This is a genomic window from Kitasatospora sp. NPDC032757 (genome assembly GCF_055579305.1).
In genome coordinates this window covers 37,970-82,735 of the sequence record NZ_JBVINN010000003.1, presented here as the reverse complement: position 1 = coordinate 82,735, position 44,766 = coordinate 37,970, and the positions used below count along the sequence as shown (strand labels likewise).

The 44,766-nt window shown below is 73.1% G+C and carries 41 protein-coding genes and 1 tRNA gene; 17 read left to right on the top strand and 25 right to left on the bottom strand.

Annotation, left to right across the window (positions count from 1 at the left end; translation table 11 throughout):
* Positions 1-191 precede the first annotated feature (191 nt).
* Positions 192-752, bottom strand: a complete 561-nt coding sequence (locus tag ACZ5WK_RS05930) for a DoxX family protein (RefSeq protein WP_465545387.1) — start codon at positions 750-752, stop codon at positions 192-194.
* A 146-nt stretch (positions 753-898) separates the two neighbouring features.
* Between ACZ5WK_RS05930 and ACZ5WK_RS05925 the strand changes: the two genes are divergently transcribed.
* Positions 899-1,216, top strand: a complete 318-nt coding sequence (locus ACZ5WK_RS05925; protein WP_465545385.1) for a barstar family protein — start codon at positions 899-901, stop codon at positions 1,214-1,216.
* A gap of 22 nt (positions 1,217-1,238) precedes the next feature.
* Entirely contained in the window at positions 1,239-1,871 is a 633-nt protein-coding gene (locus ACZ5WK_RS05920) for a MarC family protein (RefSeq protein ID WP_465545383.1), read from the top strand.
* Between the two features lie 43 nt (positions 1,872-1,914).
* On the opposite strand, the gene ACZ5WK_RS05915 is transcribed toward ACZ5WK_RS05920, so the two are convergent.
* Both ACZ5WK_RS05915 and ACZ5WK_RS05910 read right to left on the bottom strand, forming a co-directional pair.
* Complete coding sequence (locus ACZ5WK_RS05915; RefSeq protein WP_465545381.1) at positions 1,915-2,457, bottom strand: NADPH-dependent FMN reductase; 543 nt, start codon at positions 2,455-2,457, stop codon at positions 1,915-1,917.
* A 65-nt stretch (positions 2,458-2,522) separates the two neighbouring features.
* The gene (locus ACZ5WK_RS05910) at positions 2,523-2,957 is read right to left on the bottom strand and encodes an Lrp/AsnC family transcriptional regulator (RefSeq protein ID WP_396319560.1); all 435 of its coding nucleotides are present in this window, start codon (positions 2,955-2,957) and stop codon (positions 2,523-2,525) included.
* Between the two features lie 200 nt (positions 2,958-3,157).
* Between ACZ5WK_RS05910 and ACZ5WK_RS05905 the strand changes: the two genes are divergently transcribed.
* From ACZ5WK_RS05905 to ACZ5WK_RS05895, 3 genes are all read left to right on the top strand, one after another.
* A complete protein-coding gene (locus tag ACZ5WK_RS05905; RefSeq protein ID WP_396319561.1) occupies positions 3,158-3,988 on the top strand; it encodes a tryptophan 2,3-dioxygenase in 831 nt (276 codons plus the stop codon).
* 68 nt (positions 3,989-4,056) lie between these two features.
* A complete protein-coding gene (kynU, locus tag ACZ5WK_RS05900; protein ID WP_465545379.1) occupies positions 4,057-5,283 on the top strand; it encodes a kynureninase in 1,227 nt (408 codons plus the stop codon).
* 276 nt (positions 5,284-5,559) lie between these two features.
* A complete protein-coding gene (locus tag ACZ5WK_RS05895) occupies positions 5,560-6,051 on the top strand; it encodes a F0F1 ATP synthase subunit B family protein (protein WP_465545377.1) in 492 nt (163 codons plus the stop codon).
* A gap of 103 nt (positions 6,052-6,154) precedes the next feature.
* Here the strand turns inward: ACZ5WK_RS05895 and ACZ5WK_RS05890 are convergent, their stop codons facing one another.
* Entirely contained in the window at positions 6,155-7,099 is a 945-nt protein-coding gene (locus ACZ5WK_RS05890) for a hypothetical protein (protein WP_465545375.1), read from the bottom strand.
* Between the two features lie 64 nt (positions 7,100-7,163).
* On the opposite strand from ACZ5WK_RS05890, the gene ACZ5WK_RS05885 reads away from it, so the two are divergent.
* From ACZ5WK_RS05885 to ACZ5WK_RS05875, 3 genes are all read left to right on the top strand, one after another.
* A complete protein-coding gene (locus ACZ5WK_RS05885) occupies positions 7,164-7,790 on the top strand; it encodes a TetR/AcrR family transcriptional regulator (RefSeq protein WP_465545373.1) in 627 nt (208 codons plus the stop codon).
* Between the two features lie 417 nt (positions 7,791-8,207).
* Complete coding sequence (locus ACZ5WK_RS05880; RefSeq protein WP_465545371.1) at positions 8,208-8,918, top strand: 4'-phosphopantetheinyl transferase family protein; 711 nt, start codon at positions 8,208-8,210, stop codon at positions 8,916-8,918.
* 149 nt (positions 8,919-9,067) lie between these two features.
* Positions 9,068-9,550, top strand: a complete 483-nt coding sequence (locus tag ACZ5WK_RS05875) for a DUF2269 family protein (RefSeq protein ID WP_465545369.1) — start codon at positions 9,068-9,070, stop codon at positions 9,548-9,550.
* Positions 9,551-9,771: 221 nt separating this feature from the next.
* Here the strand turns inward: ACZ5WK_RS05875 and ACZ5WK_RS05870 are convergent, their stop codons facing one another.
* The gene (locus ACZ5WK_RS05870) at positions 9,772-10,776 is read right to left on the bottom strand and encodes an Lrp/AsnC family transcriptional regulator (protein ID WP_465545367.1); all 1,005 of its coding nucleotides are present in this window, start codon (positions 10,774-10,776) and stop codon (positions 9,772-9,774) included.
* A 124-nt stretch (positions 10,777-10,900) separates the two neighbouring features.
* Here ACZ5WK_RS05870 and ACZ5WK_RS05865 point away from each other — a divergent pair, with 124 nt between their 5' ends.
* The gene (locus ACZ5WK_RS05865; RefSeq protein WP_465545365.1) at positions 10,901-11,713 is read left to right on the top strand and encodes an inositol monophosphatase family protein; all 813 of its coding nucleotides are present in this window, start codon (positions 10,901-10,903) and stop codon (positions 11,711-11,713) included.
* 130 nt (positions 11,714-11,843) lie between these two features.
* On the opposite strand, the gene ACZ5WK_RS05860 is transcribed toward ACZ5WK_RS05865, so the two are convergent.
* The 6 genes from ACZ5WK_RS05860 to ACZ5WK_RS05835 all read right to left on the bottom strand — a co-directional run bounded on the left by ACZ5WK_RS05860 (position 11,844) and on the right by ACZ5WK_RS05835 (position 18,508).
* A complete protein-coding gene (locus ACZ5WK_RS05860) occupies positions 11,844-12,731 on the bottom strand; it encodes an amidohydrolase family protein (RefSeq protein ID WP_465545363.1) in 888 nt (295 codons plus the stop codon).
* Positions 12,728-14,362, bottom strand: coding sequence for an acyl-CoA dehydrogenase family protein (locus ACZ5WK_RS05855; protein WP_465545361.1), 1,635 nt, complete (start codon positions 14,360-14,362; stop codon positions 12,728-12,730). Before ACZ5WK_RS05855 ends, ACZ5WK_RS05860 begins: the two co-directional genes overlap by 4 nt.
* Complete coding sequence (locus ACZ5WK_RS05850; RefSeq protein ID WP_465545359.1) at positions 14,346-14,975, bottom strand: TetR/AcrR family transcriptional regulator; 630 nt, start codon at positions 14,973-14,975, stop codon at positions 14,346-14,348. Before ACZ5WK_RS05850 ends, ACZ5WK_RS05855 begins: the two co-directional genes overlap by 17 nt.
* Positions 14,976-15,210: 235 nt before the next feature.
* Positions 15,211-16,686: a S28 family serine protease gene (locus ACZ5WK_RS05845; protein ID WP_465545357.1), complete on the bottom strand. Its 1,476-nt coding sequence runs from the start codon at positions 16,684-16,686 to the stop codon at positions 15,211-15,213.
* Between the two features lie 139 nt (positions 16,687-16,825).
* Positions 16,826-17,761 carry a S1 family peptidase gene (locus ACZ5WK_RS05840; RefSeq protein ID WP_465545355.1) on the bottom strand — a complete coding sequence of 312 codons (936 nt, stop codon included), beginning with the start codon at positions 17,759-17,761 and terminating at the stop codon, positions 16,826-16,828.
* A 117-nt stretch (positions 17,762-17,878) separates the two neighbouring features.
* Positions 17,879-18,508, bottom strand: coding sequence for a TetR family transcriptional regulator (locus ACZ5WK_RS05835; RefSeq protein ID WP_465545353.1), 630 nt, complete (start codon positions 18,506-18,508; stop codon positions 17,879-17,881).
* Between the two features lie 170 nt (positions 18,509-18,678).
* Between ACZ5WK_RS05835 and ACZ5WK_RS05830 the strand changes: the two genes are divergently transcribed.
* The 3 genes from ACZ5WK_RS05830 to ACZ5WK_RS05820 all read left to right on the top strand — a co-directional run bounded on the left by ACZ5WK_RS05830 (position 18,679) and on the right by ACZ5WK_RS05820 (position 20,296).
* The gene (locus ACZ5WK_RS05830) at positions 18,679-18,834 is read left to right on the top strand and encodes a hypothetical protein (protein WP_465545351.1); all 156 of its coding nucleotides are present in this window, start codon (positions 18,679-18,681) and stop codon (positions 18,832-18,834) included.
* Positions 18,835-18,907: 73 nt separating this feature from the next.
* Positions 18,908-19,252, top strand: a complete 345-nt coding sequence (locus ACZ5WK_RS05825) for a DUF4190 domain-containing protein (protein ID WP_465545349.1) — start codon at positions 18,908-18,910, stop codon at positions 19,250-19,252.
* 135 nt (positions 19,253-19,387) lie between these two features.
* The gene (locus ACZ5WK_RS05820) at positions 19,388-20,296 is read left to right on the top strand and encodes a metallophosphoesterase family protein (RefSeq protein ID WP_465545347.1); all 909 of its coding nucleotides are present in this window, start codon (positions 19,388-19,390) and stop codon (positions 20,294-20,296) included.
* Between the two features lie 289 nt (positions 20,297-20,585).
* On the opposite strand, the gene ACZ5WK_RS05815 is transcribed toward ACZ5WK_RS05820, so the two are convergent.
* The 8 genes from ACZ5WK_RS05815 to ACZ5WK_RS05780 form a co-directional block, all read right to left on the bottom strand.
* Complete coding sequence (locus ACZ5WK_RS05815) at positions 20,586-23,165, bottom strand: ABC transporter permease (RefSeq protein WP_465545345.1); 2,580 nt, start codon at positions 23,163-23,165, stop codon at positions 20,586-20,588.
* Positions 23,162-23,917: an ABC transporter ATP-binding protein gene (locus ACZ5WK_RS05810; RefSeq protein ID WP_396319581.1), complete on the bottom strand. Its 756-nt coding sequence runs from the start codon at positions 23,915-23,917 to the stop codon at positions 23,162-23,164. Before ACZ5WK_RS05810 ends, ACZ5WK_RS05815 begins: the two co-directional genes overlap by 4 nt.
* Positions 23,914-24,210, bottom strand: coding sequence for an SHOCT domain-containing protein (locus ACZ5WK_RS05805; RefSeq protein WP_465545342.1), 297 nt, complete (start codon positions 24,208-24,210; stop codon positions 23,914-23,916). The genes ACZ5WK_RS05810 and ACZ5WK_RS05805 overlap by 4 nt, the downstream gene beginning before the upstream one ends.
* Positions 24,211-24,434: 224 nt before the next feature.
* Positions 24,435-25,112 carry a response regulator gene (locus ACZ5WK_RS05800; RefSeq protein WP_465545340.1) on the bottom strand — a complete coding sequence of 226 codons (678 nt, stop codon included), beginning with the start codon at positions 25,110-25,112 and terminating at the stop codon, positions 24,435-24,437.
* On the bottom strand, positions 25,109-26,497 hold the full coding sequence (locus ACZ5WK_RS05795) for a sensor histidine kinase (protein WP_465545338.1): 1,389 nt from the start codon (positions 26,495-26,497) through the stop codon (positions 25,109-25,111). Before ACZ5WK_RS05795 ends, ACZ5WK_RS05800 begins: the two co-directional genes overlap by 4 nt.
* A 91-nt stretch (positions 26,498-26,588) precedes the next feature.
* Positions 26,589-29,129, bottom strand: coding sequence for an ATP-dependent Clp protease ATP-binding subunit (locus ACZ5WK_RS05790; RefSeq protein WP_465545336.1), 2,541 nt, complete (start codon positions 29,127-29,129; stop codon positions 26,589-26,591).
* Between the two features lie 419 nt (positions 29,130-29,548).
* Complete coding sequence (locus ACZ5WK_RS05785) at positions 29,549-29,986, bottom strand: hypothetical protein (protein WP_465545334.1); 438 nt, start codon at positions 29,984-29,986, stop codon at positions 29,549-29,551.
* Between the two features lie 1,029 nt (positions 29,987-31,015).
* Positions 31,016-31,087, bottom strand: a tRNA-Val gene (locus tag ACZ5WK_RS05780).
* Positions 31,088-31,248: 161 nt separating this feature from the next.
* On the opposite strand from ACZ5WK_RS05780, the gene ACZ5WK_RS05775 reads away from it, so the two are divergent.
* From ACZ5WK_RS05775 to ACZ5WK_RS05765, 3 genes are all read left to right on the top strand, one after another.
* On the top strand, positions 31,249-32,631 hold the full coding sequence (locus ACZ5WK_RS05775) for a coiled-coil domain-containing protein (RefSeq protein ID WP_465545332.1): 1,383 nt from the start codon (positions 31,249-31,251) through the stop codon (positions 32,629-32,631).
* A gap of 164 nt (positions 32,632-32,795) precedes the next feature.
* On the top strand, positions 32,796-33,266 hold the full coding sequence (locus ACZ5WK_RS05770; RefSeq protein ID WP_396319590.1) for a DUF4442 domain-containing protein: 471 nt from the start codon (positions 32,796-32,798) through the stop codon (positions 33,264-33,266).
* Between the two features lie 20 nt (positions 33,267-33,286).
* A complete protein-coding gene (locus ACZ5WK_RS05765) occupies positions 33,287-33,508 on the top strand; it encodes an FmdB family zinc ribbon protein (protein ID WP_329487465.1) in 222 nt (73 codons plus the stop codon).
* Positions 33,509-33,610: 102 nt separating this feature from the next.
* Here ACZ5WK_RS05765 and ACZ5WK_RS05760 read toward each other — a convergent pair whose 3' ends face one another.
* From ACZ5WK_RS05760 to ACZ5WK_RS05750, 3 genes are all read right to left on the bottom strand, one after another.
* Positions 33,611-34,489 (bottom strand): HAD family hydrolase, encoded by an 879-nt coding sequence (locus tag ACZ5WK_RS05760; RefSeq protein WP_465545329.1) that lies wholly within the window; start codon positions 34,487-34,489, stop codon positions 33,611-33,613.
* Between the two features lie 5 nt (positions 34,490-34,494).
* The gene (locus tag ACZ5WK_RS05755; RefSeq protein WP_465545327.1) at positions 34,495-36,966 is read right to left on the bottom strand and encodes a phosphoribosyltransferase; all 2,472 of its coding nucleotides are present in this window, start codon (positions 36,964-36,966) and stop codon (positions 34,495-34,497) included.
* 182 nt (positions 36,967-37,148) lie between these two features.
* Positions 37,149-38,360, bottom strand: a complete 1,212-nt coding sequence (locus ACZ5WK_RS05750; protein WP_465545325.1) for an HpcH/HpaI aldolase/citrate lyase family protein — start codon at positions 38,358-38,360, stop codon at positions 37,149-37,151.
* 458 nt (positions 38,361-38,818) lie between these two features.
* Here ACZ5WK_RS05750 and ACZ5WK_RS05745 point away from each other — a divergent pair, with 458 nt between their 5' ends.
* Complete coding sequence (locus tag ACZ5WK_RS05745) at positions 38,819-39,958, top strand: TerD family protein (protein WP_465545323.1); 1,140 nt, start codon at positions 38,819-38,821, stop codon at positions 39,956-39,958.
* A 280-nt stretch (positions 39,959-40,238) separates the two neighbouring features.
* Here the strand turns inward: ACZ5WK_RS05745 and ACZ5WK_RS05740 are convergent, their stop codons facing one another.
* Entirely contained in the window at positions 40,239-40,979 is a 741-nt protein-coding gene (locus ACZ5WK_RS05740; RefSeq protein ID WP_465545321.1) for a Tellurium resistance, read from the bottom strand.
* Positions 40,980-41,389: 410 nt separating this feature from the next.
* Between ACZ5WK_RS05740 and ACZ5WK_RS05735 the strand changes: the two genes are divergently transcribed.
* Positions 41,390-42,643 (top strand): DUF2637 domain-containing protein, encoded by a 1,254-nt coding sequence (locus ACZ5WK_RS05735; RefSeq protein WP_465545319.1) that lies wholly within the window; start codon positions 41,390-41,392, stop codon positions 42,641-42,643.
* 127 nt (positions 42,644-42,770) lie between these two features.
* On the opposite strand, the gene ACZ5WK_RS05730 is transcribed toward ACZ5WK_RS05735, so the two are convergent.
* Positions 42,771-43,877: a DUF475 domain-containing protein gene (locus tag ACZ5WK_RS05730; RefSeq protein WP_465545317.1), complete on the bottom strand. Its 1,107-nt coding sequence runs from the start codon at positions 43,875-43,877 to the stop codon at positions 42,771-42,773.
* Between the two features lie 69 nt (positions 43,878-43,946).
* Positions 43,947-44,522: a TerD family protein gene (locus ACZ5WK_RS05725; protein WP_465545315.1), complete on the bottom strand. Its 576-nt coding sequence runs from the start codon at positions 44,520-44,522 to the stop codon at positions 43,947-43,949.
* Positions 44,523-44,766: the final 244 nt, after the last annotated feature.

Here is a 44,766-nt window from a genome sequence, read left to right as displayed (position 1 = left end):
CCACCCTCTGGGGGGGTTCCCCCACCCCCCAGAGGGTTTGGTTTGTCGGGGGGAGGGGTGGTTTCCCCCAACCGGCTTGGTGCGGGGGAGTTCGTCCGTTCCGCCTCCCCGCGCACGGGACGCCGCCGGACGGGGGCGGTTTCCGGCGAGTGGCGTTCAGGCCATTCAGGCCTCGCGGCAGCGGGCGGGGATCAGGAGAGGCCCGAGCCCTCCTGGTCCTCCGCCTCCATGGCGGCCCGCTCCTCGCTCAGCCGCACCGCGTGCCGGCGGCGGGCCACCACGCCGTACGCGGAGGCCGCGCTGGCGGCGAAGGCGAGCACGCCCACCCACGGGCGGTCGAAGGCGTGGCCGGTCAGGTGGTCCAGCGAGTACCGCCCCGGGCCGGCCAGGCCCAGCGCCAGCCCGGTCGCGCCCAGGAACGCCGGGTACTCGTAGCCACCGGACATCATGAAGAAGCCGGCCGGCGCATGCACCGCGACCGCCCCCGCCATGGTGCCGGCCACCACGGCACCGGCCGCCGGTGTGGCCAGCCCGGCCACCAGCATGGCACCGCCGCCCGCCTCGCCGAGGCCCGCGGCCATGGCGCTCCGCCGCCCCGGGTGGAAGCCCATCTGCTCCATCGCCTGGGCAGTGCCCTCCAGGCCGCCGCCACCGAACCAGCCGAACAGCTTCTGGGTGCCGTGCGCGATCAGCACCCCGCCGACGGCGCCGCGCAGGGCCAGCAGGCCCAGGTCCTTACGGTTCAGACACATGTCGAGTCCTCGTTCCAGCGGAGGGTGATCCGGCTTCCATAGGAGCCGAAAGGGCGGGCCGGTTCGACCCGGGACCGCCATCCGGGCGAATATCGAGGAGGGAGGGAATACCCGGGCGAACAGGGGCGAGCAGGAATGGAGGACGGATGACCGTCACCCGGCCGGAACGGCCCACCTACGTGCTGGACGGCCGCGGGGTCACCGACCGCGCCGCGTTCTACACCGCCCTCGGCGCCGCCCTGAACGGGCCCGGGGGCTACTACGGTTCCAACCTCGACGCGCTGGCCGACTGCCTGCACGGCGGATTCGGCCCCACTCCCCCGTTCACCCTGCTCTGGCAGGACGCCGGCACCGCCCGCCGGCACCTGACCGGCACGGTCTTCCTCGGCGAGCGGCGGCTCGACTACTTCGACGCGATCCTCGTCACGCTGCGCGCGGAGGGCGTGGCGGTCGAACTGCGATGATCAGCGCGGCCATGCTTGGCCCATGTTCGTCTTCGACCTGAGCAGCGCCTTCATCGCCTTCTTCGCCGTCGTGGGCCCGCCGAAGGTCCTGCTGTCGTTCGCCCGGCTGGCCGGCAGCCGCACCACCGGCGAGCTGCGGCGGCTGGCGGCCTGGTCCACGGTGATCTCCGCCGTCATCGGGCTGGTGCTCGCCTACACCGCCGACGCCGTCACCTCGCTCTTCCACATCAGCGACCAGTCGCTGCAACTGGCGGGCGGGGCGATCTTCTTCATCTACGCCGTCGCCCTGGTCCTCGGCATCCACCTCGGCGCCGGCGACGACGAGGACGAACACCTGGCCAATCCGATGGTGGACGGCATCCGCGAGCTGCTGCTGCCGTACATCGCCAGCCCGCTGGCGGTCACCGCGGTACTGGTCGGCTCGCTCGCCAAGGACGACTGGGGGTGGCGGACCACCGTCGCCGGGGCGTACATCGCCGTCGTGGTGATCAACTACCTCTGTGTGGCGGCCCTCGCCCCGCTGATGCAGCGCACCCACCGGACCTCGCTGGAGGTGCTCTCCCGGCTGCTCGGCCTGCTGCTGGCGGCGGTCGGGGTGGAACTGTTCCTGAACGGCCTGGCGGGGCTGGGCCTGCACCTGCCGGACGGGCACTGAGCCCGGCCGGCAGGGTCCGGGGCCCTTCGGCGGAGGGCCGGGGTCAGCCGGCCGCCAGGCGGGCCAGCACCTCGCCGATCCGGTCGCGGACCAGCGGGTCCGTGGCCAGCCCGTCCGGGCCGACGCCCGAGCGGTCCAGCGGGATCCGTGCGCAGGCCTCGTCCAGCACGGCGGCGCCGGTGTAGCCGAGCACGGTGCGCAGCGTCGCCTCGGCGCCGTGGCCGCGGCCGGGGGCGGCGGCGGTGATCCAGGCGGCGGGCTTGTCAGAGATCTCGGTGCCGCCGACCGTCCAGTCGAGCAGGTTCTTGAACGAGCCGGGCAGCGTGCCCGCGTACTCCGGGGTGCAGATCAGCAGGGCGTCGGCGGCCTCGATGGCGGCCCGCAGTTCGGTGACCGGCGCGGGCAGCGGGTCGGTGTCGTCGTCGGGGTTGAAGTGCGGCAGTCCGGCCAGGCCGGTGTAGAACGTGGCGGTGACGCCCTCGGCGGAGTGCGCGACCGCGGCGGCGGTGCGCAGCACCGTCTCGTTGGTGGAGCCGGCGCGCAGGCTGCCGGAGAGCAGCAGGATGTGACGGTCGTCGTTCGGCATGGCGAGGAACCTATCGCTCCGCCGGACCTGACGTTCCGTCGGGCCGCCGTGCGGGACCCGCCCGTTCAGGGGGCGACGACCGGGCGCCAGGGCACCGGGCTGGACAGGATCATCGAGCTGGCCGGCTGCCCGTAGGCGCCGAGGCGGTCGATCAGCGCCTCGAAGTCGGCCATCGCGGGCACGGCGACCAGCAGCACGCAGCAGGCGCCACCGGTCACCCGGTGCAGCTGGAGCACCTCCGGCCAGCGGGCCACCTCGGGGTCGCGCAGCACGCAGCGGGGACCGTAGCACTGCAGCTGGACCAGCGCGGTGATCGGCAGCCCGGCCCGTGCGGGGTCGACGTGGGCGTGGTAGCCGCTGATCACCCCGTCGGCCTCCAGCCGGCGCACCCGTTCGGCGACGGCGGGTGCGGAGAGACTCACCCGGCGGGAGAGTTCGTTGTACGAGAGCCGGGCGTCGGCCTGGAGCTCGGCGAGCAGGCGGCGGTCGACGGCGTCCATGGCGGCTCCAGGAAGGTCGTGGTCGGCGGGCGTTGCGTGGCCGGATCCAGCCGTTTCGCGATCATAAAGCAGATCGGCGGAAAGACCTCTCGAACGACAAGTCCGAGTGCCGTTGGGGTGCCCGGAGCCCATTCAAGAGCGGGTGGTGGCCGCCGCACAATGGGGCCCCGCAACTGTGCGGGTCATCAGGAGGGATCGGGATGGGGCACGACGCGGTGGAGAAACCGAACCTTTCGTTCGGCCCGGGCGGCGAACCGGGTCACGGCACCCCGTACGCCCGGTACGTGCGGCTGGCCGAGCTGCACAGCCTGCAGAACCCGCGCAGCAAGGTGCCGGCCGAGATGTCGTTCATCGTCTCCACCCAGGTGATGGAGCTGCTTTTCGGCCTGCTGCGGCACGAATGGACGCTGGCCCAGCAGGCACTCCGCGAGGACGACCTGCCGGCCGCGCTGGCCGCGCTGCGCCGCGGCACCCACGTCCAGGACGTGCTGACGGAGTCCTGGGACCTGCTGGCGACCATGACACCGCAGGAGTTCAACGCGTTCCGCTCGGTGTTCGGCGAGGCCTCGGGCTTCCAGTCCTCGGCCTTCCTGCACCTGGAGTTCCTGCTCGGCAACAAGAACGCCGCCCTGCTGCGGATGTACGACGAGGTGCCGGAGACGCACGCCGAGCTGAGCGCGGCACTGCGCTCCCCCGGCCTGTACGACGACGCGCTGGCCCTGCTCGCCCGGCGCGGGCTGGCCGTGCCGCACGAGCCCTCCGAGCAGCGGCACCGCGCCGACCCGGCGGTGGAGGCGGCCTGGCGGCAGGTCTACACGGACCCCGGGTACGCGGCACTGCAGCCGCTCGCCGAGGCACTGCTGGACGTCGCCGAGCGGGTGACCCGCTGGCGCCAGCGGCATCTGGCGGCGGTCAAGCGGGCGATGGGCGCCAAGCCGGGCTCGGGCGGCTCCAGCGGCCTGACCTGGCTGCGCAAGGCCGCCGAGCAGGACGTCTTCCCCGAGCTGTGGACCGTCCGGGACGAGCTGTGAACGGGCCGGACGCGACCGGGCGAGATGTGACCAGAGGAATGGACGACAGAGTGGGCGAGAGACCGGGCATGATCACGCGCGAGGACTGCGCGGCGCTGGACGCCGTCGACCCGCTGGCGGCGTTCCGCAAGGAGTTCGCGCTGCCGGAGGGGGTCGTCTACCTGGACGGGAACTCCCTCGGCGCGCTGCCGGCCCGCACCCCCGGGCGGGTGCGGCAGGTGGTCGAGGAGGAGTGGGGCCGGGAGCTGATCCGCAGCTGGAACGAGGCCGGCTGGTTCGAGCAGCCCTACCGGCTGGGCCGCCGGATCGCCCCGCTGGTCGGGGCCGGACCGGCGGAGGTGGTGGTCTGCGACACCACCTCGGTCAACCTGTTCAAGGTGCTGACGGCCGCACTGCGGCTTCGCCCCGGCCGGCACACGGTGCTCGGCGACGGCGCGGCGTTCCCGACCGACCTCTACATCGCCGAGGGCGTGACCCGGCTTTTCGAGGGCGCGCGCAGCGTCCTGGTCACACCGGAGGAGCTGGACCGGCACCTGGACGGGGACGTCGCCGTCGTCGTCCTCTCCCACGTGGACTACCGCACCGGCGAGCTGCTGGACATGCCCGGGATCACCGCCCGGGTGCAGGCCGCGGGCGCCCTGATGATCTGGGACGTCTGCCACTCGGTGGGTGCGCTGCCGGTCGGGCTCGGCGCGAGCGGCGCCGACTTCGCGGTCGGCTGCACCTACAAGTACCTGAACGGCGGCCCCGGTTCGCCGGCCTTCCTGTACGTGGCCGAGCGCCACCTCGCGGCCGGGCCGGAGCAGCCGCTGAGCGGCTGGTTCGGGCACGCCCGCCCGTTCGCCTTCGAGCCCGGGTACGACCCGAAGGCGGGCATCGGCCGCTTCCTGACCAGCTCGCCCTCACTGCTCGGCCAGGCCGCGCTGGAGTCCTCGCTGGACGTCTGGGAGCGGGCCGACCTGGCCGCGGTGCGGGCGAAGAGCCTGGCGTTGACCGATTTGTTCATCAACCTGACGGAGGGCCTGGACGGGGTCGAGGTGGCGACCCCGCGCGAGCACGCCCGGCGCGGCAGCCAGGTCGCACTGCGGCACGCCGACGGCTACCCGGTGGTGCAGGCGCTGATCGCGCGCGGGGTCATCGGGGACTTCCGCGCCCCGGACCTCATGCGGTTCGGCTTCACCCCGCTCTACCTGTCGTACACGGACGTCTGGGATGCGGCACAGCAGCTGGCCGAGGTGCTGGAGAGCGGCGAGTGGCGGGAGGAACGCTTCTCCCGGCGCGGCGAGGTGACCTGACCCCCGACGACTCCTCCCCTGTCACCGGCGCCGAGCCCACCGTCGGCGGCGACTGGACGGCCGGCCCGACCGTCGAGTAGGTCATGGGCCGGCGACGTCGAGCAGGTGAGTCGATCCGGTGGGCCGGGATCGGTGATCGCGGGCCAGGCGCTCTCTGGCCGGCGATCCACCCACACCCACTCCTCCGCACCCCACCCGCGACGGCGGTTTGCCGCCAAAGCAATGGGGCAGGTAGACATTTGAGTGATCGTCATACCATCTGAGGGGTGTATCGACATGGAAATCGGCCCGCTGAAGCCCGACCCCGCCGAGGTCCTCGTCGCCCTGGCCTGCTTCTTCCTGATGGTCTGGCTGCTGGGCCGCAAGGTGCTGCCGAGGATCGAGCACGTGCAGGCCGAACGGCGGGATGCGACCGAAGGCCGGCAGCAGCGCGCGGAGGAGGTCCGCGACGAGGCGGAGCGGACGTACGCGGCCTACCGGCAGGAGCTGGCGGACGCGCGGCACGAGGCGGCGCTGATCCGGCAGGAGGCGGCCGAGCAGGGTGCGGCGATCATCGCGGCGGCCCGCGAGGAGGGCATCCGCGAGCGCGACCGGCTGGTCGCCGAGGCGGACGCGCAGATCGCCGTCGACCAGGCACTCGCGGCCGTCACCCTCCGCCAGGACGTCGGAGAGCTGGCCGTCGAGCTGGCGGGACGGGTGGTCGGCGAGCCCGTGGCCGCCGTCGCGGCCCGGCGCGGCACGGTGGAACGCTTCTTCGACGAACGCTGAGCCGACGAGCACTGATTCAACGAGCGCTGAGCCGACGAACGCTGAGCCGTGACGCGGGACGGCCCTTCGCCCACCACGGGCGGGGGGCCGTCCCGCGTTGCCGTCACGGCGAGGTCAGCTCCTCGACCAGCCGCCGGTAGACGTCGAAGGCCGGCTTGCGGGTGTAGTCGTCCCGCAGCAGGCCGAAACGGTCGAAGGCCCCGGAACCCGCGCTGTCCACGTCCCGCAGACTGAAGAACGCATAGCCCTCGATGGTGAGTTCGGCGGCGAGACCGGCGACCGTCCGGACCACCTCCTCCACCACCTCGGCCTGCCGCCGCTCGCTCCGGTCCGGACCGGTGGGCCAGCCGTGCTCGCAGATCCGGACCGGCACCGACGGGCCGATGCCGGCCTTGGCGAGGGAGTCCTGCCGGAAGCCGGTGAGCACCGCGGCGACCACCTCCGCCAGCCGCTCCGGCGGGACGGGCCGGAAGACGTCGGGGAAGAAGTCCAGGCCGACGTAGTCGAGCGCGCGGTGGAAACGCTCGTCGGCGAGGGCGCCGAGCTCCGGCCAGAAGGTGTCCGCCGGGTCGAAGTTCAGCGCCGCGTTGAAGCCGACGGCGAGGTCGTGACCGCAGGCCAGCGCCTCCTCCTTGGCCGCGATCACGCCCTGCACCAGCGCCTGGCGGATATTGGGGGTGCTGCCGTCGAGCGCGGGCAGGTCGACGTTGGGCTCCTCGCAGACCTGCAGGAGCGCGATCCGGTGTCCCTCGGTCCGGACGGTCCGCCGGACGAAGTCCAGCCAGCCGTCCAGACTCCCGCTCGGCTCGCGGAACTGGAGGACGAGGTCGAGCCGGCGGCCCTCGACCGCGTAGCGCTCCGGTTCGGCCGGGGTGGGCACCCCCTCGGGGTGGTGGCGGTAGGCGCGCACCAGGAACGCGGGCGCCGCGCCCTGGAGTTCCCGCAGAGCGGCGGCGATCAGGGCCGGGTCGTCGGGGCGGACGGGTTCGATCACGCCGGTGTCGTCGCCGAGCAGACCGCCGGGATAGATGCCGAAGGTGAAGGTCATGCCGCCACCGTAGCGGATATTTTTGGTGCCACTGCAAATTTAGCGTGACACTATGATTCCTGCCATGGGACTTCGCGAACTCAAGAAGCAGCAGACCCGGACCCTGCTGGCCGACACGGCGATGGGCCTGTTCGCCGAGCGCGGGTTCGAGCAGGTCACCGTGGTCGAGGTGGCCCGGGCGGCCGGGGTCTCGGCCAACACGGTCTTCAACTACTTCCCGACCAAGGAGGACCTCTTCTTCGACCGGCAGGAGGAGGTGGTCGCCCACCTGGCCACGGTGGTGCGGGAGCGGCCGACGGGCACGTCCGCCGTCGACGCCGTCCGGGCCGACCTGCTGGCCGGGCTGGCGGCCGGCGAGCCGACGTACGGGCTGAGCGCCGAGGCGGCGGTGTTCTGGCGGGTGGTCGCGGAGAGCCCGGCCCTGCGGGCCCGGCTGCTGGAGCTGGGCGAACGCGCCGAGGCGGCGCTCGCGGCGGCACTGGCCGCGGAGTCGGGAGCCGACCCGGACGACCCCCTGTCACGGGTGCTCGCCGGCGCCGTCGCGGGGGCGCACCGGGCCGTGATGGCGGAGATCCGGCGCGGCATCGTGGCCGGCGAGCCGACCGGGACCGTCCGCGCCCGGGTGGAGGCGGTGGTCGTGGTGGCCTTCAACCTGCTGGGGACGGGGCTGGCGGACCACCCGGCGCGATGAGCGCCCCCACGACGCGTCAGGCCGCCCGCTCGGGTGAGCAGGCGGCCTGACGGCGTTCGGCTGTGACGCTCAGCTGCAGCGAGCGGCGTGACGGCGGCCGGCGGCAGCGCCGCGACGACGGCGGCCACCGCCACCCGGACGCCCGGCGCCTGCGGGCCTCCGGCGCTCTCTTCGTGGCGGTTGTTCGGTGATCCGGCGCACCGGCGCCTGACCCATCGACACATTTCCTCCACACAAAGAAAAGGCAGGCCGGGAAGCCTGCCGTGGTTCGGTTGATCCTGTGTTGATTCCAGCCAATCCGGTGCATCCAACACTAAATCGGATGATTCATACCCTATAGGCCCTCAGGAGCGGTCCGAGATTCCTCCACCCGGGCCCGTCACCGCGCGCCGGCCGCGCCGCCGCTAGGTTGGCACCATGACTTCCGAGGACCAGGATCCGCACGCCCCGCTCGCCGCCGTCGCGGCCAGTGCCGACGTGCTGCGGCATCCCGAGGCCGGCGAGCACCTGCTCACCGCGCTGGAGCGCGAGCGCGCCGCCCGGTTCCGGCGCGACTCCGGACGGGCCGACTTCACGGCCGCGCACATCCTGGTCCGGCTCTGCGCCGCCCGCCTGCTCGGCGTCCCGGCCGCCGGGCTGACGCTGGCCCAGAACTGCCCCGACTGCGGAAAGGCCGACCACGGCCGCCCGTACCTGCCGGACCACCCGGACGTCCACGTCAGCCTCTCGCACACCCACGGCGTCATCGCGGCCGCCGCCGGACACCGGCCGATCGGCGTGGACGTCGAACTGGCCACGCGCGGCGGCGCGCTCCCCGAGGTCGCCCGGCGGGTGCTCGCCCCGGCGGAGCTACGGCTGGTCGAGGCGCACCCGGAGCCGGGGGTGGCGTTCCTGCGGCAGTGGGTGCGGAAGGAGTCGCTGATCAAGCTCGGGCGGACCAGCCTGGACGGGCTCTCCGCCGTCGATCTCTCCGCCCTGCCGCTCGACGTCCCGGCGGACGGGCCGCTGCGCAGCCGCTACCAGGACCTGCATCTGCTCGACTGGACCGACGCCGCGCACGGGGCGGCCGTCTCGGCCGTGAGCACCGCGGCGCCGCGGGTCGTGCTGCTGACGCCGCCGGCCGGCTGACCGAGCCCGACCAGAGGCCCGACCCGACCGGCGGCGCCCCGGATAAGCGGTGTTAGCGTGCCTGCTCGGGGCACGGAAACCGGACGCCCCGGCTGCCCGCGCCGCGTCCCCGGCGCGCAGCCCCCGTTGGATCAAGGGGTGCCCCCGCCATGGCCAAGTTCCTGCTGAGCCTGCACGTCCTCGCCTCGGTGCTGTTCATCGGCCCGGTGGCGGTGGCCGTCAGCATGTTCCCGCGCCGGGCGAAGGCCGCTCTGGCCGGCGGACCCGACCGGGCCGCCGAGGCGGGCACCCTGCGCCTGCTGCACCGGATCACCCAGGTCTACGCGCTGCTGGGGATAGCCGTCCCGGTGATGGGAATCGGCGTCGCCCAGGTGATGGACGTGCTCGGGCAGTCCTGGCTGATCGTCTCGATGGTGCTCACCGCACTCGCCGCGCTCTCCCTCCTGCTCTTCGTGCTCCCCGCCCAGCAGGCGGCGGTGGACGCGCTCGACCTCGACGGCGGGGCCCCGGAGCACGGCAAGGCCGTTCAGGGCCTGCGGCTGCTGCCGATGACCGCCGGCGTCTTCAACCTGCTCTGGGCGGTTGTCGTGGTGCTGATGATCATCCGGCCGGGCTCGACCACCGGAGCCTGACCGGCCGGAACGGCCCACCCGGTACGGTCCTGCCATGACGACCCCGGGGATCGAGGCCGGTACGGGGACGGGCGGACGGCGCCCAGCTCGACCAGGGTGGATCCGCCGACACCCGGCAGGTCGCCGAGCGGCCCGGAGAAGGCCAGGTAGGCGAGGCCGTTGCCGCCACTGACCACCGCGTCGGGTGCGAGGAAGCGCCGCAGGTTCGGGTCGGGGCCGGGTCAGGGCCGTGGGCGCGGGCGTTGCAACGGGACACCCGCCCGTTTGACCGCGCGGGCGACGATGGCCGTCTCGGCGCGGTCGACGCCGAGCGGGCCGAGCGTCCCGGTGAGGAAGCGGTAGAGGCCGCCGTGATCCGCACAGAACAGGGTGGCCATCAGGTTGGCCGGGCCGCTGGTGGCGAAGACCCCGTGCACCTGGGGGTGGCGGGCCAGCGCCGTACCGACCTCGGCGAGCCGGCCCGGCGGGACGTCCAGCCAGAGGTTGGCGTCCACCGCCATGCCCAGCAGCCGTGGGTCGACGGTGGCGTGGGTGCGGAGCAGACCGGCTGCGGTGAGCCGGTGCAGCCGGCGGCGGACGGTCGATTCCGGCGCGCCGACGGCCGCCGCCAGGGCGGCGTGGGACTGCCGGGCGTCGACGGAGAGGCGGGCGAGCAGGGCCCGGTCGAGCGCGTCGAGCGGGGACCTCTCCCGGGGGCCGTCGGCGGGCGGCGCCGGGGCAGCAGGAGTCAGCGCGGCCACCTCGGCCTCGTCCAGGTAGCCGGCCTGCCACCGCCCCGCGTCGGAGAAGGCGTGCAGCACCGCGTGCGTGGTGGTCTCGGTGACCGCCGCGGTGGCGGGCAGCTGCCCGTACAGCAGCCGGTGCCGGGAGCCGGCGTCGCCCAGCATCACCGCGCCGACCTCCTGGCCGCCGAGCATGACGTCGACGAACGGGACGTCCGGACGGTCCGCCAGGGCCTGCGCGATGGTGTCGACCTTGCCGCGCAGCACCCGGACCCGTAGCAGCAGCGCGCCGACGGCGGCGTCCTCGACATCGGGCATCCGGACCACGCGCAGCAGACCGGCCTGCTGCATCCTGGCCAGCCGGCGGGTGACGGTCCGGGCGGAAACACCGAGCACCTCGGCGATCCGGCCGGTCTCGGCCCGGCCGTCGACCTGCAGGGCGCAGACCAGACGGCGGTCCAGTGTGTCCAGCACCGTGTCCGGATCAGCAGTCGATAGGTCCATGAAGTCCGATCCCCGTCAGTTCTGGCCGCCATGCCGTCCTATTCGACAGCAATGACGGTACTCCTTGTCCCGGGCGGCCGGAAGATGCCGCTACCGGCCCGCGGCGGACAGGACAGGAGAAGCGATGAACGACGAGGTCCAGGAGCTGAGGGAGCTGCTGCCCGGGGTCGAGGCGGCGGTGCGGGAGGTCGGCGCGCGGCTGGCGGCGGTGCGCCCGGCCGAGCCCACCCCCGCGCGGACGGTCGCGGAGGCGATGGCTCACTTCGCCGAGCTGGACGGCCCGGCCGCCGCCCACCTGCGGGCACGGCTGGGCGAACTGCGCCCGCAGGCCGGCTGGGTGACCGACGAACTGGAGGGCGCGGTGCCGGCCGAGGGCGAGTGGTGGCTCTGCGACGCCACCGACGGCGCCGTGCAGTACCTGCTCGGCCAGCAGCAGTGGGCGGTCACCGCCACCCTGCTCCGGGACGGTGTCGCGGTGCTGGCCGTGGTGCACGCGCCGGAGCTCGGCGGGCGGACGTACCGCGCGGTGCGGGGCGGCGGCGCCGAGCTCGACGGGCGGCCCGTCGCACCGCCGGAGCGCGAGCTGCCGGTGGCCGTCGCCGGGACCAGCCAGCCACCGCTGATGGCCTCGGACCCGGTGGCACTGCGCCGCGCGGGCGAGTCGCTGACGGCGGTGTTGGGCTCGGTGCTGGCGGTCCGCAACCTCGGGCCGACGTCACTGCAGGTCGCCCAGGTCGGATCGGGGCAGCTGACGCTGTTCTGGGAGTACGGGGTGGACGCGGGCAACCTGCTGCCGGGGGCGCTGATCGCGGCCGAGGCGGGCGCGACGGTGACGGACGCCGCCGGGGCGGCCTGGACGGCCGGCTCCGACAGCTTCCTCGCCGCCGCGCCCGGGCTGCACGCGGACGTGCTGAGGCTGCTGCGTCCGGTCGGGTGACCGCCGGCGTCGGCGACCACCCGGACCGAACGGCGTGGCGGTGCCGGCGGCAGCGGCCGGGGAGGCCGAACTGCGTGGCCATGGCGACGTCAGCGGGGCGGCCAGGCCGAACAGCGTGACCGTGCCCGGCTCAGCGGCCGGCCAGGCCGAACAGCGTGGCCGCGTTGTCGTGGCAGACCGCGCGAAGCCACTCCTCCCCCAGGCCCAGCCGGTCCAGCGCCTCCAGCTGGTGCATGTACCGGTACGGGATGTTGGGGAAGTCGCTGCCGAGCAGGACGCGGTCCTGGAGGGCGCGCAGGCGCGGCAGTTCGACGCGTGGGAACGGATCGTCGGCCTCGACGAAGTCGGTGAACGCCATGGTGGTGTCCAGCCGGACGGACGGGTGTCTCTCGGCGAGGTCGAGGAAGTCGCGGTACTCGGACATGCCGAGGTGGGCGACCACCAGGACCAGGCCCGGGTGCCGGTCCAGCACCTCGCCCATCGGGCCGGGGCCGGTGAACTTGCCCGCCACCGGGCCGGATCCGCAGTGGCTGACCACCGGGGTGCCGGTCTCCGCGAGCAGCCCCCAGACCTCGTCCAGCCGGCGGTCCGTCGGGTCGTAGCCGCCGACCTGGAGGTGTGCCTTGAACACCCGGGCGCCGTCCTCGATCGCCCGCGCCACGTAGGAGGGCGCCTCGGGCTCGGCGAAGAAGGTCGCGGTGTGCAGGCAGTCCGGGGTGCGGGCGGCGAAGCCGGCGGCCCAGGCGTTCAGCCAGGCGGCCATGCCGGGCTTGTGCGGGTACAGCATGGACGTGAACGCCCGGACGCCGAACTCCCGCAGGCGCTCGACGCGTTCGGCCTCGGCCTGGCGGTAGGTGATCGGCCAGGGGCGGTTGACGAGCGGGCCGGCCGCGTCGAAGTACGCCCACACCTTGTCGAGGACGTTCTTCGGCATGAAGTGGGTGTGCACGTCGATCAGGCCGGGCAGACCGAGGCCCTGCCAGAAGCCGCGGACGTCCGCCACCTCGTCGTCGCTCATGCGGGCACCGGGCGGGCGCGGTCGATGATCGCCCCGGCGTCGAGGCCGGAGGGCAGGGTGCCGAAGGCGGCGCCGTGGTCACCTCCGAGGCGGGAGGCGCAGAAGGCATCCGCCACCGCCGGGTCGCCGTGGCGGACCAGCAGCGAGCCCTGGAAGGCCAGCGCCATCGACTCGACCAGCCGGCGTGTCCGGAACTCCACGTCGCTCAGGTCGGCGAACTGCTTGCGGAGTCCGGCGACGGCGGCATCGAGCCGGCGGTCCGCGCCGGCGGCCGCGTCCAGCTCGCCGAGGAAGGCCTCGACGGTGTCCGGCCGCTTGGCCATGGCGCGCAGTGCGTCCAGGGCGGCGACGTTGCCGGAGCCCTCCCAGATCGAGACCAGCGGCGCCTCCCGGTAGAGCCGGGGCATGCCGGACTCCTCGACGTAGCCGTTGCCGCCGAGGCACTCCAGTGCCTCCGCCGCGTGCGCCGGACCGCGCTTGCAGACCCAGTACTTGGTGACGGCCAGCCCCAGGCGCCGCACCAGCGTCTCGGACTCGTCCCCGGCGAGGGCGAGGTCGGTGGCCTGGGCGAGCCGCATCGCGACGATGGTGGCCGCCTCGGACTCCACCACCAGGTCGGCGAGCACGTTGCGCATCAGCGGCTGGTCGACCAGCGCCCGGCCGAAAGCGTGGCGGTGGACGGCGTGGTGGACGGCCCTGGTGGCGCCGAGGCGCATGCCGGAGGCGGCACCGATGGTGCAGTCGAGGCGGGTCATGTTGACCATCTCGATGATGGTCGGGACGCCCCGGCCCTCCTCGCCGACCAGCCAGCCGACCGCGCCGTCGTACTCGATCTCGGCGGAAGCGTTGGACTTGTTGCCCAGCTTGTCCTTGAGCCGCTGGAGGTGGAGGCGGTTTCGGCCGCCGTCCGGGAGGATGCGCGGCAGCATGAAGCAGCTGAGCCCACCCGGCGCCTGGGCCAGCGTCAGGAAGAGGTCCGACATCGGCGCCGAGGTGAACCACTTGTGCCCGGTCAGCCGGTAGGTGCCGTCCGCGTGCGGGGTCGCGGTGGTGGTGTTGGTGCGGACGTCCGAGCCGCCCTGCTTCTCGGTCATCGACATGCCGGCGATCAGCCCGCGCTTGCCGTGCGGCTCGCGCAGCCCGAAGTCGTACTCGGTGGCGGCCAGCAGCGGCTCCAACTCGGCCGCGAGGGCGGGGGTGGCGCGCAGGGCGGGCACGGCGGCGTACGTCATCGAGACCGGGCAGGTGTGGCCGGCCTCGACCTGGCCCCAGACGAAGAACTTGGCAGCGCGGGCGGCGTGCGCGCCGGGCCGGTCGTCCCGCCAGGGCGCGGCGTGCAGGCCGTGGCCGACGGCGGTGCGCATCAGCTCGTGCCAGGCGGGGTGGAACTCGACCTCGTCGATCCGGTGGCCGAAGCGGTCGTGGGTGCGCAGCACGGGCGGGTTCTCGTTGGCCAACCGGCCCCACTCGGCGGCCTGTTCGGAGCCGGCCAGCCGGCCCAGCTCGTGCAGCTCCGGCTCGGCCCAGCCGGCGCCGGCCCGGTGCAGGGCGGAGAGCAGGGCCGGGTCGGCGGCGGTGTCGTGTCCGTACGGCAGGGGCACCTGGTTGGTGACCTCATGCGTCGCTGTCATCGCGTCCTCCCAGGGCACGCAGGGTGAAGGAAACCAGGGCGGGGACCACCTCGGGCGGGGTGTCCCCGGTAGCGGGTGCGTGGGCCTCGGCGAGCGGGCCGGCCAGCGCCTCGCCGACCGCGCCGACGATGCCGGCGGCCGTCAGCTCCGGGTCCTGCCGTGGCAGCCGGCCGGCCGCCACGGCGGCGGCGATCTCGGTGGCGATCACGTCGCGGAACGCCCGGCGGAACACCAGGCGTTCGGCGTCCACGACGGCGTCGGCCGGTTCGACCAGCAGCACGTAGGCGAGCCGTGGCGCGCGCAGGGCGCGGGCGGCGAAGGTCTCGACGACGGCGGCGATCCGCTGCAGCGGGGTCTCGCGGCGGGCGACGGCCTCGTTGACGGCGGCGATCTCGCGGGTGACCACCCGGCGGAACAGCTCGACGGACAGCTCGGCCTTGTTGGCGAAGTGCTGGTAGAGGCTGCCGGTGGCGATCCCGGCGCGGTCCGCGACGGCGGCCATCGAGCAGCCGCGGTAGCCGCGCTCGGCGAGCAGCAGGACCGCGGCCTGGAGCACCGCCTCGCGTTGGGCGTCCAGGCGGGCTTGTACGGCGGGCGTGCGTCGGTAGGCCACGGAAGCATTGAAGCATCGATTCACTGCTTCGGGGAGGGGGTGCGCGGCACTGTTTCCCCCGTCGGCCGCACGCCCGCGCGAAGGGGCCATCCGCCGGCGCTTCGCCGGGCGGATGGCCCCTCGTGGAACATGCGCGCCGCTGTTACGGGCGGCTGTTACGGGCGATCTGGGCCCGGCCCGTTGCGGACGGTGACGTTGCCGCCGCCCGCCGGAGGCCGTGGTGGCCCGGTCGCCGCTAGAGGCGGTTGTGCTCCAGCTTCAGGCCCTCCTCGTCCAGCGGGCCGAACGGCGGGATCTGGTGCGACTGGGCGAGCGAGCGGGCCGCCGCCGGGTCGGCCAGGCCGGCCCACTCCAGCACCTTCGCGGTGGCCTCGGCCGACTCCGCCGCCGGCAGCTTGCCGATGTTGGAGCCGTGGTTGCCGCCGGGCACGGTGTAGACGTGGCTGTCCTCACTGCCCCAGCCCAGCCGGAACGGCTCGGCGCCCCACGGGTCGTTCTGCCCGTAGACGAAGATGATCCGCTCGGCCGAGTGCTTCACCCAGCGGTCGATGTCACGCATCGCGGACGGGTCGAAGCGCATCGGGATGCTCTTCGGCACGTAGGTGCGCGGCGAGTACAGCTCCTTGAAGTCGTAGTGCTGCAGCCCCTTGAGGTGCGGGACCTCGAAGGTGGGCGAACCCAGCTGGGTGCCCGCCTGGTAGTAGTACGCGGTGTACTTGGCGAGCGACTGGTCGCTGTTGCCGGTGATGCCGGACTGGGCGTCGAACCACGCGTACAGCTGGTCGTCGGTGGCGGCGGCCCCCGGCGGGACGCTGGCGCAGTCCGCCTGGGTGCTGTACTGCCAGAACGCCCAGACCACGTCGAGCACGCCCGCCTCGTACGCCCGGTCGGCACTGCCGGTGGTGGTGAAGGTCGAGCCGGCGGCGGCGTTGTCGGCCACGTAGCGGGCCTCCAGCCGGTCGCGGCGGACCAGCAGCTCACGCTGGGCGGCGTCCAGCGCGGCACGGCACTCCGGGGTGCCGACGTTCTCGAAGAACTCCGTGTACGCGGAGTCCTCGCGGTTGTCGACGTCGTTCGGCGCGACGTAGGCGATGGTGCCGTCCACGTCCTCCGGGAAGAAGCGGCGGTGGTAGGTGGAGGACATGCCGCCCTTGCTGGCCCCGGTGGAGAGCCACGCACGGTGGTAGATCCGCTTGAGGGCGGTGATGATCCGGTGCGAATCGGTGGCCGCCTGCTCGATGCCGGCCTTGGTCCAGTCGGCGGGCTCCGGGCGCGACGGCGTGAAGTACCGGTACTCGATGGAGACCTGGTTGCCGTCGGTCAGCCGGGTCGGCTCGGTGCGCGACGGGGTGGTGCCCAGGGTGTAGCCGTTGGTGTAGAAGACCGTCGGGCGGTCGAACCCCCGGTGCAGCACGCTCAGCCGCTGCTGGAAGGTGCCCAACCACGGGCGGAAGTGGTCGATCGGCTGGGTGTAGGTGAGCAGGAAGTAGCGGTGGTCGGCGTCGGTGGGCTTCTCCTCGGTGACGGTCATCCCGGGGATCGCCGCCAGGCGGTCCTTGATGTCGGCCGAGGCGTCGTCGGCGACCGAGGACCCGCCGCGGGCATCCGGGCTGCCGGGCTCCCCCTGCGCGAACGCGGGCGTCGCCAGGCCGAGGCCGAGCATGGGTATCAGCAGAACGGCGACCAGCAGCCTTCTGAGCTTGGTGGACATCAACTCTCCATCGGGTCAACGGAACTGTTCGACACTCTCCGGCAGCCGGTGGCCGGCTGCCGGTCGGACGGCCGTCCGGTAGACGGCCGAGTGGGCCACCCGCCGATCGCGGATGGCCCACCGGGAAAAGATGTGCTGGTCAGGGGCGCGGCAGGGTGCAGCCGGGCAGAGTGAGGTCGAGGCGGTTGCCCGTCGCGAAGCAGGCCGGGATGCCGTAGGTCTCCTGGGCGTAGTTGATGCCCTGCCGGACGGTCACCACGCCGTTCTGGTCCACCTCGCACGGGTTGTTGTCGGTGCAGCGCTGGCCGTCCTCGTTGCCGGTGTTGTTCACGGCGACGACCTGGCCGGTGCTGACGTCGACCACGGGCGAACCGGAGGTGCCGCCGATGGTGTTGCAGCTGGAGGTGTAGCGGACCGAGTCCTTCCAGGTCCAGGAGCCCTCCTTCAGCCGGTAGACGAAGCCGTCGACCGAGCAGGAGTAGATCTTCTTCCAGTAGCCGGAGACCACCTTGATCGAGGTGCCCTGCACCGGGTGGCCCGCCGCGATGGTCAGCGGGGCGATCCCGTAGCGCGACTGGATCGAGGCGTAGGTGGTGTTCAGCTGGTAGATCGACACATCGGTGTCGGTCATGGTCCCGTAGACCACCTTGGTCGCGCGCAGCGTCGCGGCCTTGCCGCCGGTGGAGTTGAGCAGCGAGAAGGTGCGGCTGGACGCCTGGTTGACCACGACCTCACCCGGGCCGGGGAAGCCGCTCTCCAGGCAGTGGCCGTTCGAGAGGACGAGCGCAGGGTCGGTGGCGGCCGAGCCGGGGAGCCGGACCAGCGAACCGGAACAGTTGCTGAGGGCCACCGTGCCGGCGAAGTTCACGGCAGCGGCGGCCTGCGCCTGCGCGGTGAAGCTTTCGGCGGCAGCGCCGTCGGCAGTGCCTTCGGCAGTGCCTTCGGCGGCGGTTGCTGTGGCCGCGGTCATTGCGGCGGCTTCGGCGGGGGCTGCGGATGCGGTGGGGGCTCCGGCGAGGGCGGTGGCCCCGGCGAGCAGGAGCGTGGTGAGCATGCCTATGAGCGGCTTCTTCATGAGAGACCTCTCGTTGTGGGGGTGCACCCAAAGCTGGCGCGGACATGACGTGATGTCAAGAGTCCACCCACAACAGAGAGGCCGCGCAGCCGCGGCCCCCGGCTACCTCAACCGCCTTCAGCCACCTTGCCAGTGGCGACGACCGAGGCTGATCAGCCTCAGCTGGAGCCGGGCGGTGGCGGCGATGCGCTGCTCGCGGGCCGGGTCGACCTCCTGGGCCTCGAGAAAGGCGGCGGCCGTGGAAACCATGTGGTCGACGTACAGCTCGGCCAGCATCCGCAGATCCTCCCGGCTCCACCCCTGCGACACCGGCTGGAGCGCGAGCGCCGCGCCGACCTCCTCGGCGAACCGCCCCAGTTCGGCGTCGATCGCCTCCCGCACCTGACGCACGCCCCCGTGCCGCTCGCGCGAAAGGAAGCGCACATGCGTGCGGTGTTCGCGGACGTGCTGCTCGATGACGTCCACCGTCCGGTCGATCAGCTTCTCGGCTCCGCCCTCCCCGGCGAGCACCGAACGGACCATCACGTGGAGGCTGGCGAGCGACTCCTCGACCAGCGCCACACCGAGCGCGGCGAGGTCCGGGAAGTGACGGTAGAACGCGGCCGGTGAGAGCCCGGCGGCGCGGGTGACCTCGCGCACGCCGAGGCTCGCCAGGTTCTGGTCGGCCAGCAGGCCCAACCCCGCATCCAGCAACGCGCGCCGACTCTGCTGCTTCTGGGCCTGTCTGGCCCCCACGGTGTGACTCACATCATTCAGTAAACAAGTGTTTGCCGAAATTGGCCAGTCGGGCGTAGAGTGACCGAGGATTCAGCGAACACTTGTAAACCCAAGGTTTCGCACCGCCGGTACGGAACCGCCCGTTCGCACCGCTGATTCGCACGACCTGCTCGCACCGCCTGCTGCCGGAAGGGCCCGCCATGATCCTGCTCACCGCCCTGGTCGCCATGGGCGTCCTCGTCGGCGCCGCCGCCCACACCACGCTCCCGGTCTTCCTCGCCGCCTCCGCCGCCATCACCGCCTGGCTGCTCGCATTCGGCGCCCGCGAGGGCATCGCCCGCCTGCGGCAGCGCTGAGCCGGCACCCCCCTGCTCTTCGGCCGTCTCACCCTCCGGCCGCCGCGCCTCTTCGGAAGGACTCGCCGCCATCATGAGCACCGCCACGCGCACCGCCACCAGCACCGCAACACGCACCACCACGAGCGCCGCCACGAGCGCCGCCACGAGCACCGCCACCAGGACGACGCGCCGTCACACCATCGCCGAGGCCGACAACCTGGCCGTCGCCTCCTTCCTGCTCGGCCTGCCCGGCCTGCTGCTCTTCAACATCGTCCTGGGGCCGCTCGCCATCATCCTGGCCACGCTCGCCCTCGTCCGTGGCACCCGCCGCCGTGGGCGCGCCGTCCTGGGCCTGGTGCTCGGCGTCGCCGCCCTGGCCGTCCTCTTCGTCACCACCGCCGCCGACCACGGCGTGCTCTGGCAGATCGGCACCTGAGACGGCACCGGGTCGGCCGCCCCGTGCACCGTCCGGCCAGGGCCGGAACCGGGCCACTCGAACGACCGATCCAGCCAATCTGCGGCGCCACGCCCGTCCGTCCCCGTACTGTGGCGCTATCGGCCGGGTGACTGTATGGGGGCTGGAGTGACGACCGAGTACCAGAGTGACGCGCAGTCGGGACGGACGGGAGGGTCCGGAAGCCCCGGAGGGGCAGGCAGGCTGGTCGCCGTGAGCGACCTCCACGTCTCCTACCAGGAGAACCGCGACCTGGTGGAGAAGCTGGAGCCCGACTCCCCCGACGACTGGCTGATCGTCGCCGGTGACATCGCCGAACTCACCACCTCCATCGAGTGGAGCCTCGGCCTGCTCGCCGAACGCTTCGCCCGCGTGATCTGGGCCCCCGGCAACCACGAGCTGTGGACCCACCCCGACGACCCGGTGCAGCTGCGCGGCGTCGCCCGCTACGCGCACCTGGTGGAACTCTGCCGCCGCCTCGGTGTCGTGACCCCCGAGGACCCGTACCCGGTCTGGGAGGGCGCCGGCGGGCCGGTCGCCATCGCCCCGCTGTTCCTGCTGTACGACTACTCCTTCCGTGCGCCGGGGACGACCACCAAGGAAGAGTCCCTGGCGGCCGCCTACAGCAGCGGCGTGGTCTGCGCGGACGAGCGGATGCTCCACCCGGACCCGTTCCCCGATCTCGACTCCTGGTGCCGCGAGCGTGTCCGGATCACCGAGGAGCGGCTCGCGGCCCACGACCCCGAGCTGCCGCTGGTCCTGGTCAACCACTATCCGCTGGTCCGTCACCCCACCGAGGTCCTCTGGTACCCGGAGTTCGCCCAGTGGTGCGGCACCGAGCTGACGGCCGACTGGCACCGCCGCTTCAACACCGCCGCGATGATCTACGGGCATCTGCACATCCCCCGGGTGACCAACTACGACGGTGTCCGGTTCGAGGAGGTCTCGCTCGGCTACCCGCGCGAGTGGCACCGCCGCGGCCTGCCGGACCCGCTGCTGCGGCAGGTGTTCCCGCAGGACGGGTGAGGTCCTGCGGCCCTGGGGCCTCGGCTTGGGGTCGCGGCTTGAGGCCTGGCTTGAGGTCGCGGCTTGAGGTCCTAGCGCCCTGAGGCCTCCGGGTCGACGTCCACGGCGGGTGCGGCCGGCCCCTGCACCCGCCCGCACCTGCCCCGTGTCTAGCGCTTCATGCCTACCGCCTCCTGCCGACCGTCTCCTGCCCCTGTCGCCTGTCCCGCCCGCCTCAGGGCGTCCGCTTCAGGCCATCCGCTCGCCCCACTCCTCCATGTCCGCTGCGGTTACTCCGCTTCACGTCGTCTCACTCCGTCGCGATCGCCCGGAGCACGTCCAGCCGCGCCGCCCGCCCCGCCGGACGGAGGCCGGCCACCGCACCGGCCAGCAGTCCGGCTGCCAGCACCACCGCGAGCTGCGCCGGCGGTACCGCGAACGAGCCCGTCCCCGCGCTGTCCGAGGCCCGCACCAGCGCCCAGCCGAGAAAGACCCCGAGGCCGAGCCCACCCACCGTGCCGAAGGCGGCCACCAGCACCGACTCCCAACGCACCATGCCCCGCAGCTGCGCCCTGGTCTGGCCGACCGCTCGCAGCAGGCCCAGCTCCCTGGTCCGCTCGTGCACGGCCAGCGTCAGCGTGTTGGCGATGCCGAGCAGCGCGATCAGCACCGCCAGCGCCAGCAGCGCGTAGACCACCGAGAGCATCATGTCGACCCCTCCGGCGGCGCTCTCCGCGTACTCGTCCCGGTCCTGCACCTTCGGGTTCCCGAACGGGGCCGCGGCCTTCTCGACGGCGGCCTTGCCCGCGCCGAGCGTCACCCCGCTCTTCAGGCCGACGGCCACCATCGTGTCCGCGTCCTGGCCACGGTGCGGAGCCCAGGCCTGGCGGGTTATCAGGTAGTCGCCGGCCAGACCGCCGCCCTCGTACAGGGCACGGATGGTGAACGGGCCGCTCGCGCCGTCCGTGAAACCGACGGTGACGCTCTGGCCCAGCCGCCAGCCGTGCTGCTCGGCCTCGCTGCGCGAGACCGCCAGTCCGTCCGTGCCCAGGGTGTCGAGGGTGCCGTCGACCCTCCCGAGGTCGACGATGCCGGCCAGCCGCGCCGGGTCGGTGACGTCCAGCGTCCGCCCATGGCCGTCGATCCGCGCGACGCCACGGCCGAGGCCCACCGTCTGCCGGACCTCGGGCAGTTGGGCGACGGTGTCGGCCAGCTTCGGGCTGACCCCGCTGCCGCCCGCACCGAACGAGGGCGCGGTGACGGCGAGATCGCCGGCGAACGACGCGCTCACCGTGGTATCCAGGGTGGCCTTGATGGAGGCGCCGAACACCGTGAACAGGGTGACCACCGCGACGCCGATCATCAGGGCACTCGCCGTGGCCGCCGTCCGGCGCGGATTACGGGCCGCGTTGCGCCGGGCCAGGGTGCCCGAGACCCCGCGCAGCCGGGGCAGCGGGGCGCCCAGCGTCCGGACCGCGAAGGCGGCGGCGACCGGGCCGAGCACCACCACGCCGGCCAGGACCGCCAGCGCCCCGACGGCGGTCAGCGTCACCGACGGCCCGTCGGTCGCCCCGACGGCCGCGGCCGGGACACCGGCCGCGACCAGCAGCGCACCGAGTCCCACCCGGACCCTGCCGGACCGCCCCTCGGCCGCCCGGTCCACCCCGGTCTCGCGCAGGGCCGCCAACGGCGCGGTGCGCCCGGCCCGGACGGCCGGCAGCAGCGCCGAGCCGACCGCCACCACCGTGCCGACCAGCAGCGGCAGGACGACCGCGGCCGTGCTGATCACCATGCCGCCGGTCGGCAGTGAGAAGCCGAGCACCGAGAACAGCGCCTTGAGCCCCGCCGCCACCCCGATCCCGCCGATCAGCCCGCCGAGCGAGGCCAGCGCACCGACGGCCAGCGCCTCCGCCAGCGTCGCCCCGAGCACCTGGCCACGCACCGCGCCGAGCGCCCGCAGCAGGGCGTTCTCCCTCGTCCGCTGGGCGACCACGATGGCGAAGGTGTTGTGGATGGTGAAGGTCGCGACCAGCAGCGCGATCCCGGCGAAGACCAGCAGCAGCGTGGTGAACATGGTCAGGAACCGCCCGGACACCATCGCGGTGCTCTCCTGGGTGGCCGCCGCCCCGGTGACCGCCTCCACCCCACCCGGCAGCTGCGGGGCGATCCGGGCCACCAGCTCGCGCTGCGAGAGCCCGCCCGTGGCCCGGAGCTGGATCGATCCGGCCTGGCCGGCGCCCTTCGGCGTGAGGTAGCGCTCGGCGTCCCCGAAGGTCAGGGCGGTGAAGGTGCTCGGACCCATCCCGTCGGCGCTCTCCCCGAAGGTCGCGATGCCGACGATGGTGACCGTCACCGGGTCGGGGGTGCGCAGCACGGTGGTGGAGCCGAGGTGCAGCCCGCCGGTCTTCGCCGCACCCCGGTTGATCACGGCCTCGCCGGGCGCGGAGGGCGCCCGGCCCTCCGCCAGTTTGTACGGGTTGAGCCGGCTGTCACCGAGCCAGTTGCCCGCCAGGGTCGGCGGTCCCTGCCCGCCGATCGGCTTGCCGTCGCTGCCGACCAGCTGGCCCGCTCCCTGGACGGAGGCCTCGGCGGCGGCCACCCCGGGGACGGCGCGCAGTCGGTCGACCAGCCCCGTGTCGACGGGTGCCCTGACGCCGCCGGGCGTCCCCGGGGAATCGAGGACGTCGGCACTGCGGACCACCACGTCGGTACCGGCGTTGGCGTCGGCGAACAGCGTGTCGAAGTTGGCCCGCAGGGTGTCGCCGAGCACCATCGTCCCGGTCAGGAAGCTGACCCCGAGCAGGATCGACAGGAAGGTGCCGACCAGGCGCCGTTTGTGTGCGCCCAGCGAGCGCCGGCTGAGCCGGACGGCGGCCGTCGTGGACGTCATGACCGCCCCCGTTCGAAGGCCTTCATCCGGTCCAGCACCCCGCCCGCGGTGGGCCGCTCCATCCGGTCGACCAGACGGCCGTCGGCGAGGAACAGCGCCTCGTCGGCGTGCCCGGCGGCCATCGGGTCGTGGGTGACCATGACGACCGCCTGCCCCATCTCGTCCACCGCGCGGCGCAGCAGCCCGAGCACCTCACCGCCGGTGCGGGAGTCGAGGTTCCCGGTCGGCTCGTCGGCGAAGACCACCTGCGGCCGCCCGGCGAGCGCCCGGGCCACCGCGACGCGCTGCTGCTGGCCGCCGGAGAGCTCGCTCGGGCGGTGGTGCAGCCGGTCGCCGAGGCCGACTACGTCGATCAGCGCGTCCAGCCAGGCCTGGTCCGGCGCGGCGCCGGCCAGGTCCAGCGGGAGGGTGATGTTCTCCCGGACGGTGAGCGTGGGCACCAGGTTGAACGCCTGGAAGACGAAGCCGATCCGCTCCCGGCGCAGCAGGGTGAGGCGCCGGTCGCCCAGCGCGCCCAGCTCGGTGTCACCGATGTAGGCGCTGCCGGCGGTGAGGGTGTCCAGCCCCGCCGCGCAGTGCATCAGGGTGGACTTGCCCGAGCCGGAGGGGCCCATGATCGCGGTGAACCGCCCGGCCGGGAACTCGACCGTGACGTGGTCGAGCGCCCGGACCTCGGTACCGCCGACGCCGTAGATCTTGACGGCGTCGGCGACCCGCGCGGCGGTGCCGCGTACGACGTCGAGGGTGGTCACTTCCCGGCACCCCCTCGGTACTGCGCGCCGCCCTGCCCGCCGCCCTGCCCGCGGCGCGACTCTGTCAGCACGGCCCGCTTGGCGCGGTACTCCTCGGCGTCGATGTCGCCCTCGGCGTAGCGGCGGCCCAGCACGGCCAGCGGGTGGTCCGGACCGGCTCCGCAGCCCCGGCGCCAGACCGTCCGGCGCAGGAGGACGATCACGAGGAACACCACGGCGGCCCAGGCCAGCGGGATCAGCAGGATCCAGGGGCCCGGCCAGTGCCCGTCGTGGTCGGCCAGCAGCGTGTACATGATGGTTCATCTCCCCGGCGGTGGGCTTCAAGGACCTCGGGACGGTTCCCGAAGTGACTTGAGCGTCCCGCCGACGGAGCTACTCCCGCGTCCTCCGGGGAGCGGCAGTCGGGATACTCCCGCGGGAGTACGGACGGCCGCGCCGCAGGGGCACGGGGAGTACGGAGCCCCCCTCGGGTACCCCGCGGCGCGCCTGAACCACCCGCGCCCGGGCCGCCCGTACCTCAGCCCAGCCACCCCGGCCGGACCAGCCCCGACTCGTAGGCCAGCACCACGAGTTGCGCCCGGTCCCGCGCGCCGAGCTTCACCATGGCCCGGCTGACGTGCGTCTTCGCGGTCAGCGGGCTGACCACCAGCCGGCGCGCGATGTCCTCGTTGGAGAGCCCCATGCCGACCAGCGCCAGCACCTCCCGCTCGCGCTCGGTGAGCACGGAGACGTCCGTCAGGCCCGCCACCGCCGCCTCCGGTGCCTTGGAGCGGGCGGCGAACTCGCCGATCAGACGACGCGTCACCCCCGGCGAGAGCAGCGCGTCGCCGGCGACCGCGACCCGGACGGCCCGGAGCAGTTCGGCCGGCTCGGTGTCCTTGACCAGGAACCCGGCCGCCCCCGAGCGGAGTGCCTCGAAGACGTACTCGTCCAGCTCGAAGGTGGTCAGCACGACCACCCGCACCTCGGCCAGCGCCGGGTCGGCGGCGATCCGGCGGGTGGCCTCCAGCCCGTCCATCCGGGGCATCCGGATGTCCATCAGGACGACATCCGGCAGGAGCTCGCGGGCCAGGCGGAGCGCGGCCTCGCCGTCGTCCGCCTCGCCGACCACGGTGAGGTCGTCCTGCATGTCGAGCAGCGCCCGGAACCCGGCCCGGACCAGCACCTGGTCGTCCGCCAGCAGTACCCGGATCACGAGCCCTCCCTCTCGCCGGTGGGCCGTGGCCCCTCACCCCTGGACGCCGGCCGCTCGCCGGTGGGCCGCGGCCCCTCGCCTGCCGGGCCCGTCGGCTCGACCATGGGCCCCTGCCGCGTCGGCAGCACCGCCCGGACCCGGAACCCGCCCCCCGCCGACGGCGCCACCGGCCCCGCCGTGATGCTGCCGCCGAACGCGGCGACCCGCTCCCGCATCCCGGCCAGCCCACTGCCCGTCCCGCCCGCGTCGCCGGGCGAGGCCGGGCCCGGGTCGTCGACCTTGACGACCAGGGCGTCGGGATCCCTCCAGTCCAGCACGACCGCCGCCTGCCGGGCGATCGAGTGCCTGATCACATTGGTCAGCGCCTCCTGGACGATCCGGAAGGCCGTCAGGTCGACGCCCGCGGACAGCGCGCGCCGGCGGCCCGTCTCGTGCACCTCGACCTCCAGCCCGACCCGCTCCGCCTGCTCGGTGAGCTCGTCGAGCCGGTCCAGCCCGGGCGCCGGGCCGCGCGGCGCCGCCACCCCGGGCGCGCGCAGCGTCCCGAGCACCTGGCGGACCTCGCCGAGCGCTTCCTTGCTGGTCGCCTTGATCGTGGTCAGCGCCGTCCGCGCCTGCTCCGGCCGGCTGTCGATCAGCGCGAGCGCCACCCCGGCCTGGATGTTGATCAGCGAGAGGCTGTGCGCCAGGATGTCGTGCAACTCCCTCGCCATCCGCAGCCGTTCCTCGTTGGCCCGGCGCTGAGCCAGCTGCTGCTCGTACTCCCGGTGGGCAGCCATCTGCTCCCGCCGGAACCGCACGATCTCGGCGACCGACACCACCAGCAGCAGCCAGGCGATCAGCCCCAGCTCCTGCCACCAGGTGATCGTCGACGGAGCCGCGCGCTGCCAGTCGGCCGGCACCGCGAAGGTGACCAGCGCATGGACGAGGTAGACCCCGCCGAGCCCGGCCCAGGCGGCCCGGCGGTGCCCGGAGCCGACCGCCGCACAACAGGCGATCACCCAGCTCAGGAACACCGGACCGTACGGATACCCGGCGGTCAGGTACACCGCGGTGACCAGTGAGGTCCCCGCGACCACCGCCACCGGCCACCGGCGGCGCAGCACCAGCAGCACGGGCCCGAGCACCAGCAGCACGTACCCGAATGCGTCCAGCGGGACCCGCCCGCTCTGGTGCCGGCCGGCCGCGGTGGACCCCACCACCTGGAGCGCCGCGACCACGACCGCCGCCGCCACCGGCCAGCCCGCCTTGGCGGCCCGCACCCACGGCGGGCGCCACGGCTCGGCATGCCCGCCCGGGGGCGTGCCGAACCCGCCCGGCGCGGGATGCTCCCCCGGCGGCGGCCCGGAACGCGCCGACGGCGGCTGAGGTGTACGCGGCGTCATGCCCGGAAGGCTAGACCCCGCGCACACCCCGCCGCGTCACCCGAGAGTTGCGTTCGCGCGTACTCCCTCGGGAGTACGCGCGAACGCGAGCTCACCTCTGACCCTCCGCCGCAGCCGGCTCCTCGGCCTCCTCAGAGGCGGCCGAGGCCTCCGGCCGGGCCGTCGTCACCACCAGCTCCCCGTCACTCACCCCCGCGATCAACGTGTCCCCCTCCTGCACACTGCCGTCCAGCAGGAGGTTGGAGATCCGGTTGTCCAGCTCCGACTGGATGGTCCGGCGCAGCGGCCGCGCCCCGAACTCCGGCTGGTAGCCCCGGTTCACCAGCCACTCCTTGGCCTCCTCTGCGACCTCCAGCTGCACGTCCTGCGCCTTCAGCCGGCGCCGGCTGCGGTCCAGCATCAGGTCGACCACCTGGAGGAGGTCCTTGCGGGTGAGCGCGTGGAAGACGATCACCTCGTCGATCCGGTTGAGGAACTCCGGACGGAACTGCGTCCGCAGGTCCCTCATCAGGTCGTCCTTGATCTCATCGACGTCACCCGAATGGTCGAGGATCCGCTGCGAGCCGATGTTGCTGGTCATGATGACCACGGTGTTGCGGAAGTCGACCGTACGCCCCTGGGAGTCCGTCAGCCGCCCGTCGTCCAGCACCTGGAGCAGCAGGTTGAAGACGTCCGGGTGCGCCTTCTCCACCTCGTCGAACAGCAGCACGCTGTACGGCTTGCGGCGGACCGCCTCGGTGAGCTGGCCGGCCTCGTCGTAGCCGACGTATCCGGGCGGGGAGCCGACGAGACGGGAGACGGTGTGCTTCTCCTGGAACTCGCTCATGTCGAAGCGGATCATCCGGTCCGGGTCGCCGAACAGCAGCGCCGCCAGCGCCTTGGCCAGCTCGGTCTTGCCGACGCCGGTCGGGCCGAGGAAGAGGAAGGAGCCGGTCGGCCGGTCCGGGTCGCCCATCCCGGCCCGGCCGCGCCGGACCGCCTGGGCGACCGCCGTCACCGCCTGGTCCTGCCCGATCACCTTCTGGTGGAGGTGCTCCTCCAGCTTGAGCAGGCGCTCGCGCTCGGTCGCGTTAAGCTCGGCGACGGGAATGCCCGTCCGCCGCGAGAGCACCTGCGCGATGTCGTCCGCGGTGACCTCGACGACCTCCTCGCGGCCCTCGGCGATCGCGGCCAGCTCGTCCTCGGTCTGCCGCAGCTCGGTCTTGAGGTTGGCCGCCCGCACGAACTCCTCGTCCGCGACCGCCTCCTCCAGCTCCCGGCGCAGCTTGGTGATCCGGTCCTGGACCGGCATCGCCTCGGTGGAGCCGCTCAGGCTGCGCAGTCGCACCCGCGCACCGGCCTGGTCGAGCAGGTCGATCGCCTTGTCCGGCAGGAAGCGGTCGCTGACGTACCGGTCGGAGAGGGTCGCGGCGGCGTCCAACGCCCCGTCGGTGAACCGCACCTGGTGGTGCGCCTCGTAGGCGTCGCGCAGCCCCTGGAGGATCTCGATCGTCTCCCCGACGGTCGGCTCGGGCACCAGCACCGGCTGGAACCGCCGCTCCAGCGCGGCGTCCTTCTCGATGTGCCTGCGGTACTCGTCCAGCGTGGTGGCGCCGACCACGCTCAGTTCGCCACGGGCCAGGGCCGGCTTGAGGATGTTGCCCGCGTCCATCGAGCCCTCGCCGCCACCGCCCGCGCCCACCACGGTGTGCAGCTCGTCAAGGAAGAGGATCACACTCTTCTCGGCCGCCGTGACCTCGTCGATCACGCTCTTCAGCCGCTCCTCGAACTCGCCCCGGTACTTGGAACCGGCCACCAGCGCGGCGAGGTCGAGGGTGACCACACGCTTGTCCTTGAGGCTCTGCGGCACGTCCCCGGAGACGATCCGCTGCGCCAGCCCCTCGACGATCGCGGTCTTGCCGACGCCCGGCTCACCGATCAGCACCGGGTTGTTCTTGGTCCGCCGGGAGAGGATCTCGACGGTCTGCTCGATCTCCTCGGCCCGCCCCACCACCGGGTCCAGCCTGCCGGACCGCGCCTCCTCGGTGAGGTCCCGGCCGTACTCGTCCAGGGTCGGCGTCTGGCTCGGACGCGCGCCGGTGCTGCTGCGTTCGCCCCCCACCCCGCGCCCGTCCATCACCGTGCGCAGCGCCTCCTGCGAGGGCGCCGCGTTGTGCAGGGCCGTGCCCGCGCCCGAGCGCTCCTCCTCCAACAGCGCGCCGAGGATGTGCTCCGGCCCGATGTAGGAGGCGCCCGCGGCCTGCGACCGGGCATGCGCGGCGAGCAGCGCGCGCTTGGCGGAGGGGGTGAGCGCCGGCCGCCCGTCCGCCTCGACCTCCGCGTTCCCGGTGGGCAGCTCCCGGCTCAGGTCGTCGGCGAGCCGGTCCGGATCGATGCCGGCGCGCTCCAGCATCCGGCGCGAGGGTTCCACCCGGGTGGCAGCCCAGACCAGATGCGCGGTGTCGAGGTCGCTGCTCCCGTCCTCGGCGGCGCGCCGTGCGGCGAGCGCCAGCAGCTCCTGCGAGGACTCACTCAGCAACCGCCCGATCGGCACCCGTTGCACCGCGGGCGGGGAGGCCAGCGGGCTCATGCCGAAGAACCGGCTGAGCAGATCGGAGAACGGATCGTTCGACCCGAACGGGGGAATCGTCACGGTGGATCACCTCTCCCAAGCAGTTCGAGCCCCACACAAACACAGGTGTCGGCCACCCGCCTCCCGGAACAATCCGCCCCCGGCCTGCCCGGCCGTCCACCCGATTCACCCCGCAGGACGGCCGGGTTCACCCAGTGAAGCGGTCGAGCAGCACGACGCCGCTGTACGTCACGGGCCATCGCGAGCACGCCGCCCGCCACGTTGCGCAGCACCGCCCGGACCACCCCGGCACCGCCCGGGCCACCCCGGCACCGCCCAGCCGAACGCTCGTCCAGCCCGACGCGGTCAGCGCCACCAGTGACCTGCACTCATACCGCCGATTGCGGCCATCGAGCGTGATCGTCGAAGCTTGTCATCGACCGTGGTTCACCGTGCGTCACCGCTTACCGGGGCACGGAAAGGGCACGGCATCAGGCTGGCTAGAGCTCGTGCAGGCCGTCGCTGATCTCTGACATGCGGTTGATCGCGCCGGGCGGAGAGAGCTCTGCGAGCGGCTCGCCCACCTGAGGGTCGAACCCTTCGAGCCCTGTCTCCTTCTCAATCACGGCGCTCAGCCTGCGCACCGAGGCCATGATGTCCGCGGCCCGGTCGCCCGAGTGCCAGTAGGGAACAGTGATCGCGACGCTCTCGCCGTAGATCGACAGTTCCAGGCCAGACGGGCTCTGGGTGAGCTGAAGGCACTTCTCGTCCTCGAACAGCTCGACATCGCCAAGGATCGTCCGGGCCTGCGGCACAATCCGCCTCCAGGCTTCGATCAAGCCGACCGGCAGCTCGCTGCCGGCGTTTCCAAGCGCTTCGAGGGCTTCGATCCAGTCTTGATGCCGGCCCCGGTCGAGGAAATAGATGTCGTAGCTCACCGCGTGATCATAGGAGTCGAGTGTGCCAAGCGGCAGTGCGTGAGCCGGCCAACGCGGGTGGTGGAGCGGCTTTGGCCGGTGTCCTGTCCGGCCTGGGTCCGAGCATGCTCGGGGGCCGTAAGCTTCTGCGACTCCGTCAGTGCTTCCGGGCCTGACCGCAATTTGGCCGAGTGGCCCCCCCGGCCTTGCTCGGTGCGGTCCCCGAGCCAGGGAGGTGGGTAAAGCCGCGGGGGAGCCCGTCACCAGCCACGGCCGGCAGTGGCCTGTACCCCTCCATTTCGGTCCGACGCCTGGCGGGGCCGGCCGCCGCCCGCCCCGGGGCGAAGGCAGGGGCGAGGCGGGCGGCAAATACCTCGCCCTGGCGCGCAACGCACGCCCTTGAACCCGTGGAGAAGAGTTTCACGCACCCCTCCTCCCCCTCATCCCTGTCCTGCTCTCCGGCCTACTGGCCGAACCGCCCTGCTCCTGGGATCGCCGCGTTCCTGCCGATCGGTGCGTGGGCATGCTGATCCCGTGTCAGGGAGGACACGCGGGAGGGGGCAACATGACTGACCTGGTGCTCAAGCCATGGCGGGTGCCGGGCAGGGAACGGCTCTACGTGAACAAGGCCGGCGCCCGTGGTGACTCGGTTGCCTGGCTGGACTGCAAGACCGGGGTGGTCCGGGTGGACATCCCGGAGTTCGAGGGCGCGGCCCTGGTCATGGTCGAGGAGTGGTGCCGCTCCTTCGGCAGCCACGTGCCACCGCGAACCATTCGACGCCCCGCTGCGGCTCTCCGCGGGCTCACCCTTCTCCTCCCCCGCCTGATGCGCCCGGCCATGACAGTCAGCCGGGGGCGCTTCTCTGTCATCCGTACCGTGACCAGCGGAAACGGCATGATCATTTGGGAGGAATTCAGGAGGCGGCTCTCACCAGCCAGACGGCAGGCAGCCTCAGAGCGGCTACAGGTTCAATACGTACACGACTGCGGCCCAGGCCGGGACAGTAGTCCCGGCCTGGGCCGCAGCCTCAGTCTTGCCTGTTCGAGGGGTGGGCGCGGACGGTTTCGAACCGCCGACATCTGCTTTGTAAGAGCAGCGCTCTACCACTGAGCTACGCGCCCCCGGCCGTGGCCCGGTTCGGGCAACGACGACTGCCTAGGGTACCTGGTCCGGGAGGTGGTGTGGTGCACGTGGTCGGGGAGTGGGACGGGTGGGGTGCCGGTCGGGTGGGGCGATCGGGAAGAATGGGCGGTGGATCAGCGGTCGGAGCAGGGAGCGCGCAGTGAGGGTGGCCGGCGGGGACAGGCGGGGGCGGCGGCCGGGGAGCGCGGCGGCCGAGGCGCTGGTGTTGCCGCTCGTGGTGGCGGGTGCGCTGGGGGCGGCCGGGGCGGCGGCGTTCGGAAGTGCCGGTGCCGGGCGCGGCGGCGGCTGGTGGGGGCGGCGCGGCGGCGAGGGCGTGCGGGCGGACGCCAAGACGGCCCGGGACGCGGCGCAGCAGGCGTTCTACGAGCTGGACTCGACCCAGCGCGAGGTGCGGCTGGCCGTGGAGACGGTGCGCGCGGCGGAGGACGGTGCGACGGCTCGGCAGGCGGCGGCGGACTTCGAGGCGATCTCCGGCCGGGTCGACCAGGTGACCGTGAACTACCTGGCGGCGCTGGACGCGCACGACCTGGACGCGGAGGAGCTGGAGTCCGGGGCGGCGGCCCGGGCCCGGCGCCAGTTGGAGGACGTGCAGGGGCAGCTCGGGCAGGCGCTGGCGGAGCTGAACGGGTTCCTGCAGCGGCTGCAGCCGGTGTTGCAGCACGCCGAGTCGCAGCTGATGCGGGTCACGCCCGCGGTGGAGCAGGCGAAGCGGGCGCTGCTCGCGGCGACCAACGCGCTGGAGGCCGTGCGCGGGGCGGGCCTGAAGGCGGACGATCTGGCGGCCCGGCTGGCCGAGCTGGCGCCGGAGCTGGGCCGGCTGAACGAGGGCGCGGCCCGGCACGGGGTGGCGGCGACGTTGCAGCGCGCGGAGCAGGTGAAGGAGCGGGCCGAGGCGGTCGCGGCGGATGCCTCGCACCTGCCGGAGCGGGCGCGGGAGATCGACCGGCGGGTGGCCAGCCTGCGGACCAGGATCCAGGCGCTGGAGACCAAGGCCGCCACGGTGGAACCGGCGCTGAGCGAGTTGCGCCGGAGGTTCTCCACCTCGTGCTGGCAGGACCTCCAGCGGGTGCCGGACCAGGTGGCGGCGGCCGGGCACGCGGCGGAGCAGAAGCTCATGGAGGCGGCGCGGGCGCGTGACGAGCAGCGCTGGGCGGACGCGACGGGCGCGATCGGTACGGTGCGCGCCCTGCTGGACACCGCGGACGGTTCGGTGGTCGCCGTGAACGAGCGGCTGCGGCAGCTGAACGAGGTGCAGCACGACCCGAACCGGGAGATCGAGCGCACCCGGTTCGCCCTGCGTGACGCCCAGCGGCTGGCGATGGCGGGTCGGCAGGCGCCGGACCCTCGGCACGCGGCTCCGCTGGACGCGGCGGTCGGGCGACTCGACCGCGCGGTGGCGGAGCTGGAGGCGGCCGGCCGGCACCCCGACTACTGGCACTTCCTGACCGAGCTGGCCGGGGTGCGGGAGACGGCGGCGAAGGTGGTCGAGTTGATCCGCGGCGACATCGGCGGTCACCGGTAGCGCGCGGGGGACGACCGCCGGCCGGTCGGAAGCACGAGGACGGTAGGGCCAGGAAGGCAGGGGGCAGGGCGGCAGCGGGCCGGGAGAGTAGGGCCGGGACAGCGACAAGCGCCGCGCACAACAGACGGTTACCCGCGAGTAACTTTGTGGGCTAGAGTCGCGCCATGGCTCGAAAGCGCAACGTCTCTGCCCGTACGTTCCGGCGCGGGATCAACCTCTGGCCGCCTTTCCTCTTTGCCGGAATCAAGGTGCTGGCCCTCTCCGACGACTTCCGGCGGACGACGGTCCGGCTCCGGCTCGGGCGGCTGAACCGCAACTACGTGGGCACGCACTTCGGCGGGTCGATCTTCGCGATGACCGACCCGTTCTGGATGCTGCTGGTCATGCACAACCTCGGGCGCGACTACGTGGTCTGGGACGCCGCCGCCGAGATCAGCTTCGTGTCGCCCGGGCGCGGCGACATCGTCGCCGAGTTCGTGCTCACCGATGACCGGCTGGCCGAGATCCGCGAACTCACCCAGGACGGCAAGAAGGCCCTGGTCTGGTTCGACACCGAGGTCCTGGCGGCGGACGGCTCGGTGGTGGCCCGGGTGCGCAAGCAGCTCTACGTACGGGAGAAGCGCCGCACCGCCTGAACCGGGCTACCCTGCGGGGTATGCCACGCTACGACTTCCGCTGCCGCTCCTGCGGCGCCACCTTCGAACTCCGCCGCACGATGGCGCAGGCCAACGACCCGGCGGTCTGCCCGCAGGGACACGAGGACACCGTGAAGCTGCTGTCGGCCGTCGCCGTCACCGGCGGGGCCTCCGGAGGCGCCGCGCAGCAGGCCCCGTCCGGAGGCGGGGGCGGCTGCTGCGGCGGCGGCTGCTGCGGCTGACACCTGCACCGGGGGCACCGACACCAGGGGCACCGGTACCAGGGGCACCGGTACCGGCGGCGCCAGCAGCCACACCAGGGGCACCGGTACCGGGCACAACCGTCAGCCCGCGACGACCGGGCCCGCCGGGCCCACCGAACCGACCACGTCCACCGCGCCCCGGACCCGGGCCAGGAACTGACGGACGATCTCCTCCCCCGCCGCCACGCCCACCTGGTCGAGGGCGGTGACGCCGGGGGCCGTCCAGCCGCTGTCCGCGAGTTCGCCGTGCCCGGGGCGCCAGGCCGCGTCTGCGGCGAGCAGCAGGTCGGCGTCGAGCAGCGAGTCGCCGGCCGCCAGCACGGTGGCCCCGCCGACCCGCCGCTCGACCTCGGCCAGCGCGGCGCTCTTGCTGAGCGGCGCCGGCACCGCGTACACCTTGCGGCCCTGCAGCGAGACGGCCCAGCCGCGCTCGCCGCACCAGCCGGTGAGTTCGTCCAGCCAGCCGGCCGGCAGCTCGGCGCGCTCCACGACCAGATAGGCGAAGAGGTCGTCGGCGACCCGCCGCTTGTGGGTCCACTCAGGGTCGGCGCAGAGCGCCAGGTGCTCGACCACCTCGGCCAGCGGCACCGAGGCGGCGGCCAGGCGGCCGGCCACCTCGGTCTGCCAGTCCTCGTCCGGCACGCCGTCCACGAGCAGCCGGCCGCCGTTGCTGCAGATCGCGTAGGCCGGGATCCAACCGGGCGTCGGGCCGGGCAGGTTGACCCGCTCGTACTGGGTCCTGGTCCGCGTGGTGGCGGGGACGAGGAGCGCCTCGCGGGCCAGCTCCACCAGCAGCGCGGCGGCCTGCTCGGTCATGAACGAGAGCGCCTTGCCGTCGTGCACCTCGACCGAGAGCAGCCGCGGGGCGAGCCGGTCGGGCACGTCCAGGGCGAGGGCGCGGTTGGAGTAGATCAGGGTGCGGTCGAGGTCGCTCGCGACCAGGAAACCACTGGGACTCATCGGGCTCAGGACTCCTTCACCAGGACGGCCGTGCCGGAGGCGCCGGTCGCTCCCCGACTGTAGCGGGGGTGGATCAGGCCGACGCAGGAGTACGGCAGGTCGTCCACCTCCTCGACGGGGACGCCGCGTTGGGCGGCGAGCAGGCGGACGTGGTCGAGGTCGGCGCCGGTGCCGCGGCGGGCCAGCACCCTCCAGGGGACACGGCGCAGCATGACCCGGGTGGTCTCGCCGACGCCGGGCTTGACCAGGTTGACGTCGTCGATGCCGTAGTCGGCGCTGATCCGCTCGACGGCGGCCCAGCCGGCCCAGTCGGGCGTGCGGTCCTCGGCGGCGAGCCTGGCCGCGGCGCCGGCGGCCTCCTCCCGGACTTCGGCGAAGTGGTCGGCGACGGTGTCCAGGAAGGCCCCGGAAACGTCTCCGCCGGCCAGGTCCGTGTAGTGCTTGGCGCCGTGGAAGTCGTCCGGGCCGATCAGGTCGGCGCGCAGCACGGTGCGCGAAATCAGGCCGGACACGGTGGAGTTGAGGCAGGCGGACGGGATCAGGAAGTCGTCGCGGGTGCCGTAGGTCCGCACGCAGCGGCCGGGGTCGGCGAGGACGGCCAGCTCGGGGTTGAACGCGGATCCGGCCAGGGCGCCGGCGAGTTCGCGGGTGATCGCGCCCTTGCCGGTCCAGCCGTCGACGAACACCACGTCGGGGGCGTGGTGGTGGGCGTCCAGGTAGCGCAGGGCGACGGGGTCGATGCCGCGGCCGCGGACGATCGAGACGGCGTAGTGCGGGGTGTCCAGACCGTGGGCGAAGGCGAGCCAGCGGCGGATCAGGACGCCGACCGGCGTGCCGGCGCGGGCCAGCGAGGCGAGCACCAGGCCGCGGCCGCGTTCGCGCACCAGCGTCTCGGCGACGGTGCCGACGGCGAGCGCGATCCGGCGGGCGGAGACCCTCAGGGCCTGGTGGAACAGCTCCTGGTAGGCGGGGCTGGGCTGGTACTCGACCGGCAGCGACTCGGCGTAGTGGGCGCCGCCGTTCTGGACGGCCTCCTCGCGCTCTTCGGTGGGGGCCTCCAGCGGGACGTCGGAGAGGTCCTTCAGCAGCCAGGCCACCTCGTCGGGGCGGTAGGAGGAGAACTCCGGGCCGTACAGCGGCCGGGGCAGGCGGCCCGGCAGACGGGTGGAGGACCGCCCCGAGGGCCGGTGCGAGGGCCGGTGCGAGGGCAGGACGGCGAGCACGACCCGGTCGGTGACCTGGCGCAGCTGCGTCAGCAGGGCCCGCTCGCCCTCGTGCAGGGCCGGGGTGTCGGCGACGTCGTCGACCACCAGGACGACGGCGTCGAAGCGGCGGGCCGGGTCGGTGCCGGGGGCGACGTTGTACGCGTAGCGCTCGCGCGAGGCGGAGTCGCTCGGGTCGTCGTGGGCGGGGAAGGCGAGCCGGGTGCGGATGGCGTACCCGGGGTCGTCGACCGCGAGGACGGGCGAGCGGGTGGTGGTGGAGTAGCGGACCCTCTCGTCGCCGCCGGGCAGGACCTCCGCGAGGGCGCCGGCCAGGCGCAGCGGCGCGTACATCAGCTCCTCGAAGCCGAGCACGAGCACCCGTCCGCCGTCCCCGACCGGCTCCAGCGCCGCGGCGAGCTGGGAGGCCAGCTGCGGCAGTGCGGCGTCGAGCTGCCCGCGGTGCTCGGAGGTGAAGCCGTGCCGGCCGCCGTCCGGGAGACCCTCGGGCCAGTCCAGGGCGGCCCGGACCAGCGGGGCGTGCGCGGCGGGCGGCAGCGCCGGTGCCGGGCCGGCCTCGGCGATCAGGCGCTCGGCACGGTCCAGGATGTCGGCGGGCAGCTCGACGCCGCCGCTGGCGGCGGACACCAGGTCGAGCCGGGTGCCGAGTTCGGCGGCGGTGTCGGCCAGCCGGCGGCGGTCGGCCTCGTCGCGCAGGTCGACCAGGGCCACCACGACGTAGTGGCCGCGCGGGTTGCGGCCGTGCAGCTCGCGGATGGTGTTGAGCACGGTGTTGCCGGTGGAGAACTCGTCGTCGACCAGCACCAGCGGGCCGTCGCCGGCGAGCAGCGCGGGGTCGGCGGGCAGCAGCAGGTGGGAGGTGGCGTGCGAGTGCTCCTCCTCGAAGCCGCCGACCGGGGTCACCCCGTCGACCGGACGGCGGGTGGAGTGCAGGTAGGGGGCGTCCAGGCCGTCGGCGACGCTGTGGCCGAGCCCGGTCGCGGTCTCGGCGTAACCGAGGACGACGGCGCGCGCGGCCGCGTCCGCGCCGAGCAGCTCGCGCACCCGGCGGCCGAGGTCGAGGCCGGCTCCGTGGACGACGGACGGGCGCTGCGGTACGTGCTTGCCGAGCACGGTGGAGACCAGCAGGTGGGCGCGCTTGCGGTTCTCGCGCAGGGCCAGGCCGACCAGCTCGGGGAGCCGGTCGGAGCCGGTCAGGCCGACGCCGGCCCGGTCGGCCACCCAGCGGCCGGTCCACTCTTGCTGTGCTGTCACTACTGGTCCTGCCTTCGATGGTGCGGAGTCGTGCGGGTTACTGCGGGACAGCGCCAAGCCGTCCGGGTTACTGCTGGGCGGTGCTGAGCCGTCCGGGTTACTGCGGGTCAGTGCCAAGTCGTGCGGGTCGGTGCCGAGCCGTCCGCGTCGATGCCGAGCCGTCCGGTTCGCCGGCCCCGGCCTCAGCCGCAGAGGCAGGCCGAGAGCAGCTCCGCGAAGCTGACGTCCTCCCGGGCCACCCCGAACACCTCGGCGCGCAGCAGCACCCGCTCCGCCCAGGCCCGGTGCGGCTTGGCCTCGTTCATCTTGTTGGTGTACGCCGAGCGCAGGACGCCGCCACCGCCGCGCTCCTGGTCGAGGATGTCCCGGGCATCGGAGTACTCCTCGTGGGTGACCACCGCGAGGGCGTGCACGGCGGGGACGTGGCTGGGGTGGATGCAGGTCTTGCCGAGCAGGCCGTTGGCCCGGTCCAGTTCGAGCTCGCGGATCAGGCCGTCGAGGTCGTGCTCGATGATCCGCTGCCGGACCGCCTCCCCGGAGGGCTCCGCCTCGGCGAACGGGGTGCGGCGCAGCTGCGGTTTGAACATCCGCTCCTGGACGGGGAAGTACTCCCACACCGGCCCGGTCACGGTGAAGCCGGTGCCATCGGCCCGGCCGAGCACGTTGACCACGTCCCCGATCACCGCCGCGACCAGGGCGACGTCGTACGCGGTCAGGTCGGGCGAGCGGCGCAGGCCGTACGCGGAGCAGAGGTCGGTGACGCCGAGGCGGACGGCGAGGACGCGCTCGCGGTACTTGTCGAGCAGCCGGGCGATGCCGAAGAGCTGCTCGCGCCGGGTCTCCAGGTGGGCGAGCTCGGGGGACTCCAGGACGGGCATGGCGAACAGCCGCCGGCCGGTGGCGGCCTCGGCGGCGGCGAGCGCCTCCAGGTACGCGCCGCCGTTCTCGTCGGTGAACTTCGGCAGCACGAAACCGGTGAGCAGTCCGACCGCCGGGCCGAGCCGGTCGGCGAGGTCGGTGATCTGGGAGGCCGCGCGCACCCTGATGAAGAGAAGGGGCAGATCCCGTGTGTAATCGGTGGAGATCTGAGCGCTCTCAGGGGTCCCCGACGCCTCGCCGGACAGCGCGCCGAGCTGCGCGACCAGGTTGGCCTCGGCGGCGGTCACCTCGTGGTCGGCGATCGAGTCCTCCAGGCAGAGCACCATCGAGACCACGCCCCGGGCCGCCTGCTTGCGGATGTCCGCACCCAGGGTGGGCCTGGTGGCCGGGCTGTACAGGGTCGCGCCGAGCGCGGTGGCGAGCACGGCCGCGTCGCTCTCCGGGGTGAAGGCCCGGGGCTGTTCGAGGAAGAGCCGGCCGCGTACGTCGTCGGCGAGGTGGCCGAAATGGCGCAAGGTGCTCTCCTCAGGGGTTGCGGCCGCCGGTTGGGGCGGGTGCGAAGGGCTCGGGGGTGTGCGGCAGGCTGCTCGGACGGGTACGCGCTGCGGTGCTCGGGCGAGCCCGGGGCGGTCAGGCGCGGGGCGGGCGGCGGATCGGGCGGGGATGCGGGGTGCCGGGGTCGGAGCGGGGCGGTCGGACCCCGTCCCGGAGTGCGGGGCCTCACCGTGGTTAACCGGCCCGCCGGGCGCCGTGGTTCCCGGCGCCGCGCGTCTGATTACCCCCTGCCGAACCCCCCGGGGCCCTCTGGCCGCCTATCGTACGGACGACTTCCGGCCGAATGCAGCTCGGAAACATCGAATTCTCGGAAGGTTACCCTCCGCTTCACAAAGCGCAAGCGTTGGCAAAGTCCCACCGTTTCGCCACCTTCGGTCACGTTGTCCGAAGGGGTGGCGAACAGGCAGGATGGTCGGCTATGACGCACGTGATGGCCAAGGGCGCCAACATCGCACTGCCGGTGGCGGCGGTCCGCGCCGTGCTGCGCTGGAGCGCCACGCCCGGTGCGCCGGACGTGGACGCTTCCGCACTGCTGCTCGGCGCCGACGGCAGGGTCCGTTCGGATGCCGACTTCGTCTTCTACAACCAGCCGCGCCACCCCTCGGGGCTGGTGCGCCACCTGCCCAAGCAGCAGACCGCCGGCGGCACCGAGATCGCCGACACGATCGAGGCCGAGCTCGGCAAGCTGCCGCCCGAGGTGGACCGGGTGGTGCTGGCCGGCTCCTCCGAGGGCGGTTCGTTCCGCTCGGTGACCGGGCTGCGGGTCCTGCTCTTCGACGCCGCCGGCGGCGACGGCGCACCCGCACTCGCCGAGTTCGCGATGCCGGAGGCCGACGAGGTCACCGCGCTGGTCGCGGGCGAGCTCTACCGGCGGGCCGGGTCCTGGAAGTTCCGGGCGGTCGGCCAGGGGTACGCCTCCGGACTGATCGGCCTGGCGACCGACTTCGGCATCACCGTCGAGGACGACGCCGGCAGCTCCGGGATCTCGGACGCGGTCGCCGCGGCCGCCCCCGCGGTGGACCCGCGCACCGCCGTACCGGACCCTCGCCCGGCCGCGCGGGCCGAGCCCGGCACGTTCACCCTGGCCCCGGCCGTGCCCCTGCCGCCGAGGACGGCCCCGTCCGTTCCCGCCAACACTCCCCCGCCGCCGACGGCCCCGCCCACCATGCCGCCGACCGCCCCGCCCGTCCCGCAGGCCCCCCCGGTCCCGCAGCCGGCGTACGGCTACCCCCAGCCGGGCCCGCAGCAGCCCGCGCCGCACCAGCAGGGCGGCTACGGCTACCCGCCCCAGGCGCCGCGCCCCGCGTACGGCTACCCGCAGCAGCAGCCCTACCCGCAGCCCCACCAGGCACCGAACCAGCAGGCACCGAACCAACCGCCCCCCGGTTACGGCTACCCGCAGCAGCAGCCCCAGCAGGCCGGCGGCTACGGCTACCCCCCGCCGAACACCGGCCCGCAGCCCCAGCAACCCCAGGCCCAGCAGCCGCAGGCCCAGCCTCCGGCCACCGCCGAGGAGTTCGCGCTGCCGCCACAGGGCCCGCAGTTCCAGCCGCGCTGATCCTGCCCGCACCGTGCCGGGCCGCCCGGGGCCACCGCCCCGACCGGCCCGGCCACCCTGGCACCGCGGGCCGCCCCGGCGTGCCCGACCACCCCGGCGTGCCCCCGCCACGGCGTGCCCCCCGCCACGGCGTGCCCGCCGCCCACGGGGCCGCCCGACGTACCACCCTCCCGGCGCTCACGCTCCCGCGACCGCCCGCGGCCGTCCCCGCCCGCCCCCGGACTGCTCCCAAGCGCCCCCGCTCGCTCCCAACCGCCCCCGACTGCTCCCGCCGCTCCGACTACTCCGGCCCCGAAGCGTTCTTGTACCCGCGCTGCCACTGCATCCCGAAGCCGTACAGCCGGTCGATGTCCGCCTGGAACCCGTTGACGTACCGCACCTCGCGCCGGACGGTCAGCGTGTTGTCCCCGGTGTTCTCGATCAGCACCACCGCGCAGGAGCGCGCCGCAGCCGCCCGTTCCTCCAGCTTGATCTCGATCCGCGGGCCGGTCTGCGGCACGATCGTCACCACCGCGTTGGCCTGCTCGAACGCGGGCGTGCCGTCGTAGATGTAGACGAAGATGAGCAGCCGCTTGAACTGGTCCTTCTTCTCCAGGTTGACGTACATCGTCTCGCCGGACGGCGCCCCGTACTGGTCGTCCCCGCTGAGTTTGACGTAGGGCGCGCGCTGGAGGTCGCCGAAGTAGCCGCCGAGCGGCTGCACCACGCCCCGGCTGCCGTCGGAGAGTTCGTACAGACAGGCGAGGTCGAGGTCGACGTTGAGCTGCGCGGACTGCTGGGAGTCCGGCTCCATCGGGCTGAGGATGCGCGGGCTGAGCCAACGCTTGAGGGTGTCCCGGCCGGACGGCCGCGGAGCTCCTATCCGGGTGGTCCAGTGCAGGTTGACGTAGAGGTACCCGGTGGTGGCCGCGGCCCCGGTGATCGCGTGCTGCGGAGTCGACTTGGTGAGCGTGATCTTGTGCTGCCCGCCCGGGTCGAGGGTGTTCCGCTCCCCGCGCAGGTACTCCCAAATCGAGGCCATCCCAGTCCTCCCCCTGGTCCCGCCAGTCGATCTGGCGGTCCACCGCTCCATGATCGGGCATCAGCCCGCCGGCCGGAAAGCCGGACTTCCCACCCGGCGGACTCCCTACCCAGCCCCATACCCCGAACACCGGCCGCCGCCACGGGAGGGCCGCCACCACGAACAACCGGCACGCCCGGACAGCCGGCACCGGCGGGTCGGTTGGCGGGGGGAACCCCGACTCCCGTAACATGCCGCCCCTTCGGACGCGATATCGTCTAGCCGCACAGGTGTCCCGCCCGCCCCTTGCCCGGGTGAGGCGAACGCGCCGACAGCAAAGACGCACCGTCAGGCCCGGTCCCGGGGACGGAACCTGACCGCCTGTGTCCACTGTGACCTGTCCCCTGCGGAAACCCGAGGCCCGACCCGCAATGAACCTGACCTCCATACAGCTGGTCTGGACCGTCATCGGCGGCGCAGCCCTGCTGTTCACCGCCATCCTGGTGGCGACGCTGCGCTTCAAGAACACCGGCAGGACCGAGGAGTCGGGCGACTCCTGGGAGCGCAGCGAGGAGCGCCGCCGGCGCAAGGAGATGATCTACGGGATCTCCTCCTACGTCCTGCTGTTCTGCTGCGCCGGCGTCGCGGCCGCGCTGTCGTTCCACGGCCTGGTGGGCTTCGGCAAGGAGAACCTGGGCCTGTCCAACGGCTGGGAGTACCTCGTCCCGTTCGGCCTGGACGGCGCGGCGATGTTCTGCTCGGTGCTCGCCGTGCGCGAGGCCAGCCACGGTGACGCGGCGCTCGGTTCGCGTCTGCTGGTCTGGGTGTTCGCGATCGCCTCGGCGTGGTTCAACTGGGTGCACGCCCCGCGTGGCGTGTCGCACGACGGCGCCCCGCAGTTCTTCTCCGGCATGTCGATCTCGGCCGCGATCCTGTTCGACCGGGCGCTGAAGCAGACCCGCAAGGCCGCACTGCGCGAGCAGGGCCTCGTCCCGCGTCCGCTGCCGCAGATCCGCATCGTCCGCTGGCTGCGCGCCCCCCGCGAGACCTATGCCGCCTGGTCGCTGATGCTGCTGGAGAACGTCCGCAGCCTGGACGAGGCGGTCGAGGAGGTGCGCGAGGAGCGCCAGGCGAAGCTGGACGCCAAGGTGCGTGCCCGCAGCGCCGACCGCCGGGAGCGCGCCGAGCTCAAGGCCATCTCGCGCCAGGGCGGCATGCTCGCCCGGGCCCGCGGCGGCCGCCAGGTGCCCGCGCTCACCGCTGCCGGAGACGGCCCGAGCGCTACGGAGCCTGCCCTAGCCGCTGACGCTGCCGCCTCCGAGAACACCTCGTCCGCGTTGGAGCACGCCCCGATGAGCGCCCTGGACGCCGGCCGCCGCCCGCGCGCCGCCGTCGGCTCCTCCTCGACCGGATCGTCCTCCTCGTTCGGCTCGTCCGCGTACGGCTCGGCCTCCTCGCTCGGCTCGTCCTCTTCCTACGGCTCGTCCTCCACCTACGGGTCGTCCTCCTCGTACGGTTCCTCCGACGAGTCGTCGTACCGCAGCACGGGCAGCGGCAGCAGCAGTTCCTCCTCGTCGTACCGCAGCTCGGCCATCGACCTGACGGCCGACGACGACACGCTGTCGATGCCCAAGCTGGACTCGCTGGAGCGCAAGCTGCGCGCCATCGAGCAGCAGCTGGGCTAGGCCTCCAGCACTGCGGGGAAGAGCCCCGAACACGCGGAACGGCCGCCCTCTTCATCTCGAAGGGGGCGGCCGTTCCGCTTCCGTCCGAGCGCCACCCGGGCGCTGCGGGCCGGACTGGGCCGGGGTGTTACTTGCCGCTGCTCACCAGCTCCCGTTCCTCGCCTCCGTCGCCGTCGGCGGACTCGCGCCGGTTGCGCAGGATCGACGAACCGAGGGCGAGACCGATGAAGGCGACGCCGATCAGGCCGGTGACGATCTCCGGAATGTGGTACTTGATCCCGACCATCAGGATCACCGCGAGCGCGCCGATCGCGTAGTGCGCGCCGTGCTCCAGGTAGACGTAGTCGTCCAGGGTGCCCTTGCGGACCAGGAAGACGGTCAGCGAGCGGATGTACATCGCGCCGATGCCGAGGCCCAGGGTGATCTGGAAGATGTCGCTGGAAATCGCGAACGCGCCGACGACGCCGTCGAAGGAGAACGACGCGTCCAGAACCTCCAGGTACATGAAGAGGAAGAACGCGGCCTTTCCGCCCACCTGGACGATGGACTTGCCGCTCTTCTCGGCCCTCTCCTCCTCCTCGGCCTCTTCCTCCAGGCCCGCCTCGAAGACCGAGGAGAGCCCGTTCACGACGAGGTAGGTGACCAGGCCGAGCACACCCGCGAGCAGCACCGTCTCGGCGTGCTCACCGGCGAAGAAGTTGGACGCCAGCAGCAGCGTGACCAGCGCGACGACCGTCGAGAAGGCCTCCAGCTTGCCGACCTTCTCCAGCGGACGCTCGATCCAGGCCAGCCAGTTGTAGTCCTTCTCCTCGAAGATGAAGTCGAGGAAGATCATCAGCAGGAAGACGCCACCGAAGGCCGCGATGGCCGGGTTGGCGGCCTCCAGGTACTGGGCGTACGTCATGCCCTCGTACGTCGCGTCCGAGTGGAGCGCGAGGTCGATGACCGTCGCCGGGTTGAGGTGCGCGGTGAGGCCGACCACCAGCAGCGGGAAGATCAGCCGCATACCGAAGACGGCGATCAGCACACCGACGGTGAGGAAGATCTTCTGCCAGTACGGGTTCATCCGCTTCAACACCGTGGCGTTGACCACCGCGTTGTCGAACGACAGGGAGATCTCCAGGATGGAGAGGATCAGCACAATGCCGAATCCCTCGGCTCCCCAGAGCAGGCCGGCTGCGATCAGCCCGATGACGGTGATCGCGAATGACCAGCCGAATGTGCGGAGGAACACGGGACTTGGTTACCTTTCGAGTTCATGGCGCCGCCTGCGGCCGAAGCGCAGCAGGCGAGTTTCGCGCCTTTACTGTACGTTTACGCCGAAATCGAGGGCAATACCGCGCAGGCCCGAGGCGTACCCCTGGCCCACTGCCCGGAACTTCCACTCCCCCGCGTAGCGGTACAGCTCACCGAAGATCATCGCGGTCTCGCTGGACGCGTCCTCGGAGAGGTCGTAGCGCGCGATCTCCTGTCCGTCCACGGAGTTGACCACGCGGATGTAGGCGTTGCGCACCTGGCCGAAGTTCTGCGTCCGCGACTCGGCGTCGTAGATCGACACCGGGAACGCCACCTTGTCGACCTGCGGCGGGACGAGGTCCAGGTTGACCAGGACGACCTCGTCGTCGCCCTCGCCGTCACCGGTGAGGTTGTCGCCCTGGTGCTCGACCGAGCCCTCGGGGCTCTTCAGGTTGTTGTAGAAGACGAAGTACTCGTCGCCGAGCACCCGTCCTCCCGAGCAGAGCAGCGCGCTGGCGTCGAGGTCGAACGGCGCCCCGGTGGTCGAGCGGGCATCCCAGCCGAGGCCGATCTGCACCTGCGTCAGATTCGGCGCGGCCTTGGTGAGCGAGACGTTTCCACCCTTGGCGAGCGTGACACTCATGGCTGTCCTTCCTCCCTTTGCCTCCCGGGGCGCATCTAGGTCTATTCCCCCGTGGCCCCGCCCGGCCTCTTCCGGCCGGCTGAACTTCCTGAACTCCTATCCTTCCAGTGCGCCGGGGCAACGCGAAGCCGGGGCGGGGGGGGGGGGGGGGGGGGGGGGGGGGGGGCGAGGGGGGGGGGGGGGGGGGGGGGGGGGGGGGGGAGGGGGAGGGGAGGGGGGGGGGTGGGGGGGGGGGGGGGTGGGG

Coding starts and splice junctions, on each gene's coding strand:
- ACZ5WK_RS05865 (WP_465545365.1), top strand. CDS start 10,901: ATGAACGACGAGGTCCAGGAGCTGAGGGAGCTGCTGCCCGGGGTCGAG.
- ACZ5WK_RS05880 (WP_465545371.1), top strand. CDS start 8,208: ATGACTTCCGAGGACCAGGATCCGCACGCCCCGCTCGCCGCCGTCGCG.
- ACZ5WK_RS05910 (WP_396319560.1), bottom strand. CDS start 2,957: ATGGACGCCGTCGACCGCCGCCTGCTCGCCGAGCTCCAGGCCGACGCC.
- ACZ5WK_RS05735 (WP_465545319.1), top strand. CDS start 41,390: ATGAACCTGACCTCCATACAGCTGGTCTGGACCGTCATCGGCGGCGCA.
- ACZ5WK_RS05830 (WP_465545351.1), top strand. CDS start 18,679: ATGATCCTGCTCACCGCCCTGGTCGCCATGGGCGTCCTCGTCGGCGCC.
- ACZ5WK_RS05805 (WP_465545342.1), bottom strand. CDS start 24,210: ATGTACACGCTGCTGGCCGACCACGACGGGCACTGGCCGGGCCCCTGG.
- ACZ5WK_RS05815 (WP_465545345.1), bottom strand. CDS start 23,165: ATGACGTCCACGACGGCCGCCGTCCGGCTCAGCCGGCGCTCGCTGGGC.
- ACZ5WK_RS05930 (WP_465545387.1), bottom strand. CDS start 752: ATGTGTCTGAACCGTAAGGACCTGGGCCTGCTGGCCCTGCGCGGCGCC.
- ACZ5WK_RS05870 (WP_465545367.1), bottom strand. CDS start 10,776: ATGGACCTATCGACTGCTGATCCGGACACGGTGCTGGACACACTGGAC.
- ACZ5WK_RS05745 (WP_465545323.1), top strand. CDS start 38,819: ATGACGCACGTGATGGCCAAGGGCGCCAACATCGCACTGCCGGTGGCG.
- ACZ5WK_RS05890 (WP_465545375.1), bottom strand. CDS start 7,099: ATGACCTTCACCTTCGGCATCTATCCCGGCGGTCTGCTCGGCGACGAC.
- ACZ5WK_RS05920 (WP_465545383.1), top strand. CDS start 1,239: ATGTTCGTCTTCGACCTGAGCAGCGCCTTCATCGCCTTCTTCGCCGTC.
- ACZ5WK_RS05740 (WP_465545321.1), bottom strand. CDS start 40,979: ATGGCCTCGATTTGGGAGTACCTGCGCGGGGAGCGGAACACCCTCGAC.
- ACZ5WK_RS05875 (WP_465545369.1), top strand. CDS start 9,068: ATGGCCAAGTTCCTGCTGAGCCTGCACGTCCTCGCCTCGGTGCTGTTC.
- ACZ5WK_RS05885 (WP_465545373.1), top strand. CDS start 7,164: ATGGGACTTCGCGAACTCAAGAAGCAGCAGACCCGGACCCTGCTGGCC.
- ACZ5WK_RS05840 (WP_465545355.1), bottom strand. CDS start 17,761: ATGAAGAAGCCGCTCATAGGCATGCTCACCACGCTCCTGCTCGCCGGG.
- ACZ5WK_RS05770 (WP_396319590.1), top strand. CDS start 32,796: ATGGCTCGAAAGCGCAACGTCTCTGCCCGTACGTTCCGGCGCGGGATC.
- ACZ5WK_RS05925 (WP_465545385.1), top strand. CDS start 899: ATGACCGTCACCCGGCCGGAACGGCCCACCTACGTGCTGGACGGCCGC.
- ACZ5WK_RS05795 (WP_465545338.1), bottom strand. CDS start 26,497: ATGACGCCGCGTACACCTCAGCCGCCGTCGGCGCGTTCCGGGCCGCCG.
- ACZ5WK_RS05860 (WP_465545363.1), bottom strand. CDS start 12,731: ATGAGCGACGACGAGGTGGCGGACGTCCGCGGCTTCTGGCAGGGCCTC.
- kynU (WP_465545379.1), top strand. CDS start 4,057: ATGATCACGCGCGAGGACTGCGCGGCGCTGGACGCCGTCGACCCGCTG.
- ACZ5WK_RS05855 (WP_465545361.1), bottom strand. CDS start 14,362: ATGACAGCGACGCATGAGGTCACCAACCAGGTGCCCCTGCCGTACGGA.
- ACZ5WK_RS05820 (WP_465545347.1), top strand. CDS start 19,388: ATGGGGGCTGGAGTGACGACCGAGTACCAGAGTGACGCGCAGTCGGGA.
- ACZ5WK_RS05895 (WP_465545377.1), top strand. CDS start 5,560: ATGGAAATCGGCCCGCTGAAGCCCGACCCCGCCGAGGTCCTCGTCGCC.
- ACZ5WK_RS05760 (WP_465545329.1), bottom strand. CDS start 34,489: ATGAGTCCCAGTGGTTTCCTGGTCGCGAGCGACCTCGACCGCACCCTG.
- ACZ5WK_RS05825 (WP_465545349.1), top strand. CDS start 18,908: ATGAGCACCGCCACGCGCACCGCCACCAGCACCGCAACACGCACCACC.
- ACZ5WK_RS05765 (WP_329487465.1), top strand. CDS start 33,287: ATGCCACGCTACGACTTCCGCTGCCGCTCCTGCGGCGCCACCTTCGAA.
- ACZ5WK_RS05915 (WP_465545381.1), bottom strand. CDS start 2,457: ATGCCGAACGACGACCGTCACATCCTGCTGCTCTCCGGCAGCCTGCGC.
- ACZ5WK_RS05725 (WP_465545315.1), bottom strand. CDS start 44,522: ATGAGTGTCACGCTCGCCAAGGGTGGAAACGTCTCGCTCACCAAGGCC.
- ACZ5WK_RS05905 (WP_396319561.1), top strand. CDS start 3,158: ATGGGGCACGACGCGGTGGAGAAACCGAACCTTTCGTTCGGCCCGGGC.
- ACZ5WK_RS05845 (WP_465545357.1), bottom strand. CDS start 16,686: ATGTCCACCAAGCTCAGAAGGCTGCTGGTCGCCGTTCTGCTGATACCC.